This is a genomic window from Streptomyces sp. MZ04, from assembly GCF_004684775.1.
Taxonomy (GTDB): Bacteria; Actinomycetota; Actinomycetes; order Streptomycetales; family Streptomycetaceae; genus Streptomyces.
In genome coordinates, this window is sequence record NZ_SRIC01000028.1 from 1 (window position 1) to 50,503 (window position 50,503).

The 50,503-nt window shown below is 70.7% G+C and carries 40 protein-coding genes; 10 read left to right on the forward strand and 30 right to left on the reverse strand.

What is annotated here, in order from left to right; translation table 11 throughout:
• Nucleotides 1-28: 28 nt before the first annotated feature.
• The 6 genes from E2651_RS09300 to E2651_RS09325 all read right to left on the reverse strand — a co-directional run bounded on the left by E2651_RS09300 (nucleotide 29) and on the right by E2651_RS09325 (nucleotide 5,570).
• A complete protein-coding gene (locus tag E2651_RS09300) occupies nucleotides 29-937 on the reverse strand; it encodes a universal stress protein (RefSeq protein ID WP_135330563.1) in 909 nt (302 codons plus the stop codon).
• 184 nt (nucleotides 938-1,121) lie between these two features.
• Nucleotides 1,122-1,364, reverse strand: coding sequence for a DUF397 domain-containing protein (locus E2651_RS09305; protein ID WP_135330564.1), 243 nt, complete (start codon nucleotides 1,362-1,364; stop codon nucleotides 1,122-1,124).
• Between the two features lie 107 nt (nucleotides 1,365-1,471).
• Complete coding sequence (locus E2651_RS09310) at nucleotides 1,472-2,638, reverse strand: thiolase domain-containing protein (RefSeq protein WP_135330565.1); 1,167 nt, start codon at nucleotides 2,636-2,638, stop codon at nucleotides 1,472-1,474.
• A complete protein-coding gene (locus tag E2651_RS09315) occupies nucleotides 2,635-3,702 on the reverse strand; it encodes a thiolase domain-containing protein (protein WP_245238695.1) in 1,068 nt (355 codons plus the stop codon). Before E2651_RS09315 ends, E2651_RS09310 begins: the two co-directional genes overlap by 4 nt.
• Nucleotides 3,703-4,674: an OB-fold nucleic acid binding domain-containing protein gene (locus tag E2651_RS09320; protein ID WP_135330566.1), complete on the reverse strand. Its 972-nt coding sequence runs from the start codon at nucleotides 4,672-4,674 to the stop codon at nucleotides 3,703-3,705. It lies immediately after the preceding gene.
• Nucleotides 4,675-4,769: 95 nt separating this feature from the next.
• Nucleotides 4,770-5,570 (reverse strand): crotonase/enoyl-CoA hydratase family protein, encoded by an 801-nt coding sequence (locus E2651_RS09325; protein WP_135330567.1) that lies wholly within the window; start codon nucleotides 5,568-5,570, stop codon nucleotides 4,770-4,772.
• Nucleotides 5,571-5,764: 194 nt separating this feature from the next.
• Here E2651_RS09325 and E2651_RS09330 point away from each other — a divergent pair, with 194 nt between their 5' ends.
• Together E2651_RS09330 and E2651_RS09335 are read left to right on the forward strand one after the other, a co-directional pair.
• On the forward strand, nucleotides 5,765-7,390 hold the full coding sequence (locus tag E2651_RS09330) for an acyl-CoA synthetase (RefSeq protein WP_135330568.1): 1,626 nt from the start codon (nucleotides 5,765-5,767) through the stop codon (nucleotides 7,388-7,390).
• A gap of 90 nt (nucleotides 7,391-7,480) precedes the next feature.
• Nucleotides 7,481-8,071 carry an alpha/beta hydrolase gene (locus E2651_RS09335; RefSeq protein WP_135330569.1) on the forward strand — a complete coding sequence of 197 codons (591 nt, stop codon included), beginning with the start codon at nucleotides 7,481-7,483 and terminating at the stop codon, nucleotides 8,069-8,071.
• A 23-nt stretch (nucleotides 8,072-8,094) separates the two neighbouring features.
• Here E2651_RS09335 and E2651_RS09340 read toward each other — a convergent pair whose 3' ends face one another.
• Nucleotides 8,095-8,433, reverse strand: a complete 339-nt coding sequence (locus E2651_RS09340) for a hypothetical protein (protein WP_135330570.1) — start codon at nucleotides 8,431-8,433, stop codon at nucleotides 8,095-8,097.
• Nucleotides 8,434-8,831: 398 nt separating this feature from the next.
• On the opposite strand from E2651_RS09340, the gene uppS reads away from it, so the two are divergent.
• The 3 genes from uppS to E2651_RS09355 are packed head-to-tail and all read left to right on the forward strand — an operon-like array spanning nucleotide 8,832 to nucleotide 11,978.
• Nucleotides 8,832-9,572 carry a polyprenyl diphosphate synthase gene (gene uppS, locus E2651_RS09345; RefSeq protein WP_135330571.1) on the forward strand — a complete coding sequence of 247 codons (741 nt, stop codon included), beginning with the start codon at nucleotides 8,832-8,834 and terminating at the stop codon, nucleotides 9,570-9,572.
• A 19-nt stretch (nucleotides 9,573-9,591) separates the two neighbouring features.
• Nucleotides 9,592-10,641, forward strand: coding sequence for a terpene synthase family protein (locus E2651_RS09350; RefSeq protein ID WP_135330572.1), 1,050 nt, complete (start codon nucleotides 9,592-9,594; stop codon nucleotides 10,639-10,641).
• Entirely contained in the window at nucleotides 10,638-11,978 is a 1,341-nt protein-coding gene (locus E2651_RS09355) for a cytochrome P450 (protein ID WP_135330573.1), read from the forward strand. Before E2651_RS09350 ends, E2651_RS09355 begins: the two co-directional genes overlap by 4 nt.
• A gap of 41 nt (nucleotides 11,979-12,019) precedes the next feature.
• Here E2651_RS09355 and E2651_RS09360 read toward each other — a convergent pair whose 3' ends face one another.
• On the reverse strand, nucleotides 12,020-12,646 hold the full coding sequence (locus E2651_RS09360; protein ID WP_135330574.1) for a chorismate mutase: 627 nt from the start codon (nucleotides 12,644-12,646) through the stop codon (nucleotides 12,020-12,022).
• Nucleotides 12,647-12,921: 275 nt separating this feature from the next.
• On the opposite strand from E2651_RS09360, the gene paaK reads away from it, so the two are divergent.
• On the forward strand, nucleotides 12,922-14,208 hold the full coding sequence (gene paaK, locus E2651_RS09365) for a phenylacetate--CoA ligase PaaK (RefSeq protein WP_135330575.1): 1,287 nt from the start codon (nucleotides 12,922-12,924) through the stop codon (nucleotides 14,206-14,208).
• A gap of 84 nt (nucleotides 14,209-14,292) precedes the next feature.
• On the opposite strand, the gene E2651_RS09370 is transcribed toward paaK, so the two are convergent.
• Nucleotides 14,293-15,795 carry an acyl-CoA synthetase gene (locus E2651_RS09370; protein WP_135330576.1) on the reverse strand — a complete coding sequence of 501 codons (1,503 nt, stop codon included), beginning with the start codon at nucleotides 15,793-15,795 and terminating at the stop codon, nucleotides 14,293-14,295.
• A 272-nt stretch (nucleotides 15,796-16,067) separates the two neighbouring features.
• Between E2651_RS09370 and E2651_RS09375 the strand changes: the two genes are divergently transcribed.
• Together E2651_RS09375 and E2651_RS09380 are read left to right on the forward strand one after the other, a co-directional pair.
• Nucleotides 16,068-17,330, forward strand: a complete 1,263-nt coding sequence (locus tag E2651_RS09375) for an RNA-guided endonuclease TnpB family protein (RefSeq protein ID WP_135330577.1) — start codon at nucleotides 16,068-16,070, stop codon at nucleotides 17,328-17,330.
• Between the two features lie 126 nt (nucleotides 17,331-17,456).
• Nucleotides 17,457-19,889 carry a penicillin acylase family protein gene (locus E2651_RS09380; RefSeq protein ID WP_135330578.1) on the forward strand — a complete coding sequence of 811 codons (2,433 nt, stop codon included), beginning with the start codon at nucleotides 17,457-17,459 and terminating at the stop codon, nucleotides 19,887-19,889.
• 141 nt (nucleotides 19,890-20,030) lie between these two features.
• On the opposite strand, the gene E2651_RS09385 is transcribed toward E2651_RS09380, so the two are convergent.
• The gene (locus E2651_RS09385; RefSeq protein ID WP_135330579.1) at nucleotides 20,031-21,584 is read right to left on the reverse strand and encodes an acyl-CoA synthetase; all 1,554 of its coding nucleotides are present in this window, start codon (nucleotides 21,582-21,584) and stop codon (nucleotides 20,031-20,033) included.
• Nucleotides 21,585-21,604: 20 nt separating this feature from the next.
• The gene (locus E2651_RS09390) at nucleotides 21,605-22,708 is read right to left on the reverse strand and encodes a nitronate monooxygenase family protein (protein WP_135330580.1); all 1,104 of its coding nucleotides are present in this window, start codon (nucleotides 22,706-22,708) and stop codon (nucleotides 21,605-21,607) included.
• Between the two features lie 201 nt (nucleotides 22,709-22,909).
• Here E2651_RS09390 and E2651_RS09395 point away from each other — a divergent pair, with 201 nt between their 5' ends.
• Nucleotides 22,910-24,733, forward strand: coding sequence for a serine hydrolase (locus E2651_RS09395; RefSeq protein WP_135330581.1), 1,824 nt, complete (start codon nucleotides 22,910-22,912; stop codon nucleotides 24,731-24,733).
• 71 nt (nucleotides 24,734-24,804) lie between these two features.
• On the opposite strand, the gene E2651_RS09400 is transcribed toward E2651_RS09395, so the two are convergent.
• The 8 genes from E2651_RS09400 to E2651_RS09435 all read right to left on the reverse strand — a co-directional run bounded on the left by E2651_RS09400 (nucleotide 24,805) and on the right by E2651_RS09435 (nucleotide 35,984).
• A complete protein-coding gene (locus E2651_RS09400; protein WP_135330582.1) occupies nucleotides 24,805-26,355 on the reverse strand; it encodes an NAD(P)/FAD-dependent oxidoreductase in 1,551 nt (516 codons plus the stop codon).
• Nucleotides 26,356-26,652: 297 nt separating this feature from the next.
• Nucleotides 26,653-28,890 carry a serine/threonine-protein kinase gene (locus E2651_RS09405; RefSeq protein WP_135330583.1) on the reverse strand — a complete coding sequence of 746 codons (2,238 nt, stop codon included), beginning with the start codon at nucleotides 28,888-28,890 and terminating at the stop codon, nucleotides 26,653-26,655.
• Nucleotides 28,872-29,825, reverse strand: a complete 954-nt coding sequence (locus E2651_RS09410; RefSeq protein WP_135330584.1) for an oxygenase MpaB family protein — start codon at nucleotides 29,823-29,825, stop codon at nucleotides 28,872-28,874. Before E2651_RS09410 ends, E2651_RS09405 begins: the two co-directional genes overlap by 19 nt.
• A 38-nt stretch (nucleotides 29,826-29,863) precedes the next feature.
• Nucleotides 29,864-30,907, reverse strand: a complete 1,044-nt coding sequence (locus tag E2651_RS09415; protein WP_135330585.1) for a 2-hydroxyacid dehydrogenase — start codon at nucleotides 30,905-30,907, stop codon at nucleotides 29,864-29,866.
• A gap of 44 nt (nucleotides 30,908-30,951) precedes the next feature.
• A complete protein-coding gene (locus tag E2651_RS09420; RefSeq protein WP_135330586.1) occupies nucleotides 30,952-31,578 on the reverse strand; it encodes a histidine phosphatase family protein in 627 nt (208 codons plus the stop codon).
• Nucleotides 31,575-33,083, reverse strand: a complete 1,509-nt coding sequence (locus E2651_RS09425; RefSeq protein ID WP_245238696.1) for an FGGY family carbohydrate kinase — start codon at nucleotides 33,081-33,083, stop codon at nucleotides 31,575-31,577. Before E2651_RS09425 ends, E2651_RS09420 begins: the two co-directional genes overlap by 4 nt.
• Nucleotides 33,076-34,638, reverse strand: a complete 1,563-nt coding sequence (locus tag E2651_RS09430) for an FGGY-family carbohydrate kinase (RefSeq protein ID WP_135330588.1) — start codon at nucleotides 34,636-34,638, stop codon at nucleotides 33,076-33,078. The genes E2651_RS09425 and E2651_RS09430 overlap by 8 nt, the downstream gene beginning before the upstream one ends.
• A 32-nt stretch (nucleotides 34,639-34,670) precedes the next feature.
• The gene (locus E2651_RS09435; protein ID WP_135330589.1) at nucleotides 34,671-35,984 is read right to left on the reverse strand and encodes an MFS transporter; all 1,314 of its coding nucleotides are present in this window, start codon (nucleotides 35,982-35,984) and stop codon (nucleotides 34,671-34,673) included.
• A gap of 253 nt (nucleotides 35,985-36,237) precedes the next feature.
• Here E2651_RS09435 and E2651_RS09440 point away from each other — a divergent pair, with 253 nt between their 5' ends.
• Nucleotides 36,238-37,023, forward strand: coding sequence for a DeoR/GlpR family DNA-binding transcription regulator (locus E2651_RS09440; RefSeq protein ID WP_135330590.1), 786 nt, complete (start codon nucleotides 36,238-36,240; stop codon nucleotides 37,021-37,023).
• 4 nt (nucleotides 37,024-37,027) lie between these two features.
• On the opposite strand, the gene E2651_RS09445 is transcribed toward E2651_RS09440, so the two are convergent.
• From E2651_RS09445 to grpE, 11 genes are all read right to left on the reverse strand, one after another.
• Nucleotides 37,028-37,705, reverse strand: a complete 678-nt coding sequence (locus E2651_RS09445; protein WP_135330591.1) for a TetR/AcrR family transcriptional regulator — start codon at nucleotides 37,703-37,705, stop codon at nucleotides 37,028-37,030.
• Between the two features lie 37 nt (nucleotides 37,706-37,742).
• Nucleotides 37,743-39,548 carry a sugar phosphate isomerase/epimerase and 4-hydroxyphenylpyruvate domain-containing protein gene (locus tag E2651_RS09450; protein WP_135330592.1) on the reverse strand — a complete coding sequence of 602 codons (1,806 nt, stop codon included), beginning with the start codon at nucleotides 39,546-39,548 and terminating at the stop codon, nucleotides 37,743-37,745.
• Between the two features lie 18 nt (nucleotides 39,549-39,566).
• Complete coding sequence (locus E2651_RS09455) at nucleotides 39,567-40,427, reverse strand: shikimate dehydrogenase (RefSeq protein ID WP_135330593.1); 861 nt, start codon at nucleotides 40,425-40,427, stop codon at nucleotides 39,567-39,569.
• A gap of 101 nt (nucleotides 40,428-40,528) precedes the next feature.
• Nucleotides 40,529-41,902 (reverse strand): MFS transporter, encoded by a 1,374-nt coding sequence (locus E2651_RS09460; protein ID WP_135330594.1) that lies wholly within the window; start codon nucleotides 41,900-41,902, stop codon nucleotides 40,529-40,531.
• Between the two features lie 202 nt (nucleotides 41,903-42,104).
• Entirely contained in the window at nucleotides 42,105-43,295 is a 1,191-nt protein-coding gene (locus E2651_RS09465) for an acyl-CoA dehydrogenase family protein (protein ID WP_135330595.1), read from the reverse strand.
• 124 nt (nucleotides 43,296-43,419) lie between these two features.
• Nucleotides 43,420-43,965 (reverse strand): GNAT family N-acetyltransferase, encoded by a 546-nt coding sequence (locus E2651_RS09470; protein WP_245238697.1) that lies wholly within the window; start codon nucleotides 43,963-43,965, stop codon nucleotides 43,420-43,422.
• Between the two features lie 110 nt (nucleotides 43,966-44,075).
• A complete protein-coding gene (locus E2651_RS09475) occupies nucleotides 44,076-46,295 on the reverse strand; it encodes an NADP-dependent isocitrate dehydrogenase (protein ID WP_135330596.1) in 2,220 nt (739 codons plus the stop codon).
• A 92-nt stretch (nucleotides 46,296-46,387) separates the two neighbouring features.
• Nucleotides 46,388-46,816 (reverse strand): YbjN domain-containing protein, encoded by a 429-nt coding sequence (locus E2651_RS09480; protein ID WP_135330597.1) that lies wholly within the window; start codon nucleotides 46,814-46,816, stop codon nucleotides 46,388-46,390.
• A gap of 94 nt (nucleotides 46,817-46,910) precedes the next feature.
• Complete coding sequence (locus E2651_RS09485; RefSeq protein WP_135330598.1) at nucleotides 46,911-48,125, reverse strand: Hsp70 family protein; 1,215 nt, start codon at nucleotides 48,123-48,125, stop codon at nucleotides 46,911-46,913.
• Nucleotides 48,122-50,023, reverse strand: coding sequence for a dynamin family protein (locus tag E2651_RS09490; protein ID WP_135330599.1), 1,902 nt, complete (start codon nucleotides 50,021-50,023; stop codon nucleotides 48,122-48,124). Before E2651_RS09490 ends, E2651_RS09485 begins: the two co-directional genes overlap by 4 nt.
• Entirely contained in the window at nucleotides 50,020-50,421 is a 402-nt protein-coding gene (gene grpE / locus E2651_RS09495; protein WP_135330600.1) for a nucleotide exchange factor GrpE, read from the reverse strand. The genes E2651_RS09490 and grpE overlap by 4 nt, the downstream gene beginning before the upstream one ends.
• Nucleotides 50,422-50,503 lie beyond the last annotated feature (82 nt).

Below are 50,503 nucleotides of genomic sequence, written 5' to 3' on the forward strand. Positions count from 1 at the left end.
TATAAGAGACACACTCACCCTGCCCCGCTCACTCCTCCTCGCCGACCGGCACCACGGCCACCGCACCCTCCGCGTGCAACAGCACCGCGTTGGTCACCGAGCCGACAAGACGTCCGGCCAGCATCCGCCGGTGGTGCCGTCCCACCACCACGAGTTCCGCGTCCAGCGACGCCTCCACCAGGACCCCGGCCGCGTCACCCGGCAGGACAAGGAGCTCGACGCTCACCTTCGGATGGCGCTCCTTGAAGGGCGCGAGCCGCACGTCCGCGCGTTCCGTGTGATCGGCAGCGGCCGCCGCGTCCGCGCTCGCCGAGGTCACGAAGTCGCCGGTGGCGGTGTAGACGAGGGTGGGCGATGCGTAGGCGCAGATGACGCGGAGCGCGACGCCCCGCATCTGCGCTTCGGCGAAGGCGAAGCCGATGACGCCGTCGTCCGGGGTCAGCGCGTCGAGGCCGAGCACCACGTACGTCTCTTCGTCCGCCGACGGCTCCGCACCGGGCCGCACGACCACGACGGGGCACGCCGCCTCGCGCGCACACGCCAGACCGTTCGAGCCGAGCAGCAGGCTCCTGAACCCGCCACGCCCCCGCGACCCGAGCACAAGCATCTGCGCCCCGTCGCCGAGCCGTGGAATGTCCTTGCCCGGCGCGCCGTTCACGACCTCCAACGTCAGCGGAGGCAGGTCCGCCCGCCCTTCCAGGAGCCCGCGCGTACGGTCGATGACCGGGTCGGCGTCGTGGCGGTGGTCGATGGTCGGCATGCGCGGCCCGTCGGCCAGCGGCATCGCGTACTGCCGTACATGCGCGATCCGCAGCGGCGCACGGCGCAGCCGCGCGGCGGTCAGCGCCCAGTCCAGGGCGTGATCGCTGCCGGCCGATCCGTCCACGGCGACGACAACGGGCTGGACGGTGGCATCGCCGTTCACGGCGTCGCTCATGGCTTCCTCGTCTCCGGCGCAAGGCCAAGGTCGACCGGCTCCGCTTCCAGGCCCGGCCCCGCGCGGCGGCGGGTCCGGGGCAGAGTCCAAAGTCACCAGGTCAGCACGGCCGGCGGCGCGGCCGGCCGCGACAGCCGGAGACGAGGGCGCACAACGCCCGTACGGCCTACGTCAGATCGACGGCCTACGTCAGATCGAACTCGCCCTCGCGCGCGCCGTGCACGAAGGCACCCCACTCCGCCGGGGTGAAGATCAGGGACGGGCTCTCGGGGCGGCCCGCGTTGCGCATCGCGATGAACCCTTCGACAAAGGCGATCTCCACGTCTCCCCGCCCCTCGCTGCTCGATCGCCAGTCCGCGGTGCTGAGGTCGAGCTCCGGCTTGTCCCAGCCTGCGAGCGGATGCTGCTGAATGGTGCCTTCGGCCACGTCCGTGCTCCTCCCGATGCGTCGTCCGCCCGCCAGCCTAGCTTTCGCTTCCGGTGCCGGACAGGCCGCGGAAGGAGGACGAACGCCTGCCCGGCACGACGGAGCGGTCAGGTCGTGGGCGGCTCCGCGCCGACCAGCCACATGGAGAAGAACTGCGCGCCGCCGCCGTAGGCGTGCCCGAGCGCCCTGCGGGCCCCGTCGATCTGGTGCTCGCCGGCCTGGCCGCGCACCTGAAGTGCCGCTTCGGCGAAGCGGATCATGCCGGAGGCGCCGATGGGATTGGTGGACAGGACACCGCCCGACATGTTGACGGGCAGGTCCCCGTCGAGTTCCGTGACGCCCGCCTCGGTGAGCTTCCAGCCCTCGCCCTCCTCGGCGAAGCCGAGGTTCTCCAGCCACATCGGCTCGTACCAGGAGAACGGCACGTACATCTCGACGGCGTCGATGTCGCGCCGCGGGTCGCTGATGCCCGCCTGCCGGTAGACGTCGGCCGCGCAGTCCTTGCCCGCCTGCGGGGAGACGAAGTCCTTGCCGGCGAAGAGCGTCGGCTCGCTGCGCATGGCGCCGCCGTGCATCCAGGCGGGCGGCCTGGGTGAACGGGCCGCGCCCGCACGGTCGGTGAGGATCATCGCGCACGCGCCGTCGGAGGACGGGCAGGTCTCCGAGTAGCGGATCGGGTCCCACAGCATGGGCGAGGCCTGGACCTTCTCCAGGGTGATGTCCTGCTCGTGCAGGTGGGCGTAGGGGTTCTTCAGGGCGTTGCGGCGGTCCTTGTACGCGACGAGCGAGCCGACCGTGTCGGGGGCGCCGGTGCGCCGCATGTACGCGCGCACGTGCGGGGCGAAGAAGCCACCCGCGCCCGCCAGGAGCGGCTGCTGGAAGGGGATGGGCAGGGAGAGGCCCCACATCGCGTTGGATTCGGACTGTTTCTCGAAGGCGAGGGTCAGGACGGTGCCGTGGACGCGGCCCGCGACCAGGTTCGCGGCGACGAGCGCGGTGGAGCCGCCGACCGATCCCGCGGTGTGCACGCGCAGCATCGGCTTGCCGACGGCGCCAAGGGCGTCGGCGAGGTACAGCTCGGGCATCATCACGCCCTCGAAGAAGTCGGGCGCCTTGCCGATGACGACGGCGTCGATGTCCGCCCAGGTCAACTCGGCGTCTGCGAGGGCACGTCGGGCCGCCTCCCGGACGAGTCCCGCGATCGACACGTCCCTCCGCGCCGCGACATGCTTGGTCTGGCCGATCCCGACGACGGCCACGGGCTCCTTGTTCATCGGGCGTCTCCTTCGAGGACGGCGACCAGGTTCTGCTGCAGGCAGGGGCCGGACGTGGCGTGGGCGAGCGCGCGGTCCGAGGCGCCCCGGTGGATGCGGGCGGCCGCCTCGCCGAGCCGGATCAGGCCTGCGGCCATCACGGGGTTGGCGGCGAGCGCGCCGCCGGACGGGTTGACCGCGACGTCGTCGCCGAGCTTCAGCGCCTTGCGCAGGACGACTTCCTGCGAGGTGAACGGTGCGTGCAACTCGGCGGTGTCGACGGGCCGTTCAAAGGCCCCGGCCCGCTCGGCGGCGAGTCGGCTGGACGGTGAGTCGGTGAGGTCGCGCACGCCGAGGCTGTGCGCCTCGATGCGGTGATCGATCCCCCGGATCCACGCGGGCCGCTCGCACAGCTCGCGGGCCCGGTCCCCCGCGGCGAGGATCACGGCGGCGGCGCCGTCGCCGACGGGCGGGCAGTCGCCGGTGCGGAGGGGACGTACGACGTACTCGCCCTGCGGCACCGAACCCCTCACCTGCGCATGGGAGTTGGCGGACGCGTCCCGGCGGCTGCGCGACGCCACCCCGGTGAGCGCGGGTTCGTCGGCGTCCCCCGCGTCGATCAGGGCCTGTGCCTGAAGGGCGGCGAGCGCGACCGAGTCGGGCCACAGCGGGGCCACGTAGTAGGGGTCGAGCTGCCGGGTCAGTACGTCGCGCACCGAGCCCGGTGACGACTTGCCGTACGCGTACACGAGCGCGGTGTCGGCCTCGCCGGTGAGCAGCTTCGTCCACGCCTCGTACAGCGCCCACGCCCCGTCCATCTCGACGTGCGACTCGGAGATGGGCGGCCAGGCACCCACCCCGTCGAGCGCCATCGTGAAGGAGAAGGCGCGGCCCGCGAGATAGTCGGACGAGCCCGAGCAGGTGAAGCCGATGTCGCTGGTCTTCAGGCCGGTGGCGTCGAGGACCTGGTGCAGGACCGGCATGAGCATCTCCACCTCGGAGAGCTCGTCGGTGGAGCGCCGGTGGTCGGTCTGCCCGAAGGCGACGATGGCGATGTCGCGGCCGGGCCGCATGACGGACGGCATCTACACCAGCTCCTTGTACGTGTCGTAATCGGCGTCCGGTTCCCCGGTGGGCCGGTAGTGATCGGGGAAGCGGCCGCCGTCGCTCCACACGGGTTCGACGCGCAGCCCCATCCGCACCTGGTCGTACGGGATCCCCGCGATGCGCGCGTGCAGGGCGAGATCGGCGCCGTCGAGCGCGATGTGCGCGTAGACGTAGGGCACTTCGATGGCGTCGTTCATTGCGTTCTTTGCCTTGATGTTGACGATGCAGTACGTGGTGACGGTGCCGCGCGGCCCGACCTCGACCGCTTCCGTCGTGGCCACGCCGCAGGTGGGGCAGGCGCCTCGGGGCGGGACGTAGACCTTGTGGCAGGAGGGGCAGCGTTCGCCGACGACCTTCCGGTCGGCGAGGGCGCCCAGGTAGTCGCTCTGGGCGCGGCCGGGCGAGTAGGTGTAGTCGAGGCGTGCGGGCGCGACGATCCCGGTCACGGGGTCGCTGAACTCGCCGCCGTGCGGGGCACTTTCGACGCCGCCCGACTCCCCTTCGTACGCCTCGAAGCAGGCGATGTCGGTGATGGCGCCGTTCCGTTCGGCGGCCCAGCGGATCCGGACGCGCATGCCGGTCGTCACGGCGTCCGGTCCTGGCGCGTCCAGGGCGTGCAGGAGCGCGGTGTCGGCGCCGTCGAGCTTCACCAGGACCCAGGCGAAGGGCGTTTCGAGGGGCTGACCGCGGCGGGGTTCGTGGTTCCAGGCCCAGGTGGTGACGGTGCCGGTGGGGGCGACCTCCACCAGCTCGCGTATCTCCTCGGCGGTGACGGGGTCGTACTCGACGGGCGGCACGAGCGTGCGCCCGTCGCCGGCCTTCACTCCGAGTACGGTCCGCTCACGCAGCCCGGTGAGGAAGGCGCTCTGCACGGGTCCGAGGGACCGCGTGAACGGGAACTCGACGACCAGAGGCGCACGCAGCACTTCCGGCGAGGGAACGGTTGCCATCAGCAGAACTCCGTTTCTCGGCGATGGGGGAGCGCCCCGAAGGGGCGCGGGGAACTGCGCGCCCAGCCACGGCGGACCCGCAGACAAAGAGCGACCTAAGCGCGCCGAAACACCGGGTCCCGCTTCTCCGCAAACGCTCGGGAGCCCTCCTTCGCATCGGCGGTGTCAAAGATCGGCCACCCCCGCTTCAACTCCGCGGCAAGGCCGTCCGCCTCGGACATCTCAGCGGTCTCGTACACCGAAGCCTTGACCGCCTCCACGGCGAGTGGCCCGCACGCGTTGATCTGCTCGGCGATGGCGAGGGCCTTCTCCAGCGCGGTCCCGTCCGGGACGACCTGGCCGACGAGACCGATCGACGCGGCCTCGGCCGCAGAGTAGGCGCGCCCGGTGAGCAGCATCTCCAGCGCATGCGTACGCGGAATCTGGCGTGGAAGCCGAACCGTCGAGCCCCCGATCGGGAAGAGCCCGCGCTTGACCTCGAAGAGCCCGAACGTGGCGGACTCGCCCGCCACGCGGATGTCGGTGCCCTGGAGGATCTCCGTGCCGCCGGCGACGCAGTGGCCCTCGACAGCGGCGATGACGGGTTTGCGCGGGCGGTAGTGGCGCAGCATCGCCTTCCAGTGCAGATCGGGGTCGGCCTCAAGGCGGCCCCGGTACTGCTCGCCGTCCATGCCCTTGCCCGCGAGGGCCTTGAGGTCCATTCCGGCGCAGAACACGCCACCCGCGCCGGTGAGCACGATCGAGCGGATCGTGTCGTCCTCGTCGGCGGCCACCCACCCGTCGTAGAGGCCCACCAGCATCGGCAGCGAGAGCGCGTTCTTCGCCTCGGGCCGGTTGAGCGTGAGTACCAGTGTGGCGCCTTCGCGCTGCACAGCGAGATGTTCCGTCCCACCCATAGCCGTGCTCCCTCTCGTGACAACCGGCCTGTCGGCTTCGGACCTGGAACAGGTTGCAGTAGGCGGGGAGCCAGTTCAATAGTTTTCTGACAGTCAGTCAGATTTCTTGTACGAGGACCCTTCCCAGTTGTGGGCGCCTCTGCTCTGATGACCGCCACGAGCCAGAAGAGATGGCGCCGGGGTCAGGAGGAGCGGTGGAGTACAACCTTGCCGACCTGTTCGAGTCGGTCGTCGACGTGATCCCCGACCGCGAGGCGCTCGTGTACATCGATCACCCCGGCACGGGGGCGGAACGCAGGCTGACGTACGCCGAGCTCGACGCCGCCGCCAACCGCCTCGCCCACCATCTGATCGACAGCGGCATCAAGCCGGGCGAACATCTGGGGCTCCATCTCTACAACGGCGTCGAGTACCTGCAGACGGTGCTCGCCTGCCTCAAGGCACGGGTCGTACCGGTGAACGTCAACTACCGTTATGTGGAAGAGGAGTTGGTCTACCTCTACCGCGACGCGGATCTCGCGGCGCTCGTCTTCGACGGGGAGTTCACCGCGCGGGTCGCGGCCGCACTGCCGAGGACGGAGAAGCTGCGGCATCTGGTGCGGGTGGGGACCCCGCCCGCCGGGGCTCCCTCGCTCGACGCGGTGTCGTACGCGGATGCGGAGGCGGCCGGGTCACCGGAGCGGGGCTTTACGGGTGACCGGTCGCCCGACGACCTGTTCATCATCTACACCGGCGGCACGACCGGCATGCCCAAGGGGGTGATGTGGCGCCAGGAGGATCTGTTCTTCTCGGGACTCGGCGGCGGCGCCCCCACCGGTGAGCCGGTCGAGCGCCCGGAGGAGATCGCCGAGCGGGTCGCCGCGGGCGGCGACGGGATCACCTTCTTCCCCACTCCCCCGCTGATGCACGGCACGTCCACCCTGACGGCGTTCATCTGCTTCAACTTCGGCCAACGCCTCGTCATCCACCGCAAGTTCGCGCCCGAGGAGGTCCTGCGCACGATCGAGCGGGAGAAGGTCACCAGCATGTCGCTGGTGGGCGACGCGATGCTGCGGCCGCTGATAGACGCGCTGAACGGGCCCTGCAAGGGTACGGACCTCTCGGCCATGTTCAGCGTGTCCTCGTCCGGCGCGATCATGTCGGAGACGGTGCGGGCGCAGTTCGCCGCGCTCGCCCCGAACGTGATGCTCCTGAACAACTTCGGCTCCTCCGAGTCCGGCTTCAACGGCACGGCGACGGACGACTCGGGCCCCGACAAGGGGTTCAGGCTGCGGGTCAACGCCCGTACGCAGGTGGTGGATCCAGGGACGTACGACCCGGTGCCGGTCGGCGAACCGGGACGCATCGCCCAGCGCGGACACGTACCGCTCGGCTACTACAACGACCCCAAGAAGACCGCCGAGACCTTCTTCCAGCGGGGCGACGAGCGGTGGGTGCTGCTCGGCGACATGGCGACGGTGGACGGCGAGGGCATCGTCACGGTGCTCGGCCGGGGCTCGCAGTGCATCAACACCGGTGGCGAGAAGGTGTATCCGGAGGAGGTCGAACAGGCGCTGAAGTCCCATCCGGACGTGTACGACGCGCTGGTCGCCGGGGTGCCCGACGAGCGCTGGGGCAACCGTGTCGCCGCGGTCGTCCAACTCCGTGACGGCGCGCCCGCGTTGGACCTGGCCACCATCCAGACCCACTGCCGCACCCGCCTCGCCGGATACAAGATCCCCCGAGCCGTGGTCTTCACCGACCACATCCAGCGCTCCCCCAGCGGCAAGGCGGACTATCGCTGGGCGAAGGCGGTGGCGGCGGGAGGCCGAGTCACATGAGGCGCGAGGCCGAGTCACATGAGGCGCGAGGCCGAGTCACATGAGGCGCGAGGCCGAGTCACACGATCGGCCGACCAGTAGCCTTCGGCCATGCCCGATCCCTCCCCCTTCGCCGTCCCCACCCGCTTCGACGGCGCCCGTGACCGTGTCGCGGTCATCGTTCCCGGTGTCGGCTACTCGCCCGCCAGGCCGCTGCTGCACTTCGCCCGTGGCGTGCTGCTCCAGCACGGCTGGACGGTTCAGGAGCTGTGGTGGCAGATCCCCGACGCCTTCGGGCAGTTCACCGTGGACGAGCGGATCGCGTGGGTGGAGCGGCAAGTAGCCGAGGCCGTCGACTCCGAGGAAGGGGCCTGTCGCCTCGTCGTCGGCAAGTCCCTCGGGTCGCTCGCCTGCGGCGTAGCGGCGGACCGGAACCTCGCGGCCGCCTGGCTCACCCCTCTTCTGACGTACGACCAGGTGGCCCGCTCGCTCCGACGGGCCAAGGCGCCGACGCTCCTCGTCGGCGGGAGCACCGACGCGCTGTGGGACACCAAGGTCGCCGAGTCGCTGCATCACGACGTCCTGGAGATCCCGTCAGCTGATCACGCCCTGGAGCTCGCGGAGGACACCGTGGGATCCGTCGACGTACTGCGGCAGGTCGTCGCACGGTTGCACCGCTTCATCGGCTCACTCGACCACTGAGCGCTCTGGCTCTTGGCCAGGCCCTAGGCCAGCGCCACCCCCAGCAGCAGCGCGAACAGGACGGGAAGCAACACGCACCCGAGCGCGAGCGAAGCCGCCACCATGCGGAGCGTCCGCATGGACCGACGGTGGGGCAGGACCCAGGCGACAGCGAACAGGGCCAGAGCCCAATAGATCACAGCTCCGTATTGGTCCATGCCGTCGTGGGCCCGGACGACGCCGTACTCCATCGCGAGGAGCGGCAGACCGAGCGAGGAGGCCACAAGAGGCGCTCTCCACCAGGTCTTGTGGAAGGTGGGGGGCTGCGTCACATGGTTCTGCGTCACATGGTTCTGAGTCACATGGCTCTCCGTCGTCGTCATGAACCCACCCCATCAACATCGGCCGCCCGAGGCATCGGTAGTCCTACTCATCTGGCCCTGGTGACCAGGTAACCCTGGTGACCATATGACCCTGGTGACCAACCATCCGCCGGCGGGCCGGCGCGTGGACGTGCGGAGAGAACGCTGCGCTTCAAGGGGCGACTTGAGCGCCCTCGGCAGGAGCCGACGCGGACTCCGATTGGGGCGTGCGCACGTCAAGCGCCCCTGGACACGCCTTTGCAACCTCGGCGAAGCGGACCAAGATTTTCAGGGCAGGCCGGCACCGGCAGCCGCCCTTGCAGCTCATCCACCGACCCCGCCCATTTCCTTGCTCGTTGAGCCCGCTGGATTCGTATCGGCCGTGTATGCCCCGGTCCCAGGCGATAAGGAAGTGCCCGATGAGTACTCCTCCGCGCGACCTCCCCCAACAGAGGGACAACCACCGCGACCTCGGCCCGGGCACGGGGCCACGCCACGTCGCCTTCATAGTGGACGGAAACCGTCGTTGGGCGCAGGCCCATGGCCACCCCGTCGAGCAGGGCCACCGAGAGGGCGCGGACAACGTCTGGCGGGCCGTTCACTGGTGTGAGGACGTAGGCATAGAGACCACTACATGGTGGCTGCTCTCGACCGACAACCTCAACCGCGCTGCGGGTGAGCTCCACGAACTCCTGGACATCATCTCCGAACTGACCGACCATCTGGCGGCGACCGGGCACTGGAGAATGCGTCACCTCGGGGATCCTCGGCTGCTCCCCAGCTCTCTGGCAACCGCGCTGCGCGAGGCGGAGACCACCACCTGTCGCAATCAGGGCCCTCAGATCAACTTCGCGGTCGGCTACAGCGGCCGGGAGGACATCCTCGCCGCAGCACGCCGCATCGCCCACCAGGCGGTCAAGTCCGCCGGTTTCGCCGTGTCCGAGAGGTCGTTCGCCCAGGCCCTGTCGACCAGCGGGCTACCCGACCCGGACCTGGTGATCCGCACCTCCGGCGAACAACGGCTGTCCGGGTTCATGCTCTGGCAGGCAGCACTCTCCGAGCTCTATTTCTGCCCTGTCCTGTGGCCCGACTTCACCCAATCCGATCTCCACGGCGCCCTCGCCTTCTACGGCGCCCGTCAGCGACGTTTCGGAAAGTAGAGCAGGAAGGAACTGCACCATGCCTCCTCAGATGCCCCTTCTGTTCCCTGACGCCAAGACGACCGACGACATCTCCGGTTCCTACCGTCCCCTGAAACCCTGGCTTCTCTCCCACCTGGGAAAGGGACGTGAGACATACCCTGCGCACCCGCAGACCGAACAACTGGAGTCCTCCATTCTCTCCTGGGCGGCAGACCTTGGAATGAGCGAGGACCATATCGAGATAGCGGCTGAGGCAACCCCCGGGCACCTGGTGGGGCTTTTCGCCCCAGAAGCCCCCTGGAATGTGCTGCTCCCGCTGGCCAAACTGCAGATGATCCTGTTCTGGCTCAACACCGTCGACCTCGGCAGTGATCAGCCGGTCGGTCATCTCGTAGAGCCCGTGAGGGAAACCTTGGAGCGGGGGCATTCGCCGTCTGACGGGCCGGACATCCTGCGGCCGCTGGCCAGTCTGCGCGACGACATCGTCGCGGCGGAAGGTGCCGAACTGATACCCGGCTTCACGGACCTGCTGCTGGGATTCCTGCATGAGTACACGGCCCGGCAAGCGTGGGAGAACGGGGAACCTCTCCCGAGCCTGGACCGGTACTTGAGGCACCGGACCCGCACGGCGGGGATCGTTCTCGGCATGTGGGTACAGAGACTTCAGCCGGGTCTCATCGGGCCGGGAGAGCGGCTTCCAGGACCGCTGCTTCAGCTCATGAAACAGGGAAGTCTGCTCGTCGGTCTCGACAATGACCTGCACAGTTGCCACGTGGCCGCCGAATCAGGAGAAAGGCTCAGCCTCGTCGGCGTCATCTGCCAGGAATATGGAATTCCGGTGGACGTGGCCTTCTCCGGCGCGCTCACCCTCAACGCGGTCATGCGCTTCGAGAACGCCAACACTGTCGCCTCGATCTGCGCGGACACCTCCCTGTCCGACGCGGTCAGGAACCATGCCCAGGCGATTTTTCACTGGGTCGACTCCGTCTACACGTGGTCGTTGGAGACGCCCCGCTATGGGCTGCAGAGCGCCGATTCCCCAGGGCTCGTCACTCGCCCCTGCCTGAACGGGAGTGAGTGGACATGACGAGCCTGCGTTCGGTACCCGTTGCCCCCAAGGCACTGCCCCTCGTCGGTCATCTGATCCCGCTGTTGCGGAACCCGCTGGAGTTCATCAGCTCCCTTCCCGCGCACGGGGAGCTCGTCCGCATCCGCCTCGGCCCCTTCACGCTGGTGATGATCTGCGATCCAGAACTGACCCGGCAGGCCTTGGTCGATGACCGCGTCTTCGACAAAGGCGGCCCCATCTTCGACCGGGTGCGGGAGGTTGTGGGGGACGACAGTCTTGCCAGCTGTCCGTACGGTGCGCACCGGCGGCTGCGCCGACTGGCCCAGCCCGCCTTCCACCCGGCACGGTTCCCCGGCTACGCGAAGGCCATGAGCGCCTGCGTCGAGGAGGCGGCCGGTTCCTGGCGTGCCGGGCAAGTCCTGGACGTACCCACCGAGATGATGGCCATCACGTCCAGGATCACGGCCACCACCCTGTTCTCCGGTGCGTTGCCTCCCGGCGAACTCGGCCCGGTCCTCAACGACGTAAAGACCTTCTTCGACGGCTTCTACCAGCGCATGTTCATGGTCCCCCCGCTGGACCGGCTCCCCACCTCGGGCAACCGCTCCCATGTGCGTGCGCGCACCCGCCTGCGCGACGCCTTCGACCAGATCATCGCCAAGCACCGCACCGAGGGCGTCGACCACCACGACTTGCTCTCGGCCCTGATCGTGGCCCATCACCCCGAGGACGACAGCCCCGGCATGACCGACGCGGAGATCAGCGACACGATCGTCACGTTCTTCCTCGCCGGCACGGAGACCACTGCCGCCCTCCTGGCCTGGGCCCTTGACCTGCTGGCCCGGCACCCCCAGATGGAGCGGCGGCTGCACGCCGAGGTCGATGCCGTCCTGGACGGAGCCAGGGCCACCCACGCCGACCTGCCACGCCTGGAACTGACCCACCGCGTCATCACCGAAACCCTCCGGCTTCGCCCGCCAGGCTGGATCTTCACCCGCACCGTCACCGCCGACACCCGCCTGGGCGGGCACCTGCTGCCCGCCGGGAGCAGCGTCGCCTACAGCCCCTACCTCATCCACCACCGGCCGGACCTCTACGACAACTCCGAAACCTTCGACCCCGACCGCTGGGACCCGAGGCGCCCTCAGCCGCCCCGCCACGCTCTCCTGCCCTTCGCCGCAGGCGCCCGTAAATGCATCGGCGACACCTTCGGCATGACGGAGGCCGTCCTCGCCCTCGCGACCATCACCGCCCGATGGCGCCTGGAACACCTGCCGGGCCAACAACAAGTCCGTCCCGCACTGGGGTTGGCGTTGCGGCCCCGCAGGCTGCACATGCAGGCAAAGCCCCGCTGAGGGGAGATGCGCGAGACGGGTCGTCCCTACTGGCCGCGCGCTCAAGCCCCGCAGACAGACCGCAGAGCCCGCTCCAAGGCGACGGTGTGCAGCGCGTCGAGCTGACGGTCGTGCCGTACGTGCACGGCCGCCGCGGTCAGCAGTCCGCCGCAGTAGGGGGCCGTGCGCGCGGACGGCGAGGCGGCGATGGCGCGTACGAGTTCGCCGTTCACGCGGTTGATCTCCTTGCGGACCTCCGCGAGGTCCGGCCGCTCGGTCGGCGCCTGGGACGGGTCGGCGTCCCACCGGTGGTGCAGCGCGCGCTGCACCACCTTGTTCGCCTCGATCTGGTCGCGGAAGATCCGCACCGTCACCTCGGGGTCAGCACCCACCTCCCGCGCCTGCCGCGCGACGTCGTCGAGGACCTGCTTCTCGCGGGCCGGGTCGTCGATGGGGCTGCCCGTGCCGTACTTGGCGGCGGCGACGAGGTCGGCGGTGGCCAGGCGCTGGGCGGAGAGATCGGCCAGCGGGTGGAGCAGGTCGTACGGGGTGCCGTGCGCGACAGCGGTCCGCTGAGCGGGAACGGCAGCGGGAGCCGCGGCCGCCTGCCCGGCACCGGCTCCTCCCAGCAGTACGGCCGTGAGAGCGCCGGCGGTCAGGAAGCGGACTGCGGACGAGGTGCGCTGCACGGGATGTCCCCCTGGAGATGGCCGTGTCGGTCGTTTTCGGTGGCCGCCATCGTACGGCCCGGCGGCGCGGGCGCCACGGACGGCGGGGCACGCGGTGCCCGGGTGCAGCTGCCCCCGGCAAAAGCCGTCCACGCAGCTCACACCGTGGGAAGGGCGGCGCGGGAAGCCGTCGTGCGCGATCTCTTGACGGCCGCCCCCACGACTGGATTACTGAGCTCGACAGAAGATCCACGACCGAATGATCGGTCGCCCGTTTGGGACGGGAGAAACTCCATATGACGGCCATGCTGGACGCGGCGGAGCGCCTCGGGCGCGAGGAGCTCGAGGCGCTGCAGCTGGAGCGCCTGCAGGACACCTTGCTGCACGCGTACGAGAACGTGCCCTTCTACCGGGCGGCGTTCGACAAGGCGGGGCTCCGCCCCGACGACTGCCGTACGCTCGCCGACCTGGCCCGCTTCCCGTTCACGGCCAAGACCGACCTGCGCGACAACTACCCCTTCGGGATGTTCGCGGTGGAGCAGTCCGAGGTGCGGCGCCTGCACGCGTCGAGCGGCACCACGGGCCGGCCGACGGTCGTCGGCTACACCGAGCAGGACCTGTCGATGTGGGCGGATGTCGTCGCCCGCTCGATCCGCGCGGCGGGCGGCCGCCCCGGCCACAAGGTCCATGTGGCGTACGGCTACGGCCTGTTCACCGGAGGGCTCGGCGCGCACTACGGCGCTGAGCGGCTCGGCTGTACGGTGATTCCCGCGTCCGGCGGCATGACGGCACGTCAGGTCCAGCTGATCCAGGACTTCCGCCCCGAGATCATCATGGTGACGCCGTCGTACATGCTCACGCTCCTGGAGGAGTTCGAGCGCCAGGGCGTCGACCCCCGTACGACCTCCCTCAAGGTCGGCATCTTCGGCGCCGAGCCGTGGACGGAGGAGATGCGCCGCGAGATCGAGGAGCGGTTCGCGATCGACGCGGTCGACATATACGGGCTCTCCGAGGTCATCGGCCCCGGTGTCGCCCAGGAGTGCGTGGAGACCAAGGACGGCCTGCACATCTGGGAGGACCACTTCTATCCGGAGGTGGTGGATCCGATCACCGGCGATGTGCTCCCGGACGGCGAGCGCGGCGAACTGGTCTTCACGTCCCTCACCAAGGAGGCCATGCCCGTCATCCGCTACCGCACCCGCGACCTGACCCGTCTGCTGCCCGGCACGGCACGGAACTTCCGCCGGATGGAGAAGGTCACGGGCCGCACGGACGACATGGTGATCCTGCGCGGCGTGAACCTCTTCCCCACCCAGATCGAGGAGATCGTCCTGCGCACACCGGGCGTCGCCCCGCACTTCCAGCTGCGCCTGACCCGCGAGGGCCGGATGGACGCGCTGACGGTCCGGGCGGAGTCCCGCGCGGACACGACTCCCGAGCGGCGCGAGGCGGCGGCACGGGAGATCGCGTCGGCGGTCAAGGACGGCATCGGCGTCTCGGTGGCGGTCGAGATCGTCGATCCGGAGACGATCGAGCGGTCGGTGGGCAAGTTCAAACGGATCGTGGACCTGCGGGACAAGTAGCCCCTACGACGCGTGCGGGACACGTAGCGCCTACGACACGTGCGGGACACGTAGCGCCTACGACACGTGCGGGACACGTAGCCCCTAGGGCGCGTCGCTGAACCGGTCCCGCAGCTCCCGCTTGAGGATCTTTCCGCTCGCGTTGCGCGGCAGCTCGTCCACGAACAGGATCCGCTTGGGTGCCTTGAAGTGGGCGAGCTTCTCACGTGCGTGGGCGATCAGTTCGTCCTCCGTGACCTCGCCCTTGCGTACGACGACGGCGGTGACCGCCTCGATCCAGCGCTCGTCCGGCAGGCCGATCACGGCGGTCTCCGCGACCCGCTGGTGGGTGTAGAGCGCGTCCTCGACCTGGCGCGACGCGACGAGCACTCCCCCGGAGTTGATGACGTCCTTGACCCGGTCGACGACCGTGAAGTAGCCCTCGTCGTCCCGCACGGCCAGGTCCCCGGAGTGGAACCATCCGTCGCGGAACGCCTCCTTGGTCTCCTCGGGCTTGTCCCAGTAGCCCTCGCACAACTGCGGTGAGCGGTAGACGACTTCACCCTGTGTGCCGTCGGGCACCTCCTGGCCCCGCTCGTCCACGACGCGTGCCTCGACGAAGAGGACGGGGCGCCCGCAGGAGTCCATCCGCCCCTCGTGCTCGTCGGGCCCGAGGACCGTGGCGAGCGGGCCGATCTCGCTCTGCCCGAAGCAGTTGTAGAAGCCGAGCGACGGGAGGCGTTCGCGCAGCCGTTCAAGGACGGGTACGGGCATGATCGACGCCCCGTAGTAGGCCTTGCGCAGGGCGCCGAGGTCGCGGGTCGCGAAGCCGGGGTGGTTCGACAGGCCGATCCACACCGTGGGCGGCGCGAAGAGGCTGTCGGCGCGGCCCGCCTCGACCAGGTCGAAGATCCGCTCGGCCTCGGGCGCGTCGAGGATCGTGTTCTCGGCGCCCACCGCGAGATAGGGCAGCAGGAAGACGTGCATCTGCGCCGAGTGATAGAGCGGCAGCGAGTGGACGGGCCTGTCCGTCTCCTTGAGGTCAAGGGCGGTGATGGCGCTGACGTATTCGTGCACGAGGGCGCGGTGGCTCATCATGGCGCCCTTGGGGAGGGCGGTCGTGCCGGAGGTGTAGAGCAGCTGCGCCAAGTCGTCCGTGCCGGGCTCGTCCCCGTCGTACGCCGGTGCCGACGCGAGCCGTGCGAGCAGGGAGTCGTCCGCGTCGCGCAGGGCGATGACGCGTACGTCGCCGGGAAGGCGCGGCACGAGATCCGTGTCGGCGAGGACGAGGGAGCTGCCCGACTGGCCCACGATGTACGCCAGGTCGTCGCCGACGAGGTTCTGATTGACCGGCACATGGACCAGGCCCGCCCGCGAGCAGGCCAGGAAGCCGATGAGATAGGCGTCGGAGTTGTGGGCGTAGGCGCCTACGCGGTCCCCTTGGCCAAGACCCGCGTCGCGCAGCACCCGCGCCGCGCGCGAGACGGCATCGTCCAGTTCCGCGTACGTCCATGACCGCTCGCCGTAGCGCAGCGCCACTCGCCCCGGCACGCGCCGCGCGCTGCGCCGAAGGACCCCGTCGACCGTGTTTCCGCGTACACCCGTCATGGCGTGATCCTGTGCCCCGCCCGTCACGGCGGTCAAGGCTCCGGACGGGGCGCGAACAAGGCCGGTTGTGTACCGGGGTTCATTCGCAGTGCTCCGGCCTTTAGGCCGGGGGTGAAACGGATCTCGTGACCGTGTCGCGGAGCGACTGCACGCGTTCCCCGGCGGAACCGGGCAATGCTCCAGCCCCGGCTGGGGCCCAGGGGGCCGGGATGAAGCGGGGAACGCATGTTCCTCATTCCCGTGTGCGTGCCCCCGCTCGTACGATCAGCGCCATGCAGCTCCGGTACGCGTTTCGCTTGTACCCGGAGCCCGGCCAGGCGAGCGCGCTGGCGCGGGCGTTCGGGTGCGCCCGCGTCGTCCACAACGACGCCGTGCGCGCCCGCCGCGACGCCCACGCCGAGCATCGTCCCTACCCTTCACTCGGTCTGCTGTCCCGCGCTTTGATCACCGGGGCGAAAAGGCGCCCGGAACGCGCCTGGCTCGCGGAGGTCTCCTCTGTAGTGCTCCAGCAATCCCTGCGCGACGTCGAGTCTGCGTACCGCAACTTCTTCGCCTCACTGAAGGGGGAGCGCAAGGGAGCGAGAGTCGCCGAGCCGCGGATGAAGTCGCGCAAGGACACCCGGGCCTCGATCCGGTTCACCGCGAACGCCCGCTGGTCGATCACACCTGGTGGGCGATTGAGCCTACCGAAGATCGGAGCGGTGAAGGTCGCCTGGTCCCGCGCCCTGCCGACCGTGCCGTCCAGCGTCACGGTGATCCAGGACAGCGCGGGCCGCATCTTCGCGTCCTTCGTCATCGACACCGACCCGGACGCCGACGCGGCCCGGATGCCCGCCACCGACCAGACCGTCGGCATCGACCTCGGCCTGACACACTTCGCGGTCCTCTCCGACGGCACGAAAATCGACTCGCCGCGGTTTCTGCGGCGCGCGGAGAAGAAGCTCAAGAAGGCCCAGCAAGACCTGTCCCGCAAGCAGAAGGGATCCAAGAACCGGGCCAAGGCCCGTGTGAAAGTCGCCCGCGCCCATGCCCAGGTGGCCGACGCCCGCCGCGAGTTCCTTCCCCAAGCTCTCAACTTCGGTCGAGCAGGGGAGACCCCATCCCAGTTGTCCACCCAGCTGATTCGCGAGAACCAAGCGATCGCGGTGGAGGACCTGGCCGTGAACGGACTCGCGCGCACGAAGCTGGCGAAATCGGTGCACGACGCGGGCTGGGGCGCCTTCCTCGCGATGCTCGACTACAAAGCCCGCCGGTACGGACGGACCCTCATCACCATCGGCCGGTTCGAGCCGACCAGCCAGGTCTGCTCCGCCTGTGGCCACCGTGACGTGCCCAAACCCCTCCACGTCCGTGAATGGACCTGCCCGGCCTGCGGCACCGTCCACCACCGGGACGTGAACGCCGCTCGCAACGTCAAAACGGCCGCCGGACTGGCGGTAGCAGCCTGCGGAGCGCCGGTAAGACCAGAACCCGTTCTGGCACAGCGCGAAGAAACAGGAAGCCGCGGAATCCCCACCGGTGATCGTGCCGCATAGGGCACCGCACCCAGCAGGGACGGCCAGAATCCCCACCTTCAAGGTGGAGAGCGAGTCAATCGATCAAGTGACATACCGGCTGGTACGCTCAACCGCCCCTTCCCGCCATACCAGTTGGGAGGCACCATGCGTACCCGCACGAGACGCCTGACAGCCCTCGGCATCAGCCTGTTGACCGCCACGGCCCTTCTGCCGTCGTCCGCCGGCGTGGCCGACGAGCGCGGCGCCCGACCGTCGGGCGGCGGCCTGTCCGCCACCGTCCGCTACACCCAGTACGGCATTCCGCACATCCTCGCCAAGGACTACGAGAACCTCGGCTTCGGCACCGGCTGGGCGCAGGCCGCCGACCAGGTGTGCATCCTCGCCGAGGGATACGTGACCGTGCGCGGGGAGCGGTCACGCTTCTTCGGCCCTGACGGCAAGCCCGACGGCTCGCTGTCGTCGGCGACCACCAACCTCTCCAGTGACCTTTACTTCGGCGGTGTCCGCGACACGCGCACGGTCGAGAAGCTCCTCGATCAGCCCGCCCCCGCCGGGCCGAGCGCCACGTCGAAGAAGCTGATGCGCGGCTTCGCGGCGGGCTACAACGCCTGGCTGAAGCAGAACCGCGTCACCGACCCGGCCTGCAAGGGCGCCGAGTGGCTGCGCCCGATCACCTCCCTCGACGTGGCCCGGCAGGGCTTCGCCGTCCAGGTACTCGGCGGCCAGGGGCGCGGCATCGACGGCATCACCGCCGCGCAGCCGCCGACCGCGAAGACCGCGAAGACCGCGAAGACCACAGGCCGGGGCGCGCCCGACCCGGAGCGCACGGCGAAGGCCGCACGCGAGATGTTCTCGGCGGACGACGCCGACATGGGCTCCAACGCCGTGGCGTTCAGCGGGAAGACCACCGCGAACGGCAAGGGCCTGCTGCTCGGCAATCCGCACTACCCCTGGCAGGGCGGCCGCCGCTTCTGGCAGTCGCAGCAGACCATCCCGGGCGAGCTGAACGTCTCGGGCGGCTCGCTGCTCGGCACGAGTGTGGTCAACATCGGCTTCAACGGCGATGTCGCCTGGAGCCACACGGTGGCCACCGGCGTCACCCTCAATCTGCACCAGCTGACACTCGATCCGGCCGACCCGACCACCTATCTGGTGGACGGCAAGCCGGAGAAGATGACGAAGCGGACGGTCGAAGTGCCGGTCAAGGACGGCGCACCGGTGACCCGTACCCAGTGGTGGACCCGGTACGGCCCGGTCACCACCGGTCTCGGCGCGCAGCTCCCGCTGCCCTGGACGGCGAAGACGGCGTACGCGCTGAACGACCCCAACGCGGTGAATCTGCGCGGCAGCGACACCGACCTCGGCTTCGGCAAGGCCCGCTCCACCGACGGCATCCTGAAGTCCCTGCGCGACACGCAGGGGCTCCCGTGGGTGAACACGGTGGCCGCGGACCGCGACGGGCACTCGCTGCTCACCCAGTCGCAGGTGCTGCCCCGCATCACCGACGATCTGGCCCAGCGCTGCTCCACCGATCTGGGCAAGGTGACGTATCCGGCATCGGGTGTGGCCGTGCTCGACGGCTCGCGTGGCGACTGCGCGCTCGGCTCGGACAAGGACGCGGTACAGCCGGGCGTCTTCGGCCCGTCGAAGATGCCGACCCTCAAGGACGCCCCGTACGCCGAGAACTCCAACGACAGCGCCTGGCTCACCCATGCGGACCGCCCGATCACCGGCTACGAGCGGGTCTTCGGGACGATCGGCACGCAGCGCTCCATGCGGACGCGCGGCGCGATCGAGGACGTCGCGGCGATGGCGAAGAAGGGCGGCCTGACGGTCAAGGACCTTCAGGAGCAGCAGTTCGCCAACCGTGCGCCCGCCGGTGACCTGGCGGCCGACGACGCGGCACGCGCCTGCGCGGCCCTGCCCGGAGGTACGGCAACGGGCAGCGACGGCACGGCAGTTGACGTACGCAAGGCCTGTGCCGCCCTCAAGGGCTGGGACCACACCATGAACACGGACAGCAGGGGCGCGCTGCTCTTCGACCGGTTCTGGCGCAAGCTCGTCGCCGCCGTGCCCAACGCCAGGCTGTGGCAGGTGCCGTTCTCGGCCACCGACCCGGTGCGCACCCCGAACACGCTGAACACGGACGCGCCGGGCTTCGCGACCGCGCTCGCCGACGCGGTGTCCGAGCTGGACGGGGCGGGGATCGCGGTCGACGCGCCGCTGGGGCAGCACCAGTTCGTCGTACGCGGTGGAGAGCGCATCCCGATCCACGGCGGCACGGAGTCCATCGGCGTGTGGAACAAGGTGGAGCCGGTCTGGGACGTGGGGGCCGGCGGCTACACCGAGGTCGCGCACGGATCGAGCCACATCCAGGCGGTGGGCTGGACCAAGGGCCGCTGCCCCGAGGCCCGCACGCTCCTGACGTACGCGCAGTCGTCGAACCCCAACTCGCCGCACTTCAGCGATCAGACGCGGCTGTACACCGATGAGCGCTGGGTGACGTCGCGGTTCTGCGAGAAGGACATCCTGAGCGACCCGAAGCTGAAGGTGGTGAAGGTGCGCGAGCGGCGTTGAGGCCACCCTCGCCGACCGGAGCCGGGTCACACCGCGTCTTTGCAGCGCGGTGCGGCCCGGCTCTGTTGTGTGTCGTGGCTGGTCGCGCCCACGCGGCGGAGCCGCACATGTCACGGCCCCGCGCCCCTTCGGGGCGCGCTCTCAGAGCACGCGCTCCCGCCCCTCCCAATACGGCTCGCGCAGTCGTCGCTTGTAGAGCTTGCCGTTCGGGTCTCGCGGCATCACCTCGATGAAGTCGACGCTCTTCGGCCGCTTGTAGCCCGCCAGTCGGCGTTCGCAGTGGCCGAGGATCTCGGCGGCCAGTGCGTCGCCCGCCGTGTGGCCCTCTGCCACTTCCACGACCGCCTTCACCTGCTCGCCCCACTCGTCGTGCGGGATGCCGAACGCGGCCGCGTCCGCGACGGCGGGGTGGGTGAGCAGTGCGGACTCGATCTCTGCGGGGTAGATGTTGACGCCGCCCGAGATGATCATGTCGATCTTGCGGTCGCGGAGGTAGAGGTAGCCGTCCTCGTCGAGTACGCCGAGGTCGCCGACGGTGAAGAAGTCGCCGATGCGGTTCTTCTTCGTCTTGGACTCGTCCTTGTGGTACGAGAATCCGCCGGTGCTCATCTTCATGTAGACGGTGCCGAGTTCACCGGGCGGCAGCCGGTTGCCGTCGTCGTCGAAGACCGCCAGTTCGCTGATCGGCCAGGCCTTGCCGACCGTGCCGGGCCGCTTCAGCCAGTCCTGGGCGGTGGCGAAGGCGCCGCCGCCCTCGCTCGCCGCGTAGTACTCCTCGACGCACTCGCCCCACCACTCGATCATCGCCCGTTTGACGTGGTCGGGGCAGGGTGCGGCGCCGTGGATGGCGTGCCGCATCGATGACACGTCGTACGCCGCCTTCGTCGCGTCCGGCAGGGCGAGGAGGCGGTGGAACTGGGTCGGCACCATGTGGGTGTGCGTGCACTTGTAGGTGTCGATGAGGCGGAGCATCTCCTCGGGCGTCCACTTGTCCATCAGGACCAGTGGGTGGCCGATGTGCAGGGCGGCGCCCGCGAATTGGAGGACGGCGGTGTGGTAGAGCGGCGAGCAGACGAGGTGCACGTTGCCCTCGAAGGGCTTCACCCCGAAGATGCCGAGGAAGCCGCCGAGGTATGACTCCTCGGGGAGCTTCCCGGACAGCGGGCGGCGGATGCCGCGCGGGCGTCCCGTCGTGCCGGATGTGTAGTTCATGACCCAGCCGAGCGTGCGGCCGTCGGGGGCCGACTCCGGTTGCCCGGCGAGGAGTTCGGCGTACGGGCGGAAGCCGGGCACGTCGCCCACGGCGTGGCGGTGGGTGGCCGGGAGCTTCGCCTCGTCGGCTGCCGCGGTCGCCGCTTCCGCGAACCGCTCGTGGGCGATGAGCACCTTCGCGCCCGAGTCGGCGACGATCCAGGCGATCTCGGGGCCGACGAGATGGTGGTTGACGGGTACGAGGTAGAGGCCGGCCTGGGAGGCCGCGAGGTAGGCGGTGAGGAACTCGACGCCGTTGGGAAGGACCACGGCGAACGCGCCGCCGCGCTCGAGGCCCGCGGCGCGCAGTCCGTGGACGAGCTGATTGGCCGCCGCGTGCAGGCGCCGGGCGGTCCATTCCGCTCCGTCGGGTGCGATCAGGACGGTGCGGCCTGGGTCCGCCGCGGCCTGTGCCCAGAAGCCATTGGGGGGCGTGCTGCTCATGGGGCCTCTCCTCCGTCGGGTCAGTCGCGTCCGGCGATGCGGTTCACGCGGTCGATGGCCTGCTCGAAGCCTCGGGTCAGATCGTCGAAGACGGCCTGGACACTGCGTTCGCTGTTCATCCGGCCGACGATCTGCCCGACGGGCGTGCCGAGCAGCGGCTGCACCTCGTACTTCTGGATGCGCGAGACGGCCTCGGCGACCAGCAGGCCCTGCAGGGGCATGGGCAGGGTGCCGGGTCCCTCCGGGTCGTCCCAGGCGTCGGTCCAGTCGGTGCGCAGCTGGCGCGCGGGCTTGCCGGTCAGCGCCCGCGAGCGGACCGTGTCGCCCGAACCGGCCGCCAGGAGTTTCTGGGTGAGGGCGCGCGAGTGCAGGTCGGCCTCGGTCGTGGTGAGCCAGAGGGAGCCGAGCCACACGCCCTGCGCGCCGAGCGCGAACGCCGCGGCGATCTGCTGCCCGCTGCCGATGCCGCCCGCGGCGAGCACCGGCAGCGGCGCGACGGCCTCGACGGCCTCCGGGGTGAGCACCATCGAGGCGATCTCGCCGGTGTGGCCGCCCGCCTCGTAGCCCTGCGCGACGACGATGTCGATGCCCGCCTCGGCGTGCTTGCGCGCGTGCCGGGCGCTGCCCGCGAGCGCCGCGACGAGTACGTCCTGGTCGTGGGCGCGCTGGATCACGTCGGCAGGCGGTGAGCCGAGGGCGTTGGCGAGCAGCTTGATCGGGTAGCCGAAGGCGACGTCCAGCTGATTGCGGGCGACCTGCTCCATCCATCCGGTGATGCGCCAGCCGGACGCCTCGCCTTCGGCGAGTTCGGGTACGCCGTACTTGCCGAGGGTGTCCTTGACGAACTGCCGGTGGCCTTCGGGGATCATCGCCTCCACGTCGGCCTCGGTCACCCCCTCGACCTTCTTCGCGGGCATGACGACATCGAGGCCGTAGGGCCGGTCGTCGACGTGTTCCTGCATCCAGTCGAGGTCGCGGGCCAGTTCGTCGGGGGCCGTGTAGCGGACCGCGCCGAGCACACCGAATCCGCCCGCCCTGCTGATGGCGGCCGCCACCGCCGGGAAGGGCGTGAAGCCGAAAATGGCGTGCTCGACTCCCAGTTTCTTGCTCAGCTCTGTCTGCATGCGCGCAGGATGCCGCAGCGGTGCGGACGACGGAAGAGATTTTCTGATGCTGTGTCAGATTCTTGCTCCGTACGCATGGTTGACAGGAATCGCCCCTGACATGAAAGTTTCAGCAGTCTCTGGCGATCTCGAAAGATAGTTTCAGTGCGGGAGCTCGGTTCAGGGGCTCGGTTCAGGAGCGTTTCAGGAGGGGGCACGGTCATGACCGAGGACGGCGGGTCGGCGGACAGAGCCGGTGGCGGGCTGAGCCGACGCCAACTGGGCACGCGCGCCCTGGCCTTGGGCGGGGCCCTCGCCCTGGTGCCGTTCCCTGCGGGGCCTGCGGCAGCGGCGACCACCGGTTCGGCCACCGGGGCCGGCGGCGGTGACGGGCATCCGACGCTGCGCCCCGGCACCCCCGAGCGCGCCGGGCTGCTCACCGGACATCTGCGGCAACTGGTCGTCGACGCCGAGCGGTTCCTCGACCCCTCCCCCAAACACCCGTGGTACGCGGGCGCCGTCCTGCTCGCGGGCCGCGGCGGCACCGTCGCCCTGCACCAGCCCATCGGCAAGGCCGTGCGCTACGCGGCGTACGACGAGAAGACCGACACCGGCGTCGAGTTCCCCGCCGACCGGCAGATCGCCATGGCGAAGGACACGGTCTTCGATCTCGCGTCCGTCTCCAAGCTGTTCACCTCGCTGCTCGCCGTACAGCAGATCGAGCGGGGCAAGCTGGAGCTCGAGGCCGAAGTCGCCTCGTACCTCCCCGACTTCGCAGGCGCGGGCAAGCAGGACGTCACCATCCGCCAACTGCTCACGCACACCTCGGGGTTCCGCGCCTGGATCCCCCTCTACAAGGAACCCACCCGCGAGGGGCAGCTGCGCCTCATCTGGAACGAGGCGCCGCTGAACCCGCCGGGCACCAAGTACCTCTACTCGGACCTGAATCTGATCTCGCTCCAGCTGGTCCTTGAGAAGATCACGGGTCGTCAGCTGGATGCACTGCTCCACGACGAGATCACTGCTCCACTCGGGATGCACCGCACTCGCTACAACCCGCCCGCCTCCTGGCAGCCGAAGATCGCCGCCACCGAGGACGCCCGGCTGCCCTGGTCGGGCCTGGACCGCGGGCTCGTCTGGGGCGAGGTGCACGACGAGAACGCGTTCGGGTTCGGCGGCGTCGCCGGACACGCGGGCGTCTTCTCCTGCGCCTGGGACCTCGCGATCCTCGGCCGTACGCTGCTCAACGGCGGGGCCTACGGCCGCTCCCGCATCCTCACCGCCGACTCCGTGAAGCTGATGTTCACCGACTTCAACACCGCCTTCCCCGGCGACGAGCACGGCCTGGGCTTCGAGCTCTACCAGCACTGGTACATGGGCGCGATGGCCACCCCGCGCACCGCGGGCCACACCGGCTTCACCGGCACCTCGCTCGTCCTCGACCCGACGACCGACTCCTTCCTGGTAGTACTCGGCAACTCCGTCCACCCGGTGCGCAGTTGGCGCTCGGGCTCGGCCCCCAGAGTGGCGGCCGCGAACCGCATGGCCCGCGCCGTCCCGGTGCGGCCCGCGCGCGGCCGCACCGCCTGGTTCTCCGGCATGGCGAGCGCGACATCGGCCACGCTGGCCCTGCCGCCGCTCACGCTCACCACCGACCGGGCGCGGCTGCGCTGCGCGCTGTGGTGGGACACCGAGCCCGGCTCGGACCTGCTGCGCCTGGAGGCGTCGCGCGACGACGGCGGGACCTGGCAGGCGGTGCCCTTCACCACCGCGCGCGAGGGCGCGGACCCGCTCCGGCACCCCGACGGAACGGCCACCGGCTGGTCCGGGCGCGTCTGGCACCACCTCACCGCGGACCTCGCGGCCTTGCGGGGCGAGCGGGTACGGCTGCGCTGGCGCTACACGACGGACCAGCTGTACGTGGGGCGCGGCGCGTACGCCGACGGACTGCGGGTCGAGGACGGCGACCGTACGGCCTTCGACGAGGCACGGCCCGCCGACGCCGCGCGCATCGAGGCGGTGGGCTGGGCCGCTTCGGCGGACTGAGGAACCTCAGGAACCTCAGGAACGGCCCGATCGGGATGATCGGGATGATCGGGATGATCGGGATGATCAGCCTATTCGCCCATCGCGGCCATGGCGGCGTTGTGCCCGGGGACGCCGCTCACCCCGCCGCCGCGCACCGCGCCCGCGCCGCACAGCAGGACGTTCGCGTGCCGCGTCTCCACACCCCAGCGGCCGGTGTCGCCCTGGGCGTAGGGGAAGGCGAGGTCCCGGTGGAAGATGTTGCCGCCGGGCAGCCGCAGGTCCCGTTCCAGATCGAGCGGGGTCTTGGCCTCGATGCAGGGGCGCCCTTCGGCGTCGGTGGCCAGGCAGTCCGCGATCGGCTCGGCCAGATGGCCGTCCAGCTGGGCCAGGGTCGACTTCAGCAGCTCTTCCCGTACGGCATCGTTGTCCCGCTCGAAGAGACGCGCGGGGGTGTGCAGTCCGAACAGGGTGAGCGTCTGGTAGCCGCGCTCCACGAGGTCGGGGGCGAGGATGCTGGGGTCGGTCAGGGAGTGGCAGTAGATCTCGGAGGGCGGTGCGGCGGGCAGCTCACCGGACGCGGCCTGGGCGTACGCGGTCGCCAACTCCCCATATCCCTCCGCGATGTGGAAGGTTCCGGCGAAGGCCTCGTGCGGGTCGACCGAGGTGTCGCGCAGCCTGGGCAGCCGTTCGAGGAGCATGTTGACCTTGAGCTGGGCGCCTTCGGCGGGGGTGGGCGGCGCGTCGCCGAGGAGCGCGGCGAGTTCCTGCGGGGATGCGTTGACCAGGACGTGGCGGGCGGCGACGGTGGCTTCGCGGTCGGCCGTCCGGTACGTGACCTCGGCGGTCGTTCCGTCCGTGTCGATGCGGGTGGCCTCGTGGTCGGTGGCGAGCTCGGCGCCCGCCGCGCGGGCCGCCGCCGCGAGGGCGCCGGTGAGCGCGCCCATGCCGCCGACGGGCACGTTCCAGTCGCCGGTGCCGCCGCCGATGACGTGGTAGAGGAAGCAGCGGTTCTGGCGCAGGGACGGGTCGTGGGCGTCGGCGAAGGTCCCGATGAGGGCGTCGGTGAGGACGACACCGCGTACGAGGTCGTCGGCGAAGCGCTCCTCGACGGCGGCGCCGATCGGCTCCTCGAAGAGGACCCGCCAGGCCTCGTCGTCGCCGACCCGCTCGCGCAGCGCCTCGCGGGTCGGCAGCGGTTCGGTGAGCGTGGGGAAGACCCGCTGGGCCACCCGCCCCGTCATCCCGTAGAACTCACGCCACGCCTCGTACTCCCCCGGCCCTCCGGTGAGCCGCGCGAAGGCCTCCTTCGTACGCGCCTCGCCGCCACCGACGAGCAGCCCCGTCGGTACGCCGTCGCGCTCGACGGGGGTGTACGAGGAGACGGTGCGGGTGCGCACCCGGAAGTCCAGGTCGAGCTCCCGGACGATCTTCCGCGGCAGGAGGCTGACCAGATACGAGTAGCGGGACAGCCGGGCGTCCACCCCGGCGAAGGGCCTGCTGGACACGGCGGCGCCGCCGGTCGTGGGGAGCCGCTCCAGGAGCAGGACGGTGCGTCCGGCGCGGGCCAGATAGGCGGCGGCGACGAGTCCGTTGTGACCACCGCCGACGATGACGGCGTCGTATCGATCGCGAGGAGGCATAGCTCTTCGTAGCACGAGCCAGCCCCAAACGGGGCTCTGGAGGGCCCCGAAGGGTGTGGGCGACTGCGGGCACGCCCACGAAGCGGCGCGGGAGGGCCCCGAAGGGGCGCGGGGCTATGACACTATGCGGCTCCGCCGCGGAGGGGGTCCCCCCTGTTCGAGCGAAGCCGAGAACTTGGGGGAGCGACCAGCCACAAAGCGCCCGCGGACGACCCGCCGCGGCAGCGCACATCGCACTGCCGCGGCGAGCAGACACAGCCCAGCAGCACAAACGACCGCTCGACGCGCCCCCGCGAGTCAATGCCCCCCAGAAGCCCGCTGCTGCCGCAAGGCGGCAACCCGCCGGTACAACTCCACCGCCTCCGTCCCACGGCCCAACTGCTCCAGGCAATGCGCCTCGTCATTACGACTGGCCAGCGCATCAGGGTGGTCACCGCCAAGCACCTGCTCCCGCGCGGCAGCGACCCGGCGGTACTCGGTCAGCGCGTCGGCCCAGCGGCCGAGCCAGCCGAGGCCCACGGCGACCTCGCGGCGGCTGACCAGGGTGTCCGGGTGGTCGCCGCCGAGCACCCGCTCGCGGATCGCGCAGACGTCGCGCGCCTCGGCCAGGGCCTCCTCCCAGCGGCCCTGACGGCCCAGGTTCACGCCGAGGCCGTGCCGGGCGCGCAGGGTCTCCGGGTGGGACGGGCCGTTCACCCGCATGCGGTCGTCGATCAGGTCGCGGTACAGCTCGAGTGCCTCGCCGCTGCGGCCGAGGCGGCCGAGGCTGATGCCCACCTCGTAGCGGGCGGCGAGCGTGTCCGGGTGGTCGGCGCCGAGGGCCCGGACCCGCGCGTCGGCGACCTCGCGGTACGTCTGGAGCGCCTCGGGCCAGCGGCCCAACTGACCGAGCGCGTAAGCGACTTCGTAGCGGGTGACGAGCGTGTCGGGGTGCGTGTCGCCGAGGACGCGCGCGCGGGCCGTCGCGACCTGCCGGGCAAGCCGGTAGGAGTCCTCGAGGCGGCCGAGTCTGCTGAGGTTGTACGCCAGGTTGTGCCGGCAGCGCAGGGTGTCGGGATGGTCGGGGCCCGCCGTCCGCTCCCGTACGGCGAGCACCGATGTGTACAGCTGGTGCGCCTCGAAGTGCCGCCCCAACTGCCCCATCACGTACGCCATTTCCTGCCGCGCGGCGAGCGTGTCCGGATGGTCGGGGCCGAGCGTGCGCTCCCTGCCCTGCGCGACGCGGCCGTACTCGCGCAGCGCGTCGGCGGCCCGCCCGGTGCGGCTGAGCGTGAAGCCGACCTCATAGCGGCTGGCGAGCGTGTCGGGGTGGTCGGGGCCCAGGGCGTGCTCGCGCTCCGCCGCCACCGCGCGGTGCACCTCGCCGGCCTCGGTCCAGCGCCCGAGCCGCCCCAGGCTCAGGCCCGCGTTGTGCCTGCTGGTGAGGGTGGCCACCAACTCCGGGGGCGGCGTGGGCCGTTCGGGCCGGTGAGGTGCGGCGGCCCGGCGCGCGTCGGCACGCGGGATCCACTCGCCGGTCAGGCCCGCCGCCGCGTCGGGCGGCGTGGTGCGCAGCTCGGACGCGCCGTTCGCCTTGTGTCCCGTCGTCATGCCGCGCGTCCAGGAGGGCAGCCGGGGCTCCCGCGACGGCGGCTGCTCGGGGCGGTGCACGGGCGGGGTGACGACCGTCGGTACGTACGTGGGGACGGCGCGCCCCGCGGTGATGCGGCGGCCCAGCTCCCGTGCGTCCCGCGGCCGTTCGTCGGGCTCCTTGGCGAGCAGGTCCAGGACGATCTTGTCGAAGTACTCGGGCAGTTCGTCGCGGTGGCTGCGCGGCGGCTCGGGCTGGGTGTCGCGGTGTCCGACGAGGACCGCCCAGGCGTCCTCCAGGTCGAACGGCGGGGCGCCGGTGGCGATCTCGTACAGCACGCACCCGAAGGAGTAGAGGTCGCTGCGCTGGTCGACCTGGACGCCGCTGATCTGCTCGGGCGACATGTAGTGCGGGGTACCCATCGCGATGCCCGTGCCGGTCAGGCGGGATGTGAAGCCGATGTCGGCGCCGAGCCTGGCGATCCCGAAGTCGCAGATCTTCACGGTGCCGTCGGTCAGCCGCATGATGTTGGCGGGCTTCAGGTCGCGGTGCACGATGCCCTGTTCATGGGTGTACGCGAGCGCGGCGGCGACCTGGTCGGCGATCTCCACGACGTCCGCGACGGGCAGCGGATGCTGTTTGTTGTCCTCCAGGAGCTGGCTGAGGTTGCGCCCCTCGAGGAGTTCCATGACCAGATACAGGACGCCGTCGTGCTCCCCGAAGTCATGGACGACGGTGACGCCTCTGTGCTGGAGCGCCGCCGCGACGCGGGCCTCGCGCCGGAACCGCTCGCGCAGCACCCGGGTGAAGGACTGGTCGTGCTGGGGCCCGAGAGGCTTGAGGCACTTGACGGCGACTCTGCGTCCCAAGGACTCGTCGCGCGCCCGCCACACCTCGCCCATGCCGCCGCGCCCGATGAGATCGAGCAGCCGGTACCGGCCCTGGATCAGCCTGGTTTCCGCCATCTCGTGCCGTCGCCCCCGTTGCCTCGCTGCGCCCTCCCCGGCCCGTCCAGTATGGCTGCCCGGCTGTCGAGTTTGTACGGGGCAGGGCGGCTGCCGGGCCCGAGTCGGGCCATGGCGCGCAGGATGTGCTTCGGGGGAAGTTGCCAGCGTATACGGGCGGGGACGGTGCGCAGGATGGTGCCTGTGGTGACGAGCCGGCGGGTCACCGTCGCGGGCGGCGGGGCCGTTCGGCCGTACAGCTCATGGGCGTACGGAGGCAGCGAGGCGTACGCCAGGTTCGCCACCCGCCGCCACAGCAGGGCGCGCGCCGGGACCAACAGCGGGTGGATCGGCGGGCGTTGGAGGAAGTCGTCGACCTCGCGCGCCTCGGGTCCTGCGGCGAGTTCGGGCCTGACGCGCTCGAAGTACGCGGCGAGTTCGGCCGTCGTCCCCGGTACGTCGGCGGGGTCGAGGCCGACGAGGCGGGCACTCTCGCGGTGCTCGTCGACGTAGTGGTCGGCCAGCTCGTCGGTGAGCCGGAACCCGGACCGGCGTGCGACGTGGAGATAGGAGTCGATCTCCGCGCAGTGCACCCAGAGCAGCAGCTCGGGCTCGTCGACGCGGTACTTCTCCCCCGTTTCGGGGTCGGTGGCCTTGAGCATCGTGTGGATCTTGCGGACGCGCGCGCCCGCGTGCTCGGCCGCCTCGGTGGTGCCGTACGTGATGGTGCCGACGAAGTTCGCGGTGCGCATGAGGCGGCCCCAGGCGTCCCTGTGGAAGTCCGAGTTCTGCATGACGCCGCGGACGGCGCGCGGATGCAGGGCCTGCAGATACAGGGCGCGCACCCCGGCGACCCACATCATCGGGTCGCCGTGCATCTGCCAGGTCACCGACGAGGGCCCGAAGAGCCCCGGGTCGCCCGGCGGCGGGTGCCCCGATGAGGATGTCTCGCGCATACAACCACCTCCTGCTCGCAGGCTACGCCGCCGCCCCCTCAACCCGCCTCGAACACCTCGGGGTTGGCGCAGTTGGCCAGGGGTTCACCGCGCAGGTAACGGCCGACCTCCGCGGCCACGATGTGCGCGGCCTTGTGCGCGACCTGCCGGCTGCCGCCCGCGATGTGCGGGGTGAGGACGGCACCGGGGGCGGTAAGGAGACGGGAGCCCACGGGAAGCGGCTCCTCGGGGAAGACGTCGAAGCCGGCGCCGGAGAGGTGCCCCGAGTCCAGCGCGTCGCAGGCGGCGTCGTAGTCGAGGAGCGCGCCGCGGGCGCAGTTGACCAGGACCGATCCGCGGGGCATGGCGGCGATCTGCGCGCGGCCGATCATGCCCTTGGTCTCGTCGGTGACCCGTGCGTGCAGGGAGACGATGCGCGAGCGGCGGAGCAGTTCGTCCAGGGTGACCTGCTGCGCGACACCGGCCAGCGTCTCGGGCCGTACGTACGGGTCGTGCACCAGGATCTCGGCGCCCATGGCACGCAGGACCTTGGCGACCCGGCTGCCGATGGCGCCGTAGCCGACCAGACCGACGGTCGCGCCTTCGATCTCGATGCCGCAGTTGTCGTAGTCGTAGTAGTCGCCGCGCCAGGTGCCCTTGCGCAGGTCGGTGTGGGTGTCGCCGACACCGCGGGCTGCGGCGAGCAGCAGGGTGAGGGTGTGTTCGGCGGTGGCGGTCGCGTTGCGGCCGGGGGCGTAGCAGACCGCCACGCCGTGCCGGGTCGCGGCTTCGAGGTTGGCGTTGACCGGACCGCCGCGGCTGGTGCAGAACAGCTTCAGATCGGGGCAGTCGGCGAGGATGCGCTCGGTGAGCGGGCCGTGCTCGGTGACACAGATCCGCACACCCTGGAGCGCCTCGATCATCTCCTCCTCGCTGCCGGATGCCTCGATGACCTCGGCGACCGGGCCGAACGGGGTGTGCGGCCAGGGGAATTGGAGCTCGCGGACGTTCAGCGGCAGGTCCCCGGCGGCTGCGCGCACGGCCTCGGTGAACAGGCTCGGGCGGATGAAGTGGTTGCCGGCGGCGAGGACGGTGGTGCTCATGGGAGGTCTCTCCTGAAGGGCGGTGCGGGCGGGTGGCCGGACGGTCAGCGGAAGGCGGGGGGCTGGGGCGACGCGGGGGTGTTGAGACGCAGCAGCGCGGTCTGCCCGTCCTCGATCCGGATCTCCGTGAGGGCGCCGTTGAGCAGCTGGGGGAAGACCCGGCGGTAGTCGGCGAGCGGGATCCGGATGAGATGGCAGAGGAGGACCCGGACGAGGGTGGAGTGGGCGACGAGCAGGACCCTGCCGTGCGGCTGTTCGCGGGCGATGTCGGCCAGGCAGTCGGCGGCACGTGCGGCGGCCTTGCGCGGGTCCTCGCCACCGGGCAGGTGGTTCTCGACCGGGTCGTCGAGGAAGGCCGCCAGTTGCTCCGGGAAGCGCTGCCGCATCTCTTCCCTGGTCAGGCCGTCGCCTTGGCCGAAGTCGAGTTCGTAGAGACGCTCGTCCACGCGCGGGGTGAGGCCGCAGGCCGCGGCGGCGGGCGCGGCGGTGAGCCGGGCGCGGGCGAGCGGAGAGCTCCAGATGGCCGTGAGCCCCGCGGTGAGGGCCCAGTCGGCGAGCTCGGCGGCCTGCTGGACACCATGCTCGGTGAGGGGCACATCGGTGCGTCCCGCGTAGCGGTTCTCCGCGTGCCAGACGGTTTCGCCATGGCGTACGAGGATGAAGTCGGTCACTGCGCTGCCCTCCTGCGGGCGTGGTCGGCCACGGCCTGGTCGAGCCAGCCGCGGCGGGTGAGTTCGTCGACGAAGCGGAGGTAGAGGGGGAGGTAGCGGGTGGTGCGGGCGGGCGACGGGTGGATCTCGCCGCCGATCCGGACCATGGCCGCGGCGGCTTCCTGGAGGCCGGCTCCGGAGGAGGTGGCGGCGAGCACCGCCATGCCGACGGCGCCCTCGGCCTGTTCCGGCAGGCGTACGGGACGTCCGAGGACCTCGGCGCGCAGCCGGCACCAGTAGCGGTTGCGGGCGCCGCCGCCGGTGAGGGTGAGCGGCCCGTCGACGGGGGCGCCGAGGTGGTCGAGGTAGTCGAAGCAGAGCCGTTCCAGGCAGGCGACGCCGAGCAGCTGGGCATGGAACTCGGCGGCGCGGGTGGGGACTTGCCCGAGGGTGAAGGGCTCGGCTTCGGGGGCGCGGAAGGGGAAGCGTTCACCGCCGGTGGAGACCAGGGGGTAGGCGACCGCGTCCGGGTCGAGCGCGGCGGCCTGCTCGGTGAGCGCGTCCAGGTCCTCGCCGGGGAAGTGCTGGGAGAGGACACCCGCGCCGCTGCTGGAGGCGCCGCCCGGCAGCCAGTTCTCGCCAGGGCCGCGGTGGCAGTACACGACGCCCGCCGGGTCGCGGACCAGGTGCGGGCTGCTGCCCTTGAAGACGAGGGTGGTGCCGAGCACCGCGTTCCAGGCACCGGGTTCGAGGGCTCCGGCGGCGATCTGCGCGGCGCAGCCGTCGGTCATACCGGCGACGAGGGTGGTGCCCTCGGGGATGCCGGTGGCTTCCGCGGCCTCGGCGCATACGGTGCCGAGCACGCTGCCGGGGCGTACGACGTCGGGCAACAGGGCCTCGGGGACGCCGAGTTCGGCCATGACCTTGTGCGGCCAGCATTCATCGACCAGGTGGTAGCCGGTCTTGAGGGCGTGGCTGGCGTCGGCGGCGACCTGATGTCCGGCAAGCCGCCAGGTGATCAGGTCGACCTGGTGAAGGAGCCGGACGCCCGCGCCGGACGCGGCGGGCTCATGGTCCAGGAGCCAGCGCAGCTTCGGCAGCGCCCAGGACGGCTGCATGCTGCGGTAGCCGAGCTCCCGCCAGGCCGCTCCGCCCGCCTCGTTGACGGTCGCGGCCTGCTCGGCGGCGCGCCCGTCGTCGTACATCAGGCCGGGGGTGAGCGGGTGTCCCGCGGCGTCGGCGAGCAGGATCGTCCCGGAGGTGCCGTCGATCGCGAGCCCGCGGATCCGCCGCGCGTCGAGTCCGTCCAGGGCCTCGCGGCAGGCGGCGGACAGGGCGGTCCACCACTGCTCGGGGTCCTGCTCGTGGCGTACGCCGTCGCGCCGGCCGGCCAGCGGCCGCGATGCGGCGGCGAGGAGCTGCCCCGTGCCGTCGACGGCGACGCAGCGGGCACTCTGGGTGCCGAGGTCGAGGCCCAGCCAGATGCCGTCGAGGGGCGCGTGGCCGGCTGAATGGACGTCAGGCACGGATGCCTCCTGGGGTGGTGGGGATGCTGTCGCCGTCATGCGGGGTTCCGCCGGGCCCTGTGGCGCCGCTCCCCTGCCATACCGCGCCGCCCCGCCAGCCGGCCTCGCGGGCGATGGTCCGCCGGCCGATGAAGTCGTCGTACAGGGCGGCATAGAACTGTGCACGTTCCGGGTCGGGTTCCCAACTGCTCTGCATCCGGACGTACTTGGCGGCCGCGGTGTGCATGCTGCTCTCGGCGCCGGTGCGGACGAGGCCGGTGAGGAAGGCGCCCTTGGCGCCCAGTTCGGTGTCTGAGGAGCGGGCGGTGGGCACGCCCGTCGCGTCGGCGATCAGCGCGCACCACGCGTCGCTGTTGGCGCCGCCGCCGCACAGCCGCAGCTCGCTCACGTCCGTGCGGGCCGCGGCCAGCGAGTCGCGCAGGACCAGCGAGAGCCCGTCGAACACGGCGCGGGCCAGGTCGGCGCGCGAGTGCTCCAGGGACAGGCCCCAGAAGGAGCCGCGGGCGCGCGGGTCGAGGAACGGCGCGCGTTCGCCTGCCGGGGAGAGGTAGGGCAGGAACAGCAACCCGCGGGCGCCGGGCTCCGATTCGAAGGCGAGGCGGGCCAGTTCCGGTGGCCCGGAGAGTCCCAGCAGCTGCGCCGCCCAGCCGAGCACCTCGGCGCCGTTGAGGGTCGGGAAGGCGCGCAGCACCCGCTCGCGGCCGCGGTAGGCGATGTTGATGCCGGACGGTTCGCCGCTGGTGTCCACGTCCGTGCGGACGATCTCCGTGCACAGGGTGGTGCCGAGGATGCTGCACGCCTGGCCGGGGTTGACCACGCCGACGCCTCGGGCGGTGGAGGCGATGTCGTACGGGGACATCACGACCGGAAGACCGGCGGGCAGCCCCAGTTGGCTCGCGGCGTCGCCGGTGATCTCGGCGATCCGCTCCGACTCCCCGAGGACGGTCGGAAGGAGCCGGTGATATGCGCTCAGGCCGAACAGGTCGAGGATCCGCGGGTCGTAGTCCCCGGTGGCGTGGTCGAGGAACGGGGCGGAGGCGTCGGACTCGTCGCACGCGCGGACGCCGGTGAGGCGCAGGAAGAGCCAGCCGGCGGCGGTGAGCGAGGTGTCGGAGCGGGCGAGGCGGTCCGGGTCATGAGCGGCGAGCCAGCTGAAGAGGGCGTTGGGCATACCGGCGCAGGTCAGCGAGCCGTTGCGGCGGAAGGCCGCTTCGAGGACGCCCTCACGCTGCCAGGCGGTGAGCAGGTCCCCGGCCCGGCCGTCGGACCACAGGATCGCGGGCCCCGTGGGGCGGCCGTCCTCGTCGACGAGCCAGGCGCCGTCGCCCTGGGCGGTGAAGGAGACCAGCCGGACGGGGTCGGCCAGACCGGACAGCACGCTGCGCACGGTGTGGACGACGGCGTTCCAGACGGCGTCCATGTCCTGTTCCGCCCAGCCGGGGTGCGGCCGGAGGACTTCGGTGGCGAGCCGGGAGACCGCGATCTCCTGGCCCTGGTCGTCGAAGACGACCGACTTGATCATCGTGGTGCCGACGTCAATGGTCAGTACGGACATCAGTGGGTCCTTTCACGCCAGGTCACGCCGGGTCACGCCGGGGCCGAGGCGGTGGCGGGCGCGGTGCCCGGCGGGGCACCGGCCGCCTTCGCCGCGCCCGCGTCGTCCGGCAGCTTCAGGAAGAGTGCGAGCACGGTGCTCACCGCATGCATCCCCGCGAAAATCCAGACCACCCCAGCGACACCGAGCGGCCCGACGAAGACCGCGACGACGGCGGGGCCGACGAAGGTGCTGGCTCCCGCGCCGAGGTTGAGCGCGGACAGGGCCTGCCCCTTGTGCCGCGGCTCCAGCGAGGGCACCAGCGCCGAAAGCGGTACATATCCGGCCAGCGTAGCCCCGTAGAAGGCGGCGACCAGCAGTGCCAGGGGGAAGTCGTCGCCCGCCGCGTTCGGGACGTAGAAGAGCAGCAGTGTGCTGACGGTGCAGCCTGCGCCGCCGAACCAGGCAATGGTCCTGCGCCAGCCGAAGCGGTCGCCCACCACCCCGAACAGCAGGTTGGCGAAGATGTTGGTCGCGAACATCACGCTGAGCAGGTGCAGCCACTCGGTGAGGCTGAAGCCGACCGTCTTCGTGAAGTGGATCGGCAGGATGACGAAGAAGCCGAACTGCGAGGCCGTGTTGATGACCCGCGCGAGCGAGCCCGCGCCGACCCGGGGATTGCGCCACAGGATCGTGACGCTGCCGAGGAGCGTGGCGAGCGGCCCTTCGCCCTCGCCCCGCGCCCGCTTCCCGCCCTGGTCGTCACGGACGAGGAGCAGGGCGACGAGACCGCCCGCGGCCACCAGCGCCAGTGCGGACCACAGGGTGGCGTACGCCCCGATCTGCGGGATGAGCCCGCCGGCGACCAGCGAACCGAGGGTGGGCAGACCGCCGGTGAAGGCGAACCAGAACCAGCCCATGGCCGTGCCGAGCCGGGCGCGCGGCGCCACGGAGGCGATCCAGACCAGGAACCCGTAGGCGAACAGCGGGTAGCCAAGGCCACGCAGGCCGTACCCGAGCATCATCAGCGGATAGCTGGTCATGGGGATGGCCGCGACGAGGAAGAGGAGCTGGAAGACGCCCCAGATGCCCAGGCCGGTCCACATGACCCGGCGCGGGCCCCACAAGTCGCAGAGCACTCCGGAGAGCCAGGCGGCGATGGCCGCGGCGGCGCCGTAGACGGTGAACAGCAGGGCGACCCGGGGCTGCGAGACGCCCTCGTCGAGCAGGTACGGCGAGAGATAGCCGGATTCGACACCGTCTCCGATCATGAAAAGGAGCAGCCCGAGGTAGCCCCAGGCGAGGGTCGGCGGAATGCCCAGGCGTGTGATCAGCGTACGCGGAGGAGGGGGCGAAGATGTCGTCATCGACTCTTCCCCTTTCTGCGGCGGGGGCAGGAGGGAGGGACGAGCTGATGGAACAGCTGGCCGGAAACGCGAGTCAATGGCGGCCGGAATCTTCCCATCAGGGCGGCGACCTGCCATGTTGCGTCGCACCGGAGCCGCTCGAGGACGCCGTTCTCCTCGGGAGAGGTACGTTAAATCCGTGCGAACATAACGCGGCGAGTTCACACGCCTGCCCCGCGCAGCACGGGGCACGGCCACCGGAGGGAGCGCTGCGATGGACCGGGTCGAGGCCCAGGATGAGCGGCGGCGGCAGATGCGCGAGGCCGTCATCGGCCGCGGCTTCGTGCGCACCGCGGACCTCGCCGCGGAGTTCGGCATCAGCCTGATGACCGCGCACCGCGATCTGGACGCCCTTCAGGCACAGGGCTGGCTGCGCAAGGTGCGCGGCGGTGCGACCGGGCTTCCGTCGGCGCAGTTCCACGGCAGCGTCGCGGAGCGGATGGCCACCATGGCGCAGACCAAGCAGCTCCTCGCGCGGGCCGCCGCGACACTGCTTGTGCCGGGTCAGACCGTGCTGCTCGACGACAGCACGACATGTCTGCTCCTTGCACACCAGGCCACCGAGCACACCCCGCTGACCGTGATCACCAACTCGCTGCCGGCCATCACCACGCTCGCGAAGGAACCCGGCATCTCACTGATCACGCTGGGCGGTGCGTACTTCCCGGCGTACGACGCGTTCATGGGCCTGCACACCGCGGACGCGGTCCGCGCCTTTCGCGCCGACGTCCTGTTCATGTCCACGACGGCCGTCACCAACGGCCGTTGCTATCACACCTCGCCGGAAACGGTGCAGGTCAAGCGGGCCATGATGGAGTGCGCTGCGCGTCGGGTGCTTGTCGCGGACCACACCAAGTTCTGCAAGGACGGGCTGTACGCCCTTGCGCCGCTGACCGACTTCGATCTGCTGATCGTGGACGACGGCCTGGCGGCGGAGCAGGTGCGGGCGGTGCGCGCGGCCGGCACCGAGGTGATGGTGGTGCCGGCCCGCGAGCAGTGAGGGGTCAACTCCGGGCCGCGCCGGGGAGATCCGAGGTCAGATAGGCGATGACCATGTCCCCCAGCATCGTCCGGTAGTGCTCGCGGCGAGGCGCCTCGGTGAGGTCACGGCCGAAGAGCGCGCGGAAGGTGTGCCGGTTGGAGACGCGGAAGAAACAGAACGAGCTGATCATCGCGTGCAGGTCGACGGCGTCCACCTCGGCCGTGAACACGCCCTGCTCGCGCCCGGCTTCGAGGATGGAGGCGATGACGTCGATCGCCGGGGAGCTGAGCGATGCGAGACTCGGCGAGGCTCCGATGTGCTTCGCCTCGTGGATGTTCTCGATGCTGACGAGGCGGATGAAGTCCGGGTGTGCCTCATGGTGGTCGAAGGTGAGCTCGGCAAGGCGGCGGATGGCCGACACCGGGTCCAGATGCCCGACGTCGAGCTGCTGCTCCTCGTGCCGGATGACCGCGTACGCACGCTCGAGGACCGCGGTGAACAGCTGATCCTTGCTGCCGAAGTAGTAGTAGATCATCCGCTTCGTGGTGCGCATGCGGGCCGCGATCTCGTCGACCCTCGCCCCCGCGAAGCCCATGCGGGCGAACTCCTCGGTGGCCACCTCGAGGATCTCCACCCGCGTACGGGCCGCGTCCCGGGTTCGCTTGGCGGGCGGGGACGGCGGGGGGACGGCGGCGGCCATGCAGCTCCTCAGGGCGGACTTTCCGGCGCCGGTCAGTCTAATGCTGGTGAAGATGCTGGGCGGCGAGCCGTACGGCGGCGTTCTGGGCCCCGTATCCCCGGTAGCCGCCTGTGCGCTGCACCAGCTCGAAGAAGACCCGTCCGACCGTGGCGGTATAGCAGTGGAAGAACTCTCCGTGCTCGTCCCGGTCGTAGAGAATGCCGAGGTCCGCCAACGTGGCCAGGTCCTGGGGGTCCAGTTCGTGGCGGGCGTCGAGGTCGTCGTAGTAGTTGGCGGGGATCGGCAGCAGGGCCGCGCCCCGTTCCCGGACGCGCCGGGCGGCGCCGACGATGTCGTCCGTCGCCAGCGCGATGTGCTGAAGGCGGGTGGCATCGGCGTCCGGCGCCGGGGCGATGTTGAGGACGATGCGTACACCGCCGCCGGGGGACGCGACGGCCCGGCTGCGCACGAGTCCGTAGGGGTCGGCCAGATCGAGGCTGTCGTCCGCCTCAAGGCCCAACACGCCCCGGTGGAACAGAGATGCCTCGTCGAACTGGTGCCAGGGCTGGGTGAGGGCGATGTGGTCGATGTGGTGGATGAGCCCGGCCGGTTCGCTCCGCTCCCCCGACGTGGTGCGCGACGGTGCGCCGGTGAAGTCACCGGTCCAACTGGGGTGGTCGGACTGCTTCGTGCGGCAGAAGAAGACCTCTGTGCCGTCGGGTGCGGCTACCGCGTCCAGCGGTGCGTCATGCGGGGCGCGGCGACGCGGCACCACGGGTGCGAGCACCGCCTCGGCGCGCCGTGCCGCTTGGTCCGGGTCGGGGGTTTCCACGCCGATGGCGGTCAGCGCCGGGCCCTGACGGCGGCCGCTGACCCCGGTGTTGAGCAGGATCCGGGCCTGCCCCTGTTCCCAGAGTTCGACCGGCTTCCAGGTGTGCCGTGCGGTGTGGGCGAAGCCGATGGCTTCGAGCACTCCGCGCAGCGGCTCGGTGTCGGCCGCGGTCAGCTCGGCGAAGGTGAAGCCGGAGGGGGCGGCCGCGGCGGGGAGCGCGGACAGGCCGGCCGACTCCTCGAGGAGGAGCAGCGAGCGGAGCGCGTCGACGGCGGTGGAGGCCGCCCCCGCCTGCCGGAAGACGTCGTTGAACACTTCGAGCGACAGGGGCCCTTGGTATCCGGCCCGGACCGTTGCGGCCACCAGAGGGGCGAGGTCGAAGCCGCCCTGGCCGGGGAAGCAGCGGTAGTGCCGGCTCCACTGCAGGACGTCCATCGCCATCAGGGGTGCGTCCGCCAGCTGGAGGAAGAAGATCTTCTCGCCGGGGATGTCCGCGATGCCCTTGGGGTCGGAGCCGCGGGAGAGGATGTGGAAGCTGTCGAGGCAGGTGCCGAGGGCCGGGTGGTCCGCCTGTTCGACGATCCGCCAGGCGTGGTCGTACGTGCTGACGTGCCGGCCCCAGGCCAGCGCCTCGTAGGCGATGCGGATGCCATGGGCCGCTGCCCGGTCGGCGAGCAGCCGCAGTTGCTCGGCGGCGAGCGCGTCGTCGTCGACCGACTCGGGGGCGACGCTGGAGCAGACGAGGAGCAGGTCCGCGCCGAGCCGTTCCATCACGGCGAACTTGCGTTCCGCACGCCGCAGATTGCGGGCGAGCGTGTCGGCGGGGACGGCCTCGAAGTCGCGGAACGGCTGGTAGAGGTCGATGCCCAGGCCCAGGTCCGCACAGCGAAGGCGCACCTCCTCGGGGCTGAGCGGGCCGCCGAGCAGATCGTTCTCGAAGATCTCCACGCCGTCGAATCCGGCGGTGGCGATGGCGGTGAGCTTCTCGGACAGCGGGCCGCTGAGCGAGACCGTGGCGATCGATGTGCGCATGGTGTTCTCCGTGAGGTGTCAGGCCGGGAAGGCGGCCAGATCGCCGAGGTCGGCGAGCATCGGTCCGGTGTGCGGTTCGAGTCCGGTGAAGAGCCGGAAGGCGTCGGCCGCCTGGAAGACGGCCATGCCGCCGCCGTCGAGGGTGCGGCAGCCGATGGCGCGGGCCTCGCGCAACAGCTCGGTCTCCAGCGGCCGGTAGACGACCTCGGCCACCCAGAGGCCGGGCCTGAGCAGGGCGGCCGGCAGGGGCAGGCCCGGGTGCGCGACCATGCCGGTCGGTGTGGCGTGCACGAGCCCGTCCGCGGCGGCGACGCGCTCGGGCGCCGCGTCGGTCGGCGCGGACATCGCGCGGCCGGGCCCGAAGCGCGCGTTCAGCGCGGCGGCGAGCGTGGCGGCGCGGGCCGGGTCGGTGTCGACCAGGGTGATCCGGTCGACGCCGAGGTTCAGCAGCGCGTGCGCCACCGCGGCACCCGCACCGCCCGCGCCGAGCTGCACGACGTCACCGGTCGGCGCGTCGGCCAGGCCGCGGGCGAAGGACTGGGCGAAGCCGGTGGCATCGGTGTTGTGCCCGATGGCGCGTCCGCCCCTGAAGACGACGGTGTTCACGGCGCCGAGCTCGGCGGCCTCCGGGGCGAGCTCGTCGAGGTGCTCGATGACCAGCTGCTTGCAGGGGTGGGTGATGTTCAGCCCGTCGAAGCCGAGGCGGTGGGCGGCGCGGACAAGATCGCCGACGGCCTCGGGCGCGACGCCGAGGACGTCGATGTCGAGGGTGCGGTAGATGAGGCGAACACCGTGCCGGTCCGCCTCGCGCTCGTGCAGGGCGGGGCTCAGGGAGGGGCCGATTCCGGAGCCGATCAGGCCGGTGAGGTACGAGGTCATCAACAGTTCCCGTGGGTCGGCTTATGTACGAACTAGTTAGTTAAGTATGGAGCCAGTAGGGCCCCTCGGGGAAGCCCCCGAGGGGCCTCGGCGTGGCGCGTTCAGAGGGTGGCGGCCTCGCGGACCGCTCCCGGCGCCTTCTCGTCGCCGGTGCGCAGGCCGAGATCGGCCGTGGGCACGCGGTGCGTCTCGCGCCCTGTGGCCACGGCGATCGCGCAGACCGCGCAGAAGGCGGCGGTGAAGATCGCGACGCCGAGCCAGCCGTCACCGTCGGGCCCGTCGATCTGTGCCGCGAAGGTCACCGCGAAGCCGGAGATGGCGAACCCGATCTGGGTACCGATGGCCATGCCGGAAAGGCGGACCCTGGCGGGGAACATCTCGCCGTAGAACGAGGGCCAGATGCCGTTGGCCGCGCTGTAGACGACGCCGAACAGCAGCACTCCGGTCACGAAGACCAGCGGGTAGCTGCCGGTCGAGACCGCCCAGAGATAGACGAAGATCATCACGCCGCTGCCGAGGGCGCCGACGAGGAAGACGGGCTTGCGGCCGATCCGGTCCGAGAGCCCGGCCCAGAGCGGGATGGCGAGCAGGGCCACGGCGTTGGCGCTGCCGGCGACCCAGAGCATGCCCGTCTTGCCGAGGCCGACCGCGTCACTCGTGGCGTACGAGAGGGCCCAGACGGAGAAGATCGTGCTGACCGTGGCGATCAGCGCCGCCGCGACCACTCGCAGCACATCGGCCCAGTGGTTCCTGAGCAGATCCGCCAGCGGCATCCTGGCCACTTCCTTGTCGGCCGAGACCTGCTGGAAGACAGGGGTCTCCTCGAGGGTGCGGCGGATGACGTATCCGGCGACCGCGACGAGGGCGCTGAGCAGGAAGGGAATGCGCCAGCCCCAGCCGTAAAGCTGCTCGTCCGGGAGAGCGGCGACCGGAAGGAACACCAGGGTCGCGAGGAGCTGACCGGCCTGGGTGCCGTTGAGGGTGAAGCTCGTGTAGTAGGCGCGCCGGTGTTCCGGTGCGTGCTCCAGCGTCATCGCGTTCGCGCTGGCCTGCTCGCCTGCCGCGGACAGCCCCTGGAACACCCGCATCAGCACAAGCAGCACCGGAGCGACGGTGCCGACCTGCGCGTACGTGGGCAGACAGCCGATGAGGAAGGTGGACAGACCCATGAGGATCAGCGTCCAGACCATGATCTTCCGACGGCCGAGCCGGTCACCGAAGTGGCCGAGGACGAGGGCGCCGAGGGGACGGGCGGCGTAGGCGACGCCGAAGGTCGCCAGGGAGATCAGGGTGGCGGTGGCCGGGTCGTCCGGGTCGAAGAAGACCTTGGGGAAGACGAGGGCCGCCGCGCTGCCGTAGATGAAGAAGTCGTAGTACTCCAGCGCGCTGCCGATCCAGGCGGCGAAAGCGGCCTTGCGTGGCCTGCCCTGGGGCGGCTCGGCCGACGCGGCGTCGGCCTGCGGGTGAGCGGACACGTGAACTCCTCGGGGACGGAACGGGTGGCGAGCGGTGCACACCCGGCACGTACAGTTAACGTACTAGGTAGTTAATTAACTTGGCAGTGATGTTCGCCCGCCCCTCAGGCCGTGTCAATACATCGGGCCGTAACACCCATCCGGGGGTGGCCCCGAGAGCCTCAAGAGAGGTCCTCGGGGCCACCCCCGGAAACTGGCGACCTCAGCGACGCACCCGCGGCATCCCAAGGCCGATCCACGAGATGATCTCCCGCTGGATCTCGTTGTTGCCGCCGCCGAAGGTGAAGATGACGGCGCTGCGGTAGCCGCGCTCCAGTTCGCCGTGGAGCACGGCGCCCGCGGAGCCCTCCTTCAGGGCGCCGGCCGCGCCGACGACCTCCATGAGCCAGGCGTACGCGTCGCGGCGGGCCTCGGAGCCGTACACCTTGACGGCGGAGGCGTCCTGGGGGGTGAGGGTGCCCTCCTGGACGGCGTTCACCATCTGCCAGTTGAGGAGTTTCATCGCGTCCAGCTTGGCGTGGGTCCTGGCCAGGCGCTGGCGGACCCAGCCCAGGTCGATGACGCGGCGGCCGTCGGCGAGCTTGGTGTCGGCGGCCCAGCGCTGCACGTCGTGGAAGGCGCGGATGGCCATGGTGCCGTGGGCGGCGAGGGTGACGCGTTCGTGGTTGAGCTGGTTGGTGATGAGCCGCCAGCCCTTGTTCTCGTCGCCTACTCGGCGTGAGACCGGGACGCGGATGTTCTCGTAGTAGCTGGCCGTGGTGTCGTGCGAGGCAAGGGTGTTGATGATGGTGCAGGAGTAGCCGGGGTCGGACGTCGGGACGAGGAGCATGGTGATGCCCTTGTGCGGCGGGGCGTCCGGGTCGGTGCGGACGGCGAGCCAGACCCAGTCGGCGGTGTCGCCGTTGGTGGTCCAGATCTTCTGGCCGTTCACCGTGTAGTGGCCGGTGGCCTCGTCGCCCTCCCTGACCGCCTTGGTCTTCAGGGCGGCGAGGTCGGTCCCCGCGTCGGGCTCGCTGTAGCCGATCGCGAAGTCGAGTTCCCCGGAGAGGATCCTCGGCAGGAAGTACGCCTTCTGCTCCTCCGTACCGAACCGCATGATCGTCGGCCCGACGGTGTTCAGGGCCATCAGCGGCAGCGGGACCCCGGCCTGGGCGGCCTCGTCGAAGAAGATGAACTGCTCCATGGGCGTGAGCCCGCGCCCGCCGTACTCCTCGGGCCAGCCGACGCCGAGCCAGCCGTCGGTGCCGAGGCGCCGGACGGTCTCCCGGTAGAACCGCTTCTGGGCGGCGGGGTCCTCGTACCGGGCATAGGCGTTGTCGGGCACGAGGTCGGCGAAGTAGGCGCGCAGCTCGGTGCGCAACTTCCGCTGCTCAGGCGTGTATTCGAGGTGCACGGCCCCTCCTGCGTTCGCTGGCCGACATGGCCTTGTACGGCCTCGACTTGACGGCGCACACAGTAGAACGCGTTTCAAAAATTGGGAATGGCGGCGGCACTCGCGCCCGGAGCATGGGCGGCGATCAATCCGGAGCGCCGCCCGGTCGGGCCACCCCATCGGCGCTGTAGAGCACCTGTGCCGCGCCCCACTCCACGAAAGAGTCCGCCTGCCGCATGCCGATGACTTCGAGCAGCCGCCGCGAACGGACATTGGCCTGCTGCGTGACCGCGACCACCTCCGACCCCACGGGGGTGGTCGCCCCATGCGCCCACGCCACCACGGCGGCGACCGCCTCACGCCCGTACCCGAACCCCCATTGCTCGGGCAGCAGTTGATACGACACCTCGATACGGTCGTCCCGGCGCCGATCGGGTTCCAGGAGTACGCCGCCGACCACCGCGCCGTCCCCGCGCGAGACCACGCAGAACGCGCCCCGCGCACCGACACAGTGCCGCTCGCGCAGCCGCACCGTTTCCTCGTCGACGGGACCGCCGAGATAGCGGCGGACCTCGGGGTCCGTCCAGAGCCGCGCGGTGGCGGGGACGTCGCTCTCCTCGATGGGGCGCAGGACCAGCCGGTCCGTGGTCAGGGTGGTCGGCCAGGGGAACGCACAAGGCGATGTCGGCATGCGGTTGATCATGCCCCACCGCTCGCACCGGCCGATGCCGGGCCGCACGTAACAGCTCCGCCCCGGCAGGTCGAGGCCTGTCGGGGCGGAGTCGGGTGTGCCGGGGTGGGTCAGGCCAGGATTTCCAGGGCCTTGTTCAGGGTGGCCGACGGGCGCATCACCGCTGAGGCCTTCGCCGAGTCGGCCTTGTAGTAGCCGCCGATGTCGGCCGGCGAGCCCTGGACGGCGATCAGTTCGGCGACGATCGTGTCCTCCTGCTCGGTCAGCGACTTGGCAAGCGCGCCGAACGCCTCGGCGAGCTGCGCGTCCGCGGTCTGCTTGGCCAGCTCCTGGGCCCAGTACATGGCCAGGTAGAAGTGGCTGCCGCGGTTGTCGATGCCGCCGAGACGCCGGCTGGGCGACTTGTCGTTCTCCAGGAACGAGGCGGTCGCGCGGTCGAGCGTGTCGGCGAGGATCTGGGCACGCGCGTTGTCCGTGGTCTGCGCCAGGTGCTCGAAGCTGGACGCAAGCGCGAGGAACTCGCCCAGGCTGTCCCAGCGCAGGTAGTTCTCCTTGACCAGCTGCTGGACGTGCTTCGGGGCGGAGCCTCCGGCGCCCGTCTCGAAGAGGCCGCCGCCGTTCATCAGCGGGACGATCGAGAGCATCTTGGCGCTGGTGCCGAGCTCGAGGATCGGGAACAGGTCGGTCAGGTAGTCGCGCAGTACGTTGCCGGTGACCGAGATGGTGTTCTCGCCGCGGCGGATGCGCTCCAGGGAGAACTTGGTCGCCTCGACCGGCGACATGATCTCGATCTGCAGGCCCTCGGTGTCGTGCTCCGGGAGGTACGCCTTGACCTTCTCGATGAGCTGCGCGTCGTGCGCGCGGTTCTCGTCGAGCCAGAACACGGCCGGGTCACCGGTCGCGCGGGCGCGGGAGACGGCGAGCTTGACCCAGTCGCGGATCGGCGCGTCCTTGGCCTGGCACATCCGGAAGATGTCGCCGGGGGCGACGGTCTGCTCCAGGACGACGTTGCCGGCCTCGTCGAGCGCGCGCACCGTACCGGCGGCGGCGATCTCGAAGGTCTTGTCGTGGCTGCCGTACTCCTCGGCCTTCTGCGCCATCAGGCCGACGTTGGGCACCGAGCCCATCGTGGCCGGGTCGAAGGCGCCGTTGGCGCGGCAGTCGTCGATGACGACCTGGTACACGCCGGAGTAGCTGCTGTCGGGCAGCACGGCCAGGGTGTCGGCCTCGCCGCCGTCCGGGCCCCACATGTGGCCGGACGTACGGATCATCGCGGGCATCGAGGCGTCGACGATGACGTCGGACGGCACGTGCAGGTTGGTGATGCCCTTGTCGGAGTCGACCATCGCGAGCTCGGGGCCCTCGGCGATCTCGGCCTCGAAGGACGCCTTGATCTTCGCGCCGTCGGGCAGGGCGTCGAGGCCGTTGAGGATGCCGCCGAGACCGTCGTTCGGGCTCAGGCCCGCGGCCGCGAGCGTCTCGCCGTACGCGGCGAACGTCTTCGGGAAGAAGGCGCGCACGACGTGACCGAAGACGATCGGGTCGGAGACCTTCATCATCGTGGCCTTGAGGTGCACGGAGAACAGCACGCCGTCGGCCTTGGCCTTGGCGATCTGCTCGCTGAGGAACTCGCGCAGCGCGGCCACGCGCAGCACGGACGCGTCGACGACCTCGCCCGCGAGGACCGGTACGGACTCGCGCAGGACGGTGGTGGTGCCGTCCTCACCCGTGAACTCGATGCGCAGCGCACCGGCGTCGGTGATGACCGTGGACTTCTCGGTGGAGCGGAAGTCGTCGGCGCCCATGGTGGCGACGTTCGTCTTCGAGTCGGCCGACCAGGCGCCCATGCGGTGCGGGTGGGCCTTGGCGTAGTTCTTGACCGACGCGGGGGCGCGGCGGTCGGAGTTGCCCTCGCGCAGGACCGGGTTCACGGCGCTGCCCTTGACCTTGTCGTACCGGGCGCGGATGTCGTTCTCCGCGTCGGTCTTCGGGTCGTCCGGGTAGTTCGGCAGCGCGTAGCCCTGTGACTGCAGCTCGGCGACGGCCGCCTTCAGCTGCGGGATCGAGGCCGAGATGTTCGGCAGCTTGATGATGTTGGCGCCGGGCGTCTTGGCCAGCTCGCCGAGCTCGGCGAGGGCGTCGTCGATGCGCTGGCTCTCCTCGAGGAACTCGGGGAAGAGGGCGATGATGCGCCCGGCCAGCGAGATGTCACGGCTCTCCACAGTGACCCCGGCCGTCGAGGCGTAGGCCTCGACCACCGGCAAGAACGAATACGTCGCCAGGGCCGGGGCCTCGTCAGTGTGGGTGTAGATGATGGTCGAGTCAGTCACCGGTGCTCCGCTCCACGTCTGCAACATTGCTCGACATCAAGATATCTCCTGATCGCCCTCTTCCACGAAGCGGCCCTATTGTGCCGGTTTGCTCACAGTCCGTAGTGCTCGTGCAGCCAGTCGAAGAGCTCCAGGCACACGCTCAGCGCCCAGTCCATGATCTCGGAGAACTGCGCGGGGGTGACCTCCAGCACACCCGGCAGCGTCCAGCCGCCGTGCAGGTCGCTCTGCCCGCTGTCGTTCTCGTACACGTACGCCTTGGGCAGCAGGTGCTCCTGGTTGTACTGGTTCACCGCCGCCACGGCCAGCGGCACCTTGTCCTTGGGGATGAAGCCGCTGTCGGTCATCGAGAAGTGCACCATCTCGCCGATGTCCGCCACGAGGAGGGTGACACTGTCGCGGCCGGGGTTGTCGACGGAGAACTGCAGCAGGCGCGTGTCACCGCTGACCTGGTAGCGGTAGTCCTTCTCGCGCGCGTAGTCGTGCAGCAGCTGACGCCAGGTGTCGCTGAAGGTGGCCATGTGGACCACTCCTTCCGGGTTGAACTTCCGGGTTGAACTTTCCGGGTTGAACTTTCCGGGTCGGACTTCCGGGTGGGACGGGATGTTCGCTTCGCTAGCGCGCGTACCTGCGTACGCGCTCGATGAGGTCGTGGTCGAGTCCGTCGCGCAACAGCCGGGCCACCGGGTCGCCGGGCGCGAGCCCCGGCGGGAGCTCGCCCTCGGCCAGGACGCGCCGGGCGAGCAGCACCGCGCCGCCCGCCACCGCGAGGTCCGGGTCGGGCAGCAGCCGCACGGTCCGCCGCGACCGGTCCGACAGGGCCTCGCCCACCGCGCGCAGCCGGCTGCTGCCGCCGACGGGCACGACCGTGTCGACGTCCGTCCAGGTGAGCCCGGCGGCGGCGAGCGTGCGCTCGCACTCCGTGAGGGTGCGTTCGAGGAAGGGGCCGAGCAGCTCCGCCAGCTCGCCGCTGTCCATGGTCACCGGCACGAATCCGCCGTCGGCCGCGAAGTACTCGGTGTGGTCGTTCACCACGGAGAGCTGGTGCTTGAGCGTCTGGCACTGGGAGAGCATCTGGAGCCGCTCCAGGAGGGCGAATCCGTTCTGCGCGGGGGCCTCCAGGGCGGTGCGCACCACTTCGGGGAAGCGGGTGGAGAGCCTGCGCAGGATCTCCCGGTCGAAGGCACCGCCGCCGACGTCCGCGAGGCCGCCGGGCGCACCGGCCAGCTCGAACTCCGCTCCGGCGCTGCGCGCCACCGCCACGTCGAAGGTGCCGCCGCCCAGGTCGTACACGAGGAAGCACTGCCGGTCCGCGGGGCGGTGCTCCGCGAAGGCGTGCGCGAGCGCCGCCACCGGTTCGGTGACCAGGCGTACGGTCGACCGCTGATATCCGGCGGTCTCGGCGACCTGAAGCATCAGCTCGCGGTTGCCCTCCTCCCAGCTCGCCGGGACGGTGATCACCACGGCCCGCGGCTCCTCGGGGACCTGCCTGAGCGCGCAGGAGCGCAGGAACGAGAGCATCTCGCCGGTCAGCTCGTGCGGCTGCCGCCCCCGGCCCGCCACAAGCAGCGGCACCGACTCACCGAAGTGCCGCTTGAACTCCGCGTGGTACTCCACAGGGTTGGCCATACGGATCGCGAACGCTGCCTGCCCGACGGCCAGTTCACCGCGCGGCGTGGGGCACACCGCGGTCCTGATCGACAGACCGGCGTGCGGTGCGGCGGGGTCCTTGACCCCCGTCACCGTGCCGTCAGGACGCCCGATGAGGAGCGCGGACGTGGACGTACCGAAGTCGATCCCGTGCACGGTCCCCGGCGCCGCGCCGCTCATGGCACACCCGCCAGATCCGCCAACTCCCCTGCGGAGTCGATGAGTCGGGTGTAGCGGTCCCTGCGCTCCGTCAGCTCGGCCCGCCGCGCCTGCTGCTCGGCCTCGCTGCGCCTGCGCTCCTCCTCCACTTCCCGGCGGGAGCGTTCCAGGGACTCCCTCGCCTCTTCGATGCCGCGCTCGATGTCGGCGACGAGCAGCCGCGAGATCTCCCGCGCGGCGTCGTCGAACGCGGCGAGCGCGCGTGCCTCGTTGGCCCTGATCTGCGCCACCGTCCCGGAGGTGAGGGCGCGCACCGCCTCCCTGGACCACTCCTTGCGCTCACGCTCCGCGCGTTCGCGCTCGGCACGCCGCGAGTCGGACCAGCCGGTGATGGCGCCCACGACCTTGCCGAGAAGTCCGCCGCACGCCGCACCGATGGCGATGCCCGGCGGCCCGCCGACCACACCGATCAGCCCGCCGATCACTCCGCCGAGCCCGGCCCCGGCGATCGCCGACCGCCAGGTGTTGCTCAGGTGATGGGCCGGCTGCCCCGAACCCGCGTCGAGTCCCGGCGGCGCCGCGGTGACGCCGTGCAGGGCCGGCGTGAACCCGCCGACGGTGAAACTGGCAGGCTGGTAGGGGACTTGGGTCTGGGCGGCGAAAGCCTGCTGCACCTGGCTCGCGGCGTCGCGCAACCGCTCCATCGCCACCTCGACCCCGTCCACCAGGAGCCGCCCGATCTCCCGTACGACGTCGTCGAGTTGACCGGGATCGGTCGCCATCGCGGCGGTCGCCGCGAACTCCTGGCAGGCCGCCTCGAAGATGCCCTGGAGCCCCTGCTCGATCCGCCGCGTCTCGTCGTGGAACACCCGGGGCAGTTCCGTGCGCCAGTGCGCGCTGCGGGCCTGGAGGTCCGCCGCCAGCTCGGCGCGGCGGGCCAGCTCCTGGTCGAACCGCTCGACCTCCGCGTCGGAGCGGCTCTCAAGCGCCAGGTCGATGGGCGCGCGGGCCGCCGTCAGGGCCTCGGCGAGGCCCTCGGCGCAGCGCGCGACCCGCTGCCGGCCCACCCGCGTGGCCAGGCCGTCCCACAGCTCCTTCTCCAGGTCGGGGAAGCCGGAGTCGGCGAGCATCTCGGCGTCGCCGGACTGGCGCGCCGAGGCGCGCAGCGGCGATGACACGGGCAGGACGACGAGGTCGCCCTCGGCGCGCCCGGTCACATCGGCGATCTTGTGACGGGCGGCCCGCAGCGAGGGTTCCGGGTCGACCACCTGGTCGCTGCGGGTGAGCACCGTGATCACGGTCGGGCACTTGGCCAACGCCCGTTTCAGAAAGGCGAGTTCGTCGGTGCTGAAGGTGACCACCAGGTCGCCGACGAAGATCAGCGCGTCGGCCTGCCCCAGGAAGGCGTGGGTCGCCGCGTCGTGGGCGAGGTTCATGCTGCCGACGCCCGGTGTGTCGACCATGACGAGACCGGTGCGCAGCTGGTCGAGCGGCAGCTGGATGCGGACGAGGTGGACGTTGCGTACGTTCTGCTCGTTCTTCTGCTCGGTGACGTAGTCGCGCAGTTCGGCCAACGGCACGTCCACCGCGATGAGTTCCTCGCCCTCCGCCTCCGGGGCGAGATAGGCGGTGGCCCGCTCGTCGGTGCCGTACTCCAGGGTGGAGACGGTGTTGGTCGCCACATGCACGTCGACGGGGAAAAGCCCCGGCCGTCCGATCAACGCGTTGAGCAGGCTCGACTTGCCGCGCTTGTACTCGCCGCAGACGACCACGTGGTACTGCAGGCCCTCCAGCGTGGCGCGGTACTCCGAGAGGCGTCGCGGCGGCTCCCGTCCCACCTCCGGGTCGGCGCTCAGGGCCTGTTCGGCGTCCGTGAAGAGGGTCCGGGCGCGGGTCCGCAGCGGCTCGAGGTCCGTCATGGCCCGGCTCCTTCCTTCGCGGCCACGTAGACGCTGACCTGGGCAGGACGCACGGGTTCGGCGCGCCAGAGGTAGCCGGGGCGCAGATTGGTCGCGACGTGGTTGACCAGTTCGGGACGGGGTGCGGGCTCGGAGTCCACCGACTCGTGGCGCTGCGGGTCGAGTTCGCCCTCGCCTTCGTACGGCCGCACCTCGCAGTCGGCGAGCATCCGCAGGACGGACTGCTCCAGCCAGTCGAGTACGGAGGCGTCGAGAGGCACGCCTGCGGGCCGCCCGCGCAGGGTCGCCACGCGGTCCAGGATGTCGATCAGGCCGGACACGACGGGGAGGGGCCCCTCGCCGTCGGTCTCGGCGACCGGAGCGGTGACCGGAGTGACGGCCGGAGCGGTGACCTGCACCGGTAGGGGCGGCGGCGGTTCGGGGGCTGGCTCTTATACACATCTCCGAGCCCACGAGACGCTCATGAATCTCGTATGCCGT

Coding starts and splice junctions, on each gene's coding strand:
- E2651_RS09300 (WP_135330563.1), bottom strand. CDS start 937: ATGAGCGACGCCGTGAACGGCGATGCCACCGTCCAGCCCGTTGTCGTC.
- E2651_RS09310 (WP_135330565.1), bottom strand. CDS start 2,638: ATGAACAAGGAGCCCGTGGCCGTCGTCGGGATCGGCCAGACCAAGCAT.
- E2651_RS09315 (WP_245238695.1), bottom strand. CDS start 3,702: ATGCCGTCCGTCATGCGGCCCGGCCGCGACATCGCCATCGTCGCCTTC.
- E2651_RS09320 (WP_135330566.1), bottom strand. CDS start 4,674: ATGGCAACCGTTCCCTCGCCGGAAGTGCTGCGTGCGCCTCTGGTCGTC.
- E2651_RS09325 (WP_135330567.1), bottom strand. CDS start 5,570: ATGGGTGGGACGGAACATCTCGCTGTGCAGCGCGAAGGCGCCACACTG.
- E2651_RS09335 (WP_135330569.1), top strand. CDS start 7,481: ATGCCCGATCCCTCCCCCTTCGCCGTCCCCACCCGCTTCGACGGCGCC.
- E2651_RS09340 (WP_135330570.1), bottom strand. CDS start 8,433: ATGACGACGACGGAGAGCCATGTGACTCAGAACCATGTGACGCAGAAC.
- uppS (WP_135330571.1), top strand. CDS start 8,832: ATGAGTACTCCTCCGCGCGACCTCCCCCAACAGAGGGACAACCACCGC.
- E2651_RS09350 (WP_135330572.1), top strand. CDS start 9,592: ATGCCTCCTCAGATGCCCCTTCTGTTCCCTGACGCCAAGACGACCGAC.
- E2651_RS09355 (WP_135330573.1), top strand. CDS start 10,638: ATGACGAGCCTGCGTTCGGTACCCGTTGCCCCCAAGGCACTGCCCCTC.
- paaK (WP_135330575.1), top strand. CDS start 12,922: ATGACGGCCATGCTGGACGCGGCGGAGCGCCTCGGGCGCGAGGAGCTC.
- E2651_RS09370 (WP_135330576.1), bottom strand. CDS start 15,795: ATGACGGGTGTACGCGGAAACACGGTCGACGGGGTCCTTCGGCGCAGC.
- E2651_RS09375 (WP_135330577.1), top strand. CDS start 16,068: ATGCAGCTCCGGTACGCGTTTCGCTTGTACCCGGAGCCCGGCCAGGCG.
- E2651_RS09380 (WP_135330578.1), top strand. CDS start 17,457: ATGCGTACCCGCACGAGACGCCTGACAGCCCTCGGCATCAGCCTGTTG.
- E2651_RS09385 (WP_135330579.1), bottom strand. CDS start 21,584: ATGAGCAGCACGCCCCCCAATGGCTTCTGGGCACAGGCCGCGGCGGAC.
- E2651_RS09390 (WP_135330580.1), bottom strand. CDS start 22,708: ATGCAGACAGAGCTGAGCAAGAAACTGGGAGTCGAGCACGCCATTTTC.
- E2651_RS09395 (WP_135330581.1), top strand. CDS start 22,910: ATGACCGAGGACGGCGGGTCGGCGGACAGAGCCGGTGGCGGGCTGAGC.
- E2651_RS09400 (WP_135330582.1), bottom strand. CDS start 26,355: ATGCCTCCTCGCGATCGATACGACGCCGTCATCGTCGGCGGTGGTCAC.
- E2651_RS09405 (WP_135330583.1), bottom strand. CDS start 28,890: ATGGCGGAAACCAGGCTGATCCAGGGCCGGTACCGGCTGCTCGATCTC.
- E2651_RS09410 (WP_135330584.1), bottom strand. CDS start 29,825: ATGCGCGAGACATCCTCATCGGGGCACCCGCCGCCGGGCGACCCGGGG.
- E2651_RS09415 (WP_135330585.1), bottom strand. CDS start 30,907: ATGAGCACCACCGTCCTCGCCGCCGGCAACCACTTCATCCGCCCGAGC.
- E2651_RS09430 (WP_135330588.1), bottom strand. CDS start 34,638: ATGTCCGTACTGACCATTGACGTCGGCACCACGATGATCAAGTCGGTC.
- E2651_RS09435 (WP_135330589.1), bottom strand. CDS start 35,984: ATGACGACATCTTCGCCCCCTCCTCCGCGTACGCTGATCACACGCCTG.
- E2651_RS09440 (WP_135330590.1), top strand. CDS start 36,238: ATGGACCGGGTCGAGGCCCAGGATGAGCGGCGGCGGCAGATGCGCGAG.
- E2651_RS09445 (WP_135330591.1), bottom strand. CDS start 37,705: ATGGCCGCCGCCGTCCCCCCGCCGTCCCCGCCCGCCAAGCGAACCCGG.
- E2651_RS09450 (WP_135330592.1), bottom strand. CDS start 39,548: ATGCGCACATCGATCGCCACGGTCTCGCTCAGCGGCCCGCTGTCCGAG.
- E2651_RS09455 (WP_135330593.1), bottom strand. CDS start 40,427: ATGACCTCGTACCTCACCGGCCTGATCGGCTCCGGAATCGGCCCCTCC.
- E2651_RS09470 (WP_245238697.1), bottom strand. CDS start 43,965: ATGCCGACATCGCCTTGTGCGTTCCCCTGGCCGACCACCCTGACCACG.
- E2651_RS09480 (WP_135330597.1), bottom strand. CDS start 46,816: ATGGCCACCTTCAGCGACACCTGGCGTCAGCTGCTGCACGACTACGCG.
- E2651_RS09485 (WP_135330598.1), bottom strand. CDS start 48,125: ATGAGCGGCGCGGCGCCGGGGACCGTGCACGGGATCGACTTCGGTACG.
- E2651_RS09490 (WP_135330599.1), bottom strand. CDS start 50,023: ATGACGGACCTCGAGCCGCTGCGGACCCGCGCCCGGACCCTCTTCACG.